General features: G+C 72.6%; 26 protein-coding genes and 1 pseudogene (2 of these 27 only partly in view). 7 read left to right on the top strand and 20 right to left on the bottom strand.

Features of this window, described 5'->3' with window-relative positions:
* The 14 genes and pseudogenes from DXZ73_RS35575 to DXZ73_RS35510 form a co-directional block, all read right to left on the bottom strand.
* Positions 1 to 326: the 5' portion of a pirin family protein gene (locus DXZ73_RS35575; protein WP_116216093.1), read on the bottom strand. It extends 640 nt beyond the left edge of the window; only the first 326 of its 966 coding nucleotides appear in the window; the start codon lies at positions 324 to 326; its stop codon lies beyond the left edge, outside the window.
* 76 nt (positions 327 to 402) lie between these two features.
* Complete coding sequence (locus tag DXZ73_RS35570) at positions 403 to 1500, bottom strand: mechanosensitive ion channel family protein (RefSeq protein ID WP_116215046.1); 1098 nt, start codon at positions 1498 to 1500, stop codon at positions 403 to 405.
* Positions 1501 to 1770: 270 nt separating this feature from the next.
* Positions 1771 to 2598, bottom strand: a complete 828-nt coding sequence (locus tag DXZ73_RS35565) for an AfsR/SARP family transcriptional regulator (protein ID WP_275898606.1) — start codon at positions 2596 to 2598, stop codon at positions 1771 to 1773.
* Positions 2599 to 2901: 303 nt separating this feature from the next.
* Positions 2902 to 4008: a serine hydrolase domain-containing protein gene (locus DXZ73_RS35560; protein ID WP_162890454.1), complete on the bottom strand. Its 1107-nt coding sequence runs from the start codon at positions 4006 to 4008 to the stop codon at positions 2902 to 2904.
* A gap of 70 nt (positions 4009 to 4078) precedes the next feature.
* On the bottom strand, positions 4079 to 5326 hold the full coding sequence (locus DXZ73_RS35555; protein WP_116215043.1) for a cytochrome P450: 1248 nt from the start codon (positions 5324 to 5326) through the stop codon (positions 4079 to 4081).
* Positions 5308 to 6534, bottom strand: a complete 1227-nt coding sequence (locus DXZ73_RS35550; RefSeq protein ID WP_240351641.1) for a cytochrome P450 — start codon at positions 6532 to 6534, stop codon at positions 5308 to 5310. Before DXZ73_RS35550 ends, DXZ73_RS35555 begins: the two co-directional genes overlap by 19 nt.
* A gap of 39 nt (positions 6535 to 6573) precedes the next feature.
* Entirely contained in the window at positions 6574 to 7104 is a 531-nt protein-coding gene (locus DXZ73_RS35545; RefSeq protein ID WP_116215042.1) for a nuclear transport factor 2 family protein, read from the bottom strand.
* 92 nt (positions 7105 to 7196) lie between these two features.
* Positions 7197 to 8441 carry a crotonyl-CoA carboxylase/reductase gene (gene ccrA, locus DXZ73_RS35540; RefSeq protein WP_116215041.1) on the bottom strand — a complete coding sequence of 415 codons (1245 nt, stop codon included), beginning with the start codon at positions 8439 to 8441 and terminating at the stop codon, positions 7197 to 7199.
* A gap of 123 nt (positions 8442 to 8564) precedes the next feature.
* On the bottom strand, positions 8565 to 9356 hold the full coding sequence (locus DXZ73_RS35535; RefSeq protein WP_116215040.1) for a thioesterase II family protein: 792 nt from the start codon (positions 9354 to 9356) through the stop codon (positions 8565 to 8567).
* Between the two features lie 3 nt (positions 9357 to 9359).
* A pseudogene (locus tag DXZ73_RS35530) lies at positions 9360 to 13289 on the bottom strand (type I polyketide synthase); the annotation flags it as partial.
* Between the two features lie 40 nt (positions 13290 to 13329).
* Entirely contained in the window at positions 13330 to 16653 is a 3324-nt protein-coding gene (locus tag DXZ73_RS35525; RefSeq protein WP_425315938.1) for a type I polyketide synthase, read from the bottom strand.
* A gap of 87 nt (positions 16654 to 16740) precedes the next feature.
* The gene (locus tag DXZ73_RS35520; RefSeq protein ID WP_425315937.1) at positions 16741 to 20118 is read right to left on the bottom strand and encodes a type I polyketide synthase; all 3378 of its coding nucleotides are present in this window, start codon (positions 20116 to 20118) and stop codon (positions 16741 to 16743) included.
* 19 nt (positions 20119 to 20137) lie between these two features.
* Positions 20138 to 30721: an SDR family NAD(P)-dependent oxidoreductase gene (locus tag DXZ73_RS35515; RefSeq protein WP_425315936.1), complete on the bottom strand. Its 10584-nt coding sequence runs from the start codon at positions 30719 to 30721 to the stop codon at positions 20138 to 20140.
* Positions 30722 to 30912: 191 nt separating this feature from the next.
* The gene (locus tag DXZ73_RS35510; RefSeq protein ID WP_240351640.1) at positions 30913 to 44772 is read right to left on the bottom strand and encodes a type I polyketide synthase; all 13860 of its coding nucleotides are present in this window, start codon (positions 44770 to 44772) and stop codon (positions 30913 to 30915) included.
* A 618-nt stretch (positions 44773 to 45390) separates the two neighbouring features.
* On the opposite strand from DXZ73_RS35510, the gene DXZ73_RS35505 reads away from it, so the two are divergent.
* The 3 genes from DXZ73_RS35505 (at position 45391) to DXZ73_RS35495 (ending at position 48126) form a co-directional block, all read left to right on the top strand.
* A complete protein-coding gene (locus tag DXZ73_RS35505) occupies positions 45391 to 46701 on the top strand; it encodes an LLM class flavin-dependent oxidoreductase (protein ID WP_116215034.1) in 1311 nt (436 codons plus the stop codon).
* Positions 46698 to 47735 carry an LLM class flavin-dependent oxidoreductase gene (locus tag DXZ73_RS35500; protein WP_116215033.1) on the top strand — a complete coding sequence of 346 codons (1038 nt, stop codon included), beginning with the start codon at positions 46698 to 46700 and terminating at the stop codon, positions 47733 to 47735. The genes DXZ73_RS35505 and DXZ73_RS35500 overlap by 4 nt, the downstream gene beginning before the upstream one ends.
* Positions 47736 to 47904: 169 nt before the next feature.
* Positions 47905 to 48126 (top strand): hypothetical protein, encoded by a 222-nt coding sequence (locus DXZ73_RS35495; protein ID WP_240351639.1) that lies wholly within the window; start codon positions 47905 to 47907, stop codon positions 48124 to 48126.
* 101 nt (positions 48127 to 48227) lie between these two features.
* Here DXZ73_RS35495 and DXZ73_RS35490 read toward each other — a convergent pair whose 3' ends face one another.
* Positions 48228 to 48650, bottom strand: coding sequence for a MarR family winged helix-turn-helix transcriptional regulator (locus tag DXZ73_RS35490; protein WP_116215031.1), 423 nt, complete (start codon positions 48648 to 48650; stop codon positions 48228 to 48230).
* Positions 48651 to 48727: 77 nt separating this feature from the next.
* Between DXZ73_RS35490 and DXZ73_RS35485 the strand changes: the two genes are divergently transcribed.
* Positions 48728 to 49741, top strand: a complete 1014-nt coding sequence (locus DXZ73_RS35485; protein WP_116215030.1) for a hypothetical protein — start codon at positions 48728 to 48730, stop codon at positions 49739 to 49741.
* Between the two features lie 105 nt (positions 49742 to 49846).
* The gene (locus DXZ73_RS35480) at positions 49847 to 51166 is read left to right on the top strand and encodes an aldehyde dehydrogenase family protein (protein ID WP_116215029.1); all 1320 of its coding nucleotides are present in this window, start codon (positions 49847 to 49849) and stop codon (positions 51164 to 51166) included.
* 84 nt (positions 51167 to 51250) lie between these two features.
* Here the strand turns inward: DXZ73_RS35480 and DXZ73_RS35475 are convergent, their stop codons facing one another.
* The 3 genes from DXZ73_RS35475 to DXZ73_RS35465 all read right to left on the bottom strand — a co-directional run bounded on the left by DXZ73_RS35475 (position 51251) and on the right by DXZ73_RS35465 (position 53568).
* A complete protein-coding gene (locus tag DXZ73_RS35475) occupies positions 51251 to 51559 on the bottom strand; it encodes an SCO5918 family protein (RefSeq protein ID WP_116215028.1) in 309 nt (102 codons plus the stop codon).
* A 55-nt stretch (positions 51560 to 51614) separates the two neighbouring features.
* On the bottom strand, positions 51615 to 53120 hold the full coding sequence (locus DXZ73_RS35470; protein ID WP_116215027.1) for a DEAD/DEAH box helicase: 1506 nt from the start codon (positions 53118 to 53120) through the stop codon (positions 51615 to 51617).
* Between the two features lie 244 nt (positions 53121 to 53364).
* On the bottom strand, positions 53365 to 53568 hold the full coding sequence (locus DXZ73_RS35465; protein ID WP_035796868.1) for a cold-shock protein: 204 nt from the start codon (positions 53566 to 53568) through the stop codon (positions 53365 to 53367).
* Between the two features lie 400 nt (positions 53569 to 53968).
* Between DXZ73_RS35465 and DXZ73_RS35460 the strand changes: the two genes are divergently transcribed.
* Together DXZ73_RS35460 and DXZ73_RS35455 are read left to right on the top strand one after the other, a co-directional pair.
* The gene (locus tag DXZ73_RS35460) at positions 53969 to 54952 is read left to right on the top strand and encodes a GlxA family transcriptional regulator (protein WP_116215026.1); all 984 of its coding nucleotides are present in this window, start codon (positions 53969 to 53971) and stop codon (positions 54950 to 54952) included.
* A gap of 81 nt (positions 54953 to 55033) precedes the next feature.
* Positions 55034 to 55639: an isochorismatase family protein gene (locus DXZ73_RS35455; RefSeq protein ID WP_116215025.1), complete on the top strand. Its 606-nt coding sequence runs from the start codon at positions 55034 to 55036 to the stop codon at positions 55637 to 55639.
* Positions 55640 to 55707: 68 nt separating this feature from the next.
* Here DXZ73_RS35455 and DXZ73_RS35450 read toward each other — a convergent pair whose 3' ends face one another.
* Positions 55708 to 57429: an acyl-CoA dehydrogenase family protein gene (locus DXZ73_RS35450; protein WP_116215024.1), complete on the bottom strand. Its 1722-nt coding sequence runs from the start codon at positions 57427 to 57429 to the stop codon at positions 55708 to 55710.
* A 53-nt stretch (positions 57430 to 57482) separates the two neighbouring features.
* On the bottom strand, positions 57483 to 57671 hold the final stretch of the coding sequence (locus DXZ73_RS35445) for a PadR family transcriptional regulator (protein WP_116215023.1). 369 nt of this gene lie beyond the right edge of the window; only the last 189 of its 558 coding nucleotides appear in the window; its start codon lies beyond the right edge, outside the window; the stop codon is at positions 57483 to 57485.

The following is a 57671-nucleotide window of genomic DNA, read 5'->3' as shown; positions in this document are numbered from 1 at the left end:
CGGGGGCGGATCGTCCGGAGGCTGCCGAGGCTGTCGCGGTGCAGCACCTCGCCGTCGTGCAGCCAGCTGACGGTCTGCAGCCCCATGTGCGGATGCGGCGGCACCTGCATGCCGGGCTCGTCGGCGATGTCGTCGGGGCCGTAGTGGTCGACGAAGGCCCACGCTCCGATCATGCGGCGGCCGAGGTTGGGAAGCAGCCTGCGCACCTCGGTCGACTCGCCGAGCCGGACATGACGCGGGGTGAGGAGTTCGCGCACCGGCTCCGCGGCGACGAAGCCGCGGCCGCCGCACGCGGAGAGCGTGGCCTGACGATCGAGATTGCTCATGGTCACAACGTAGCCCGGTCGCGCCTGCCGGGCAGCAGCGGGCGCACGATCGGCCCCGCGGCAACCGGGGCGGGACTCAGCCCGGGATGCCGGGGCGGTCCGGCAGGGCGTCGAGGGACGTGCGGGGGTGCGGGATCACCGCCTCCGCGCCCTGCTGCAGCGAGACGGTCCGCGCGGGAGCGGGGATCCGGACGCCTTCGGCGCGGTACCGCTGATGCAGTCGCTTGATGAACTCGTGCTTGATGCGGTATTTGTCGCTGAATTCGCCGACTCCGAGGACCACCGTGAAGCCGATCCGTGAGTCCCCGAACGTGTGGAACCGGACGACCGGCTCGTGGTCGGGAACGGCTCCGCTGACGTCCCTCATCACCGTCTCGGCGACCTCGATGGTGATCCGTTCGACGTGTTCCAAGTCGCTGTCGTAGCCGACGCCCACCTGCACGGTGACGGACAGCTTCTGCTCGGGCCGGCTGAAGTTGGTCATGTTCGTGCCGGCGAGCTTGGCGTTCGGGATGATGACCAGGTTGTTCGAGAGCTGTTCCACCACCGTGTTGCGCCAGTTGACGTCGACGACATAGCCCTCCTCACCGCCGCTGAGCCGGATGTAATCACCGGGCTGGACCGTCTTCGACACCAGGATGTGCACGCCCGCGAAGAGGTTGGCCAGCGTGTCCTTCAGGGCCAGGGCGATCGCCAGACCGCCCACGCCGAGGGCGGTGAGCAGGGGCGCGATGGATATGCCGAGGGTCTGCAGGATGACGAGGAAGCCCATCGCCAGGACCGCGATGCGCGTGATGTTGACGAATATCGTGGCCGACGCGGCCACTCCGGACCTGGCCTGCGCCACCGACTGCACCAGCCCGCTGACGACACGGGCAGCGGTGAACGTCGCGGTCAGAATGACGAACGCCGTCAGAACCTCGTTGACGACGTGTCCGACCGGCCGGGTCAGCGGAAGGGTCGCGGCCGCCGCGGCCACGCCGGCCGCCACGGCACCCCAGGGGGCGAGGGTGCGCAGCACGTCGACGATGATGTCGTCCCCGATCCACCGGGTCCTGCGGGCCCGTTCGCCGAGCCAGCGCAGGACCACCCGCAGCACGAGGGCCGCCGCCAGGCCGGCGGCCACCGCGATGCCGGCGACGATGACGTCGTGCAGCGTCAGAGCCCGACTCACCGGCGTCCTCCCTCTCCTCCGGAGAGCGGGGCGACGGCGTCCCACGCCGCCGGAAGCCCGGAGTATCGCTTCATCACCTTGTACCTGCCTGTCCCGACGGATCGCGATCGCGCCGGGCCCCGGAAGTGGGCCAGCGCGAACGTATCTTGCACCACGTCAGTTCTGCCTTCGCACACCCGGGTGCCTCCCGTGGCGAACTCCGGACGGTCCCGGAGAGCCCGAGGTGGCCGATCCGCGTGCAGCGCATCCGGCGACAGTCGCCCGAGGGGCTCAGACCGCGGGGAGGGGTGCGTCGAACCGGGCGGTGGGCCGGGTCAGCAGCCCGGCGTCGGCACGCAGGATGCGCAGGTGCAGCTCCTGCAGCTGCCGGCCCGGGTCGACTCCCAGGTTCTCGGCCAGGCCCTGCCTCAGCTTCATATAGGCGGCCAGCGCCTCGGCCTGCTTGCCGGACCGGTAGAGGGCGAGCATCAACTGCAGCCAGTGCGGCTCGTGCAGAGGGTTCGCGGCGGTCAGTGAGCGCAGTTCCCCGATCAGCTCCTGGTGGTAGCCCAATTCGAGTTTGGCGTCGATGCGGGCCTGGACGGCCTCGGACTTGAGGCTTTCCAGTTCGGTGATGCGCTGGGCCACGCTCGAGGTGGCGTTGGCGTCCGCGTAGGGCTCTCCCCGCCACTGGGCGAGCGCGCGCGTGAGATACCGGGAGGCGGTGCGCGGGTTGCCCGCGGCCAGGGCCGCCTTCCCCTCCCGCACCAGGCGTTCCGCCCGTACGGCGTCGAGGTGGTCCGGCGGGATGTCCAGGACGTACCCGGAGGGACGGGTGAGCAGCCACCGCCCTTCGTGGTCACCGAGGACCCGGCGCAGCCGCAGGACGGCCACGGCCACCGCCTTGCGGTCGGTGGCGGGCGGGTTGTCGGCCCAGACTTCCTTGAGAATGCGCTCGGTCGGCATTGCCTGCCCGATCCGCGCGGTCAATGCGGCCAGCAATGCGCGTACCCGAATGCCGCTTACCGATACTCCCGTTCCGGCATCTCCGGCGGAACGGACTTCCAAGGGGCCGAGTATTCCCACCTGGGGCGGAGAATGCGGAATTATGCATTCCATCCCTTTGGGCGATTTCAGCACTGGCCCTCCTCCGGGGTCACCTGCTCCGACAGTACGGAAAACCATGACGGATAACCCGCTTGCATTGGCACCCGTCAAGATCAAGATACTGCCGAAAACGCGCCCCCGCGCTGTGCGGTAGATCACCCGCCACCGAGCACCCGGCTGTTAAGAACGTTTCACACCATTCGCCGATAACCGGCCGCGCCGGGCGATCGGCCGCGGTTCGGCCCGGTTTCGCGCGAGGGCCGTGCGGGGACGCCGGAGGAGGTCCGTCCCCGCACGGTCCGGCGGCGGCGAGGCTCAGCCCGCCTCGCAGGCGCCGAGCGCGAGGTCGCTGACCTCGCGGAGCCGCCCGATGCCCGCCCCGAACTCGGGCTGGATGTTGGACAGGTAAGAGAACACCAGGTCACGCGTGGGGTCGGCCCATACGACGCTGGACGTGGTGCCCGCGTGCCCGAAGGCACTCGCGTCGCTCGCGCCGCCCAGCACATTGGACAGATCCCGCGGCTCCGGGCTCGGCCCGCCCAGCATGAATCCATGGGACCAACGGACCGGACGCTTGAGGGAAGCGTCGATTCCGCCGTCATTGGACGGTTTTCTGGCCTCCGCGACAGTTTCGGACCGCAGTACGCGGACACCGTCGAGCGATCCGCCTTCCATAAGCATCTGATAAAAACGGGCCATTTGTGCGGCAGTTCCGGAAAGCCCCGCGGAGGGAATGACGGCCTGGCGGTACCCGCGGCGGTTGCTCATCCATTGGTTGGGCCATTCGGACGGATGGGCGGCCCGCGCAGGCACATGCCGGTCCCAGGCGTCGTCGGGCAATCCCATGTGCAAATCATTCAGCCCAAGTGGGGCGAAGAGCTCGGAAGTCACGAAATCTCGGAACGACCGCCCGGTGACACGCTGTACGAGTTCGCCGAGAATGAACCCGAAACTCATGAAGTGGTAGGCGGCGACCTTGCCGCCCGGCCACTTGGGCCGGGACTGTTCGAGGTCGCGCACCGAGCGCTCCCAGTCACCGGCGGTGCGCATCGTGCGCACGATGCCACGGCCGACCGGCACCCCGGCCCGGTGCTGGAGGACGTGACGGACGGTCACCCCGCCCTTGCCGTACTGGGCGAACCGCGGCCAGTACGCGGCCACCGGCTCGTCCAGCCCGATCAGGCCCCGCTCAGCGAGCGCGTGCACGGCGAGGGCGGCGACGGGCTTGGTGGCCGCGTAGACGAGGAAGAGGGAGTCGGGGGAGCAGCCGAACGAGCGGTCCAGGACCACGGTGCCCCGCCGCATGACGCACAGCTGCGCCGCGCCGCCCCTGGCCCGCACCACATCGGTCAGCCGTTTCAGGGCCGCGGGGTCCATGCCCGCTTCCTTCGTGCTGTGTTCCCATTCGTCGATGGCGTTCATTGCGGTCTCTTCACCCTCTGTGCGCTGGTGTCGGAAGGCTGCCGGGGACTTCATGAGGACGTCGGTGTCCTCACCACGTGACCGGCATGGTGTGCATGCCGCGGACCATCAGCCCCTCCTTCCACGACAGGCTCTCCTCCGGCACGGCCAGCCGCAGGCCGGGGTACCTGCGGAACAGCGTGGTCAGCGTGATCTGGAGTTCCACCCGGGCCAGTTGGGCGCCCAGGCAGTGGTGCGGGCCGGCGCCGAAGCCCAGGTGCTGGTTGGGCCGCCGCGCGAGGTCCAGCTCGTCCGGGTCGGTGAACAGGGCCGGGTCGCGGTTGGCCGCGCCCATCGAGGGCACGACCGTCTCCCCGGCCTTGACCAGGACTCCCCCGAGCTCGACGTCCTCGGTGGCCGTCCGGGGGAATCCGTCGACGGTGCCGATGGGCACGAAGCGCAGCAGTTCCTCGACAGCGTCGGGGATCAGGTCGTGGTCGTTCCTGAGCCGCTCCAGCAGGTGCGGGTGGCGGAAGAGGATGTAGAGGAAGTTGGGGATCTGGCTGGCGGAGGTCTCGTATCCGGCGATGAGGATGGCCTCGGCCAGCCGGACCAGTTCGCCCTCGGTCAGCTTGTCCTCCTCGTCCCGCGCGGTCACCAGGGAGCCGATCAGGTCCTCGGTGGGCCGCACCCGCCGCTGCGCGACGAGCCCGCCGAGGTAGTCGTGCATCTGCATCATGTAGTCGCGCACCTGGGCGGGGGTGTGCGCGGTGGTCGTCAGCAGCGCGTCCGACCAGGCGCAGAACCGCTTGCGGTCCTCGGGCGGCACGCCGAGCAGCTCGCAGATCATGGACACGGCGAAGGGCAGGGAGAAGTCCTCGACCAGGTCCGCGGGCGGCCCGATCTCCTCCATGGCGTCGAGCAGCCCGTCGGCGGTGCGCTGGATGAGGGGCCGCATGTCCTCCACGCGGCGGGGTGTGAAGACCTTCCCCACCAGACGGCGCAGCCGCGCGTGGTCGGGGCCCTCGACGCTCAGGACGGCGTCGGGCGGCGGCTGGTGCGGGAGGAACCGGGGGGCGCCGGGCGCGACGGCGAGCTGCCGGGAGAACCTGCGGTCCGCGAAGACCGTGCGCACGTCCTGATAGCGGGTGGCCAGCCAGGCCTCGCCGCCGTAGGGCAGCGTGACGCGTTGCAGCGGCTGCTCGCGGCGCAGCGGCTCCCAGTACGGGTCCGGCTCCAGCCGGTCGGGGGCGTGGAAGGGGTACGCGGGGGCCTCGCCGGCGCCGAAGGGGCACGCGCGCACGCCGGCCTCCGGCCCGGTCACTGGGCGCCGTCCCATGTCACCGGGAGGTTGTACACCCCGTACACGATCTGGTCGTCACGCCAGCGGATCTCCTCGGGCTCCGCCGCCATGCGCAGGGTGGGGAAGCGCGTGACGAGGCCGCGCCAGGCCTGGCGCATCTCCACCCGGGCCAGTTCCATGCCCAGGCACAGGTGGATGCCGTGCCCGAAGGCGACGTGCGGGTTGTGCTCGCGCGTGATGTCGAGGCGGTCGGGGTCGGGGAAGACCTCGGGGTCGCGGTTGGCCGCCGGCAGCGAGGCCAGCAGGGCTTCCCCGGCCCGCACCTGGTGGCCGGCGATCTCCATGTCCTGGGTGACGCCGCGCGGCAGGCCCTGCTGGACGATGGTCTGGTGCCGCAGCAGTTCCTCCACGGCCCGGTCGATCAGGCCGATGTCCTCGCGGAGCAGGGCCCACTGGTCGAGGTTCTGGAGCAGCGTGTAGGTGCCGATGCCCAGCATGTTGGCGGAGGTCTCGTGCCCCGCGATCAGCATGAGCACGCCGATGCCGGCGATCTCCAGGTCCGTCAGCGCCGGGTCGGCGTCGGGGTCGTGGGCGAGGTGGCTGAGCAGGTCGTCGCCGGGGTTCTTCCGCTTGGCGGCGGCCAGGCTCATCATGAACTCGTTCATCCTGGCGCCGAGGGCCCCGAGCTCCTCGGGGGTGGCGTCGAGGGCCTGGAGTCGCAGGACCATGTCCATGAACTCCTCCCGCTCCTCGTAGCGGATGCCCATCAGCTCGCAGATGACCAGCAGCGGGATCGGCAGCGCGAAGGACTGGACGAGGTCGGTGGGGCCGCCGCCGGCCTCCATGGCGTCGAGCGCGTCGGAGACGATCTGCTCGATCCTGGGCTCCAGCTTGCGGATGGCCCGCATGGTGAACCACTTGGTGAGCAGGCGGCGGTAGCGGGTGTGGTCCGGCGGGTCCATGAAGATCAGGAAGCCCGGCAGATAGTGCTCGGCGCGCATCTCCGGTGCCAGGTTCCGCCACGGCTGGGGCGCCTTGCCCGGGTGCGAGCTGACGCGCGGGTCGGCGAGCGCGGCGCGGACGTCGGCGTGACGGGTCAGCAGCCATCCGCCGGAGTCGTCGGCGAACCGCATCCGGCTGATGGGATCGGCGCCGCGCAGCTTCTCCAGCTCGGGGGGCGGCGAGAAGGGGCAGGTGCGCTGCCGCGGCAGCGTGGGCGCAGGCTGCTGCTCGGTGTCGGACACGGTGGTAACTCCTTGCGGTGCGGGGCGGGTTGGTGCTGCTCAGAGCGTGGGGGCGTCCGGGCCGCGCAGCGGCAGCACCTGGTAGCTGGCGTCACTGGGGTCACGGCGGGAGGGGTTGAAGCCGGCCTGGGCCTCGGCCGGGTCGAGCGGCACCTCCTGGACGAGGCTCGGCTCGTTCAGCACGATCCGGCGGGCGATCTTCCAGACGCCGTCGCGACGCTCGAACCGGTCGACATAGCGCCCGGGATACTGCTCCACCCGCCGGACGCCGTCGCCGTCGCGGTAGTGGTACGCGGTGCAGTACGTCTCCACGCCCGCGGTGTCGCCGTCGATCTCGATCGTGCTGCCGTGCAGGGTGTGGAAGGTGCCGGTGTACGCCTCGCGGAGGAGCGGGACGATCTGCTTGGCGAAGTCGTGGGCGTTGCCGCGGATGACGCCGCGGTCGTCGTACGCGTCCTCGTGGTAGGCGGACTTGAGCAGTTCCTCGTCGAGGCGGTCGAGCCCGCGGCAATAGCGCTGCAGCACGGCACGGATCTCGCGCTCGCTCCACAGGATGTCGAGCTGGTCCATGGTGATCTCCTCGGTTCGCTGTTTCTCGGGGTTTTCCGGGCACGCCCGGGCCGGTGAACGGCCGGGATTCAAAAGGGCGTTCAGGAGGTCGTTCAGGACAGCGTGGTCAGGCCGGTGCGCGGCGCGTTGACCAGGACGGCCTGGTTGCCCTGGGGGTGCTGGTTGTCGTGCATCAGCTGGTGCGCCTTGCCGATGTCGTCGAAGCCGCCGGTCCAGGAGAGGCACGGGTCGAGCTGTCCGGTGGCGACCATGTGGATGACGTCGCGGCACTGGCGGAGGTTGGCGAAGTGCGAGCCCTGCAGGCGCTTTTGCCGCATCCACAAGAAGCGCAGGTCGATGTCGGCGTTGTAGCCGGTGGTGCCGCCGCAGATGACGACCATTCCCGCGTTGTCGCACAGGTACATGGAGGTCGGGATGGTGTCCTGGCCGCTGTGCTCCAGGACGACGCGTGGGGCCCTGCGCTCGCCCAGCACTTCCCAGAAGCGCCGGCCGAAGGCCCGTACGCCCTCGGTCCAGCGGCCCATCGCCTCGTGGTCGCCGATGTCGGGCAGCCGCCCCCAGTGGTCGAAGTCGAGGCGGTTGATGGTGCCTTGGGCGCCGAGCTCGCGGCAGTAGCGGGCCCGCTCCTCGTCGGAGACCACGGCGACGGGGATGCCGCCCCGCGCCCGGGTGATCTGGATGGCCATGGAGCCGAGCCCGCCGGCTCCGCCCCAGATGAGCACCGGGTCGCCCGGCCGCACGTCGTGGGGCTGCCAGCCGCACAGCTGACGGTAGGCGGTGGCCCCGGTGAGCAGGAAGCAGGCGGCTTCCTCCCAGGTCATGCCGGGGGGCTTGGGGTGGCACTGGTAGTCGTCGACGAGGGCGAACTGCGCGAAGGAGCCGTAGTTGCCCTCGTATCCCCACACCGACTGCGAGGCGGAGGTCATGGGGTCGGCGCCCAGCCGGATGTCGGCGGCCGTCTCCGTCCACTGGCAGCCGGAGAGGATCACCTCGTCGCCCACCGCGACCTGGCTGACGCCCTCGCCCACCGCCCACACCACGCCGGACCCCTCGGACCCGCCGATGTGGAAGTCCTCGCGTCTGCCCTGTCGTTGGCGCGCGGAGATCACGTCGACCGGCTGCCCGAGGGAGGCCCAGACGTTGTTGTAGTTGATGCCCGCGGCCATGACGAGGACCAGCGCCTGGCCGGGCCCCACCTCGGGCACGTCCACGATCTCGTTCCGGAACGCCTGGTGGGGCGGTCCGTAGCGTTCCCGTCGGATCACCGAGGCGTACATCTGCTCGGGTACGGTGCCGATCGGAGGTATGTCACCCAGTTCGAAAAGAGTATTTCGCACGCAGAACCCCGTTTGGATACAAACTCGTGCCGGATCTGGAGAACTTCGGAAGAAAAGCCGCGCGGCCGTTTCACTGTGAATTGAGGAACACGGCGGGCAGGACGGAGAGAACAGTCGAATCCGTCAGCCGAGCGCTTGCGCGGAGAGCGAGCAACTGAGCCTATCGTACGCGAGTTCGGCCACTTTCCGGAACTGTTCGGCCAAATAGAAGTGCCCTCCGTGGAATACGCTCAGGCAGAAATCCGCCGACGTGTACGCACGCCACTTGTCGGCCTCCTCGACCGGGGCCATGGCATCGGTGTCGCCCACCAGGGCGGTCAGAGGGCACGGCAGGCGCGGGCCGGGCGTGTGGCGGTAGGTCCGGACCGCGCGGTAGTCGCTGCGGATGGCCGGCGCGACCAGCCGCAACACGTCCTCGTCGCCCAGGAATCGGATGTCCGTGCCGCCGAGGTCGTCCAGGGCCGCGAGCATCGCCCGGTCGTCCAGTTCGTCCAGCGGCATGTCCACCTCCCGCGCCGGATCCCCGCGTCCGGAGACGAACAGGTGGGTGAGCGGCGCGCTCGCGTCCCGGCTCAGCAGCCGCGCGAGCTCGTAGCCGAGCAACGCCCCCATGCTGTGGCCGAATACGGCGATCGGCCGGTCCAGCCACGGCGTCAGCGCCTCGGCGACCCCGTCGCGCAGCGCCTCGACGGAGTCCAGCAGCGGCTCGTCGCGCCGGTCCTGCCGGCCGGGGTACTGGACGGCCAGCACCTCGACCTCCGGCGCCAGTTCCTTGGACAGCGCGAAGTAGGCGCTGGCGGAGCCCCCGGCGTGCGGCAGGCACAGCAGCCGCACCGGGGCCTCGGGAGCCGGGTGGAACCGGCGTATCCACGAGCGGCCGGGCAGCGCGGCTCCCGCGGTGTGTGTACTCGTCATCGGTCAGCCCCTGCCGTCGGCGAGGCCCGACAGCCAGGCGTTCACGGCCTGGGCCGTCCGCGGCGCGTAGTCGTGCACCATGGCGAAGTGGTCGCCTTCCGTGTCGAGGACAGTGCTGTCGAACTTCCAGTCGGCGCGCCACTCCTGGCCCTCGACGACCTGCCCCAGCGGCTCGGACGCCCGCAGCAGCAGGGTCGGCACGCCCGCGTCCTCGGGCACCCAGTCGGTGAAGAACCCGAAGTACTTGCCCATGGCGGTCAGCCGTACGTCCGTCATCGCCCCGAAGTCCTCCTCGCGGTCCAGGACGCCCTGGGCGAGCTCGCGCTGCATGCGGTGCAGCGCCGGGTCGTCCAGCAGGTAGGTGTCCAGCAGCACCACGCCCTGCGGACGCGGCCCGGTGCGCGCCAGGCGGGCCGCCAGGCTGTAGGCGAACCAACCCCCGGAGGAGTGGCCGAGGAGGGCGTACGGCGCGCCGTCGGTCTGCTTCCGGATCCCCTCGGCGAGGAAGTCCAGCATCACCTCGAAGTCGTCCGGCAGCAGTTCGCCCGGGGAGAAGCCGGGGGCGAGCAGGGCCGAGACACCCCGCGTGCCGCGGAAGGCCGCGGCGAGCCGGGAGTACTGCTGCGCCCCGTACAGCGGCACGGGCGCCGGGCAGCAGATCAGCCCCGCCCGGTCGGTGGCCGGTGCCAGCTCCACCGTGACGGGGTCCTGTCCCGCCTCGGCGACGCTGTGGAAGACCGGGCGCAGCCGGGAGGCGACCTTGGTGAGCTCCAGCGCGTCCTCGGGCCGGTCGAGGGTGTTGGCGTTGCGGTAGAGCGCTTCCAGGGAGTACGGCGAGGGTGCCGCGGCCGAGGGGGCGCCGGATCCTGCCGCGGCGAGCTGCTCGTCGAGGAACGCGGCGAGCGCGGCGGGCGTCGGGTGGTCGAAGATCAGGCCGGGCGGCAGGGTCAGCGCGCAGTCGGCGGCGAGCGCGGCGCGCAGTTCGACCCCCATCAGGGAGTCGAAGCCGAGCTCCAGGAACGGGCGGTCGGGCTCGACCTGTGCGGGGTCGACGCCGCCCATCACGGTGGCCGACTGCTCGCGCACCGCCGTCAGCAGCAGGCTGCCGCGCTCCTCCTCGGTCGCCTCGGCCAGCCGTCGCGGCAGCGGCGGCGTCCCGGAGGCGCTCTCGGAGGGGAGGGTCCCGGAGGCGGGCGGCGGCGTCGCCCGCGCGGCCCCCGCGCCCGCCATGCCCGCCAGCCAGTAGTGCCGGCGCTGGAAGGCGTACGTGGGCAGCTCGACGCGCGTCCGGGCCTTGGGCAGCAGGCGGTCCCACTCCGGTGGGACGCCGACGGTGTGGGCCTGGGCTACGGCCGTCAGCACGGCCTCCGGCTCGGGCCCGCGCCGCCGCAGCACGGGCACGAACGTCTCGGGGGCGGCGTCGGGCAGGCACCGCCGCCCCGCGGCCGTGAGCGCTCCCCCGGGTCCCACCTCGAGGAACGCGGTGGCCCCGCGGTCACGCAGCGCGCGGATGGCGTCGTGGAAGCGCACTGTCCCCCGGACGTGGCGCACCCAGTACTCCGGGCGGCAGAGCTCGTCGGTGACGGGCGCCCCGGTGAGCGTGGAGACCACGGGGACGGCGGGCGCCCGGTAGGACACCCCGCGCGCGACCTCCGCGAACGCCGCGGTCATCCCGTCCATGTGGGCGGAGTGGAAGGCGTGGCCGACCCGCAGCCGCTTGGTCTCGCGGCCGCGCGCGGCCCAGCCGCGCGCCAGCTCCGAGGCGGCCGCCTCGTCCCCGGACACCACCACGGCGTCCGGCCCGTTGACGGCCGCGATGTCCAGGCCGACCGGGCCGTCGGCGAGCTGGGCGCGCACCTCGTCCTCGGTCGCCTGGAGGGCGAACATGGCGCCACCCGCGGGCAGTTCCTGGATCAGCCGGCCGCGGGCCGCCACCAGGGCGCAGGCGTCGGCGAGCGACCAGACCCCGGCCGCGTACGCGGCGGTGAGCTCGCCGACCGAGTGGCCGGCCATCAGGTCGGGCCGCAGCCCCCAGTCCTCCAGCAGCCGCAGCAGCGCGACCTCGACGGCGAACAGCGCGGGCTGGGTGTAGGCCGTCGTGTCGAGCAGGGCGGCCTCGGGGGTGCCGTCCGCGGCGAAGAGCACCTCGCGCAGCGGCCGGTCGAGGCGCCGGTCGAGGTGGGCACACACCTCCTCCAGCGCGTCGGCGAACACGGGGCTGTACGCGGCCAGTTCGCGGCCCATCCCGGGCTGCTGGCTGCCCTGGCCGGTGAACAGGAACGCCGTCTTGCCGCCCGACGGCGAGGTGCGGCCGGTGACCACGCCCGGCGCGCGGGCGCCGGACGCCAGGGCCGACAGACCGGCCAGCAGCTCCTCGCGCCCCCGGCCGACGACGGCGGCCCGGTGCTCGAAGGCCGCCCGAGTGGTGGCCAGGGACGCGGCCACGTCGGCCGATGCCAGGTGCGGACGCGCCGTCAGGTGGGTCACCAGGCGCTCGGCCTGTGCGCGCACGGCCTCCTCGCTGCGGCCGGAGACGACCCACGGCAGTGGGCCCGACGGCGGCGGCGAGCCGGCGTCCGGCGCGTCCGGCGCGGGCGGGCCTTCCAGGATCACGTGGGCGTTGGTCCCGCTGACGCCGAAGGACGAGACCGCCGCCCGGCGCGGCTCGCCGGTGTCCGGCCACGCCTGGGCCTCGGTGAGCAGCCGTACGTCGGCGGCGGACCAGTCGACGCGGGGCGTGGGCTCCGTCAGGTGCAGCGTGCGGGGCAGGACCCCGTGCCGCATGGCCATCACCATCTTGATGACGCCGCCCGCGCCGGCCGCGGACTGGGTGTGGCCCAGGTTCGACTTCAGCGACCCCAGCCACAGCGGTCCGCCCGCCCCGCGGGCCCGCCCGTAGGTGGCCAGCAGCGCTTGGGCCTCGATCGGGTCGCCCAGCGGGGTGCCGGTGCCGTGCGCCTCCACCGCGTCGACGCTGTCCGCCGTCAGCCGCGCGTTGGCCAGCGCCTGCCGGATCACGCGTTGCTGCGCCGGGCCGTTGGGCGCGGTCAGCCCCGCGCTCGCGCCGTCCTGGTTGACGGCGCTGCCGCGGATGACCGCGTGCACCGGGTACCCCAGGCGCCGGGCGTCCGAGAGCCGGGCCAGCAGCAGCACGGCGGCGCCCTCGGACCAGGTGGTGCCGTCGGCGGTCGCCGAGAAGGACTTGCAGCGGCCGTCGGGCGCCAGGCCCCGCTGGCGGCTGAACTCGATGAAGCCGGTCGGCGTGGCCATCACCGTCGCGCCGCCCGCCAGTGCCAGGGAGCACTCCCCCTGGCGCAGGGACTGCGCGGCCAGGTGCAGCGCGACCAGCGAGGAGGAGCACGCGGTGTCGACCGACACGGCCGGCCCCTCGAAGCCGAAGGTGTAGGCGACCCGGCCGGAGAGGATGCTGGCGGAGTTGCCGGTCCCGATGAAGCCCTCGGCGACGTCCCGCGCGTCGAGCACGTTGATCAGGTAGTCGTTGCTGTTGGAGCCGACGAAGACCCCGACCTCCTCGCCCCGCAGGGTGGTCGCGTCGAGGCCCGCGTGCTCGAACGCCTCCCAGGACACCTCCATGATCATGCGCTGCTGGGGGTCCATGGCCAGCGCCTCGCGCGGCGTGATGCCGAAGAAGGCCGCGTCGAATCCGGCCGCGTCCTTCAGGAATCCGCCGTGGCGCGAGTACGTCTTCCCCGGGGTGCCCGGCTCTGGGTCGTAGACGGCGTCCACGTCCCAGCCCCGGTCCGCGGGGAACTCGGTGATGGCGTCCCGGCCCTCGGCCACCAGTTCCCACAGGTCGTCCGGCGAGGCGACGTCGCCGGGGAAGCGGCAGGCCATGCCCACGATCGCCACCGGCTCGCGGGCCGCGTCCTCGACCTCCTCCAGCTGCCGGCGGGTGCGCCGGAGGTCGGCCGTGATCAGCCGCAGATACTCGCGGAGTTTGGCCTCGTTGTTCTCATCCACGGCGGAGTTCCTTCTCGATCAGCTCGAACATCTCGTCGTCGGTCGCCGTGTCCAGCCCGTCGTGGTCCTCGGCGCGGTCGCTCCCGGTGCTCCGGTCCGGAGCGTGGACCGCGAGCAGGCCCTTGAGCCGCTCGGTGATCCGGGCGCGCTGCCGGTCGTCGGCGGGCAGCAGCGCGAGGTCGGCCTCGAGCCGGTCGAGCTGGTCCGACAGGGACAGCGGCGGTACCCTGTCGGCCCCGGCCGACACGGTCAGCAAGTGGTCGGCGACGGCGGCGGGCGTGGGGTGGTCGAACAGCAGGGTCGTCGGCAGCTCCCGCCCCGTCTCCGCCACCAGTCGGTCGCGCAGCTTCACGGCCATCACCGAGTCGAAGCCGTGGTCGAGGAAGCCCCGCTCCGGCTCCACCGCCTCCGGCGCGTCGTGCCCCATGACGGCGGCCGCCGCGCCGCGCACCATCCGCAGCAGCGCGTCGTACCGCTCACCGGGGGGCAGCGCCCGCAGCGCCGCGGCGTGCCCGGCCCGGCCGCCCTCGTCCGCGTCCGCCCGGGGCGGTACGGGAGCGGAGCGGGCCGGAGCGGCCTGCCACCCGGTGGGGCCCGACGGCCAGTAGTGCTGCTTCTGGAACGCGTAGGTGGGCAGGTCGCCCGGGCACGGCCCGTCGCCGAACCACGCCCGCCAGTCGACGCCCACGCCGCGGGTGTGCAGCGTGGCCAGCGCGGTGAGCAGCGCGGGCACCTCGGCGCGGTCGGCGTGCGCGACGGACACCAGCACGGGCGCGGTCCTGCCGGGTCCGGCCGTCAGGCAGCCCTGGGCCGCCGGACCGAGCACCGTGTCGGGGCCCACCTCGACGAAGGCGCCTGCCCCGTACCGCTGCAGACGGACCGTCTGGTCGTGGAAGCGCACCGCGCGGCGGATGTGGTCCACCCAGTACGCGGGGTCCTGGGCCTGGCGCGCGTCGAGCAGTTCGCCGGTGACGTCCGAGACGACCGGGATCCGCGGGGGCCCGTACGACAGGCCCGCGGCGACGCGGCCGAACTCCTCGGTCATGGCGTCCATGTGCGGGGAGTGGAAGGCGTGGCTCACCTTCAGCCGGTTGGTCTTGCGGCCCCGCGCCGCCCAGTGGGCGGCGAGTTCGGTGACCGCGTCCTCGTCGCCCGAGAGGACGACCGACGTGGGGCCGTTCAGCGCGGCGATGTCCACCGCGCCTTCCCGGCCCGCGAGGCTCGCGCGGACCTCCTCCTCGGCCGCCTGCACGGCGATCATCGCGCCGCCGGCGGGCAGGGCGTGCATGAGGCGCCCGCGCGCGGCGACGAGGGCGGCCGCCTGCGGCAGGTTGAGCACACCGGCCACGCAGGCCGCGGACAGTTCGCCGAGCGAGTGGCCGGCCAGGATGTCGGGGCGCACGCCCCAGCTCCCCAGCAGGCGGAACATCGCCACCTCGTAGGCGAAGATGGCCGGCTGGGCGTAGTCCGTGCGGTCCAGCAGCCCGGCGAGCGGGTCGCCGTCGGGCGCGAACATCACCCGCAGCAGCGGCTCGTCGAGGTGCCCGTCCAGGTGTGCCGCGGCCTCCTCCAGGGCCTCGGCGAAGACCGGGAACGCGGCGTGCAGGTCGCGTCCCATGCCCGCCCGCTGGCTGCCCTGCCCGGTAAACAGGAACGCCATCTTCCCCTTGGCCGGCCTCCCCGGCGCGACGCCGGTGACGACGTGGTCCGGCAGCTGCCCGTCGGCCAGCGCGTCGAGGCCGGCGAGGAAGGCATCGGCGTGGTCGGCGAGGACCACGGCCCGGTGCTCGAAGGCCGACCGGGTCGTCGTCAGGGCGCGGCCGATCGCGCGCGCGTCCAACGGCTCCTGCCCGGCGGCGTGTTCGCGCAGCCGTCGCGCCTGGGCGCGCAGGGCCGCCTCCGTGCGGCCCGAGAGGAGCCACGGCACCAGGCCGCCACCGGCGACCGTCTCCTGGCGCGCGTCCGGCTCCTGGGGAGCCTGTTCGAGGATGATGTGCGCGTTGGTGCCGCTGATGCCGAACGACGACACACCCGCGCGACGCGGACGGTCGGTCCGCGGCCAGGGCCGCGCCTCGTTCAACAGCTCGACGGCGCCGGCCGACCAGTCCACCAGCGGCGTCGGCTCCTCCACGTGCAAGGTGCGCGGGAGCACGCCGTGGCGCATGGCCATCACCATCTTGATCACACCGCCCACACCGGCAGCCGTCTGGGTGTGCCCGAGGTTGGACTTGAGCGAGCCCAGCCACAACGGCCGGTCGCCGGGCCGGTCCTGGCCATAGGTGGCCAGCAACGCCTGTGCCTCGATCGGATCACCCAGCCGGGTGCCCGTACCGTGCGCCTCCACCGCGTCCACGTCGGCCGCCGAGATGCCCGCGTCGGCGAGCGCCTGGCGGATGACGCGCTCCTGCGCGGGACCGCTCGGCGCCGTCAGCCCATTGCTCGCGCCGTCCTGGTTGACCGCACTGCCGCGGATGACGGCGAGCACCTGATGGCCGTTCCTGTGGGCGTCCGACAGCCGCTCCAGAACGAGCACACCGGCGCCCTCGGACCACCCCGTGCCGTCCGCCCCGGCACCGAACGCCTTGCACCGGCCGTCGGACGACAGCCCGCCCTGACGGCTGAACTCCTCGAACATGACCTCGGTGGCCATGACCGTCGCGGCGCCGGCCAGGGCGAGGGAGCTCTCGCCGCGCCGCAGCGAGTCCGCCGCCAGGTGCATCGCCACCAGCGAAGACGAGCACGCCGTGTCCAGCGTCATCGCGGGGCCCGACAGACCCAGCACGTAGGCGACCCGGCCGGAGGCCACGCTCACGCTGCTTCCGGACAGCAGGAATCCCTCGACGACCGATCCGGTCTGCTGCAACCGGGCCAGGTACTCCTGGTAGCTGGTGCTCAGGAAGGCCCCGGTGTCGGTGCCCTTGAGAGCGGCCGGATCGATGCCCGCCCGCTCGATCGCCTCCCACGAGGTCTCCAGCAGCAGCCGCTGCTGCGGATCCATCGCCAGCGCTTCGAGCGGCGAGATCCCGAAGAAGCCCGGGTCGAACTCGGCGGCGCCGTGCAGGAATCCGCCCGTCCGGGCGTACGGGCCTTCCGTCGGCTCCTGATCCGCGCCGTCCTGGGGCCCGGTGCCCCATCCGCGGTCCCGCGGGAACTCTCCGATCGCGTCCCCGCCGGCCGCCAGCAGTTCCCACAGCCGCTCCGGGGTGTCGGCGCCGCCCGGGAACCGGCACGCCATCCCGACGATGGCGATGGGTTCCGTGCGCCGCTCCTCCGCCTCGCGCAGCCGCTCCTGGGTCGCCTCGAGTTCGGCGGACACCCGCTTCAAGTAATAGCGGAGCTTTTCTTCGTCAGCCATTTCGGCCCCCTCACACCTGACTCTTCGGACTGTGATCCGGTGACCGGTCTACGAAATTCCGAATTTCTTGCCGATGATGTCGAACATCTCCTCGTCCGTGGCCACCTGGAATTCGTCGCCCACGGCGCCCAAGGCGCTTTCCGCGGCGGCCCGGGCTTCCGTCCAGTCGGTGAGGACGCGCTGCAGTCGCCTGCTGATTTCCTCGTTCTCCTCGGGGCCCGCGCTCAGCCCGGCCAGCGCGGCCTCCAGCTTGTCGAGGTGGGCCAGCGCCTCGGAGCGCTCGGTGGCGGCGACGTCGGGCAGGGCGTCCGCCACAGCCGACGCCAGGTGGTCGACGAGCTCCTGGGGCGTGGGGTGGTCGAAGACGAGGCTGACGGGGAGGGCGAGGTCGAGCGCGGCGCCGAGCCGGTTGCGCAGTTCGACGGCCGTGAGCGAGTCGAAGCCGAGATCCTGGAACGGCCGCGCCATCTCCATCTCCTCGGCCGAGTCGTGACCGAGCACGGCGGCGGCCTGCTCGCACACCAGGTCCACCAGGACGGCGTCGTGCTCCTCCCGAGGCAGCTCGGCCAGGCGCCGCAGCATGTGTCCGGTGGTGCCGGTCACCTCCTCGTCCGGACCGGTGCCGATGGCGTCCGAGGCGGCCGCCACCATCGGTGACGGCGCCGGGACGAGCCGCACGTCCGGCCAGAACCGCCTGCGCTGGAAGGCGTACGTCGGCAGGTCCGCACGGCGGGCGCCGGACAGCTGCGGCATGCGGACCAGGTCGAGCGGGAGCCCCCTCACGTACGCCTCGGCGACCGAGGTGAGGAACCGCTCCTCCCCGCCCTCGTCCCGGCGCAGCGTGCCCACCGCCGTGGCCGGCGCGCCCGCCTGCGCGAAGGTCTCCTGGAGCGGCACGGTCAGCACGGGGTGCGGGCTGATCTCGACGAAGAAGCGGTGCTCGTCCTCCAGGAGCCTGCGCACGGCTCCTTCGAGGAGGACCGGCTCGCGCAGGTTCCGGTACCAGTACCCGGCGTCCAGCGCGGTGGTGTCGACCACTTCACCGGCGACCGTCGAGTAGAAGGGCACGTCGCCCTGGCGCGGCGCGACCGACGACAGCCCGTCGACGAACTCCTCGCGCACCGCCTCGACCTGCGCGGAGTGGCCCGCCGCGGTCGCGGCGGGCACCTTCCGCGCCCGTACCCGGTCCGCTATGCACATCGCCACGAGCTCGTCCACGGCCCCCGGCTCGCCGCACACGACGACCGACGTGGGGCCGTTCACCGCGGCGATCGCCAGCCTGTCGCCGTAGGGTTCGATGCGCCGCGCCACCTCCTCGGCGGACAGCAGGAACGACGCCATGGCGCCCTTCCCCGTCAGCCGGTTCAGCAGGACGCTGCGCAGGGTGACGATGCGCGCCGCGTCCTTCAGCGACAGCGCGCCCGCGACGTACGCGGCGGCGACCTCCCCCTGAGAGTGGCCGATGACGGCATCGGGCTCGACGCCCTGCGACCGCCACAGTCCGGCGAGCGCCACCATGACGGAGAACAGCACGGGCTGCACCACGTCCAGGCGGGCCAGGGACGGCGCCCCCGGTGCCTGGCGCAGGACGTCCGTCAACGACCAGTCCACGTACGCGGCGAGCGCTTCGTCGCACTCCTCGATCCGCTCGCGGAACACCGGCGATGTCTCCAGCAGCCGCCCGGCCATGTCCGGCCAGTGCGAGCCCTGCCCGGGGAAGACGAACACGGTCTTGCCCGACACGGTGCCCGCCGCCCGGACCAGGCGGGTGTCCTCGCCGCCGGCCACCAGCGCGTCGAGCCCTGCTTCGAGGTCGGTGCGGTCCGTGCCCACCACGACGGCGCGGTGCTCGAACGCGGTACGGCCCGCGAGGGACACGGCCAGGTCGGCGGCCGGCAGCTCCGGGTTGTCGCGCACGTGGGCGGCGAGCCGGGCCGCCTGGTCGCGCAGTGCCTGGTCGCTGCGCCCGGAGACGGTCCACAGGAGGGGGCCTGCCGGCTCCGTCCCCTCCGCCGTCGGCCGCGGTTCGGGCTCCTGGGGGGCCTGTTCGAGGATGACGTGGGCGTTGGTGCCGCTGATCCCGAACGACGAGACCCCGGCGCGGCGCGGCCGCCCGTGCTCGGGCCACGCGACGGGCTCGGCGGCCAGCCGCACCGTGCCGGCCTCCCAGTCCACGTGCGGCGTGGGGCTGTCGACGTGCAGCGTCCTGGGAACGAGGCCGTGCCGCATGGCCAGGACCATCTTGATGACTCCGGCGAGGCCGGCCGCCGCCTGGGTGTGGCCGATGTTGGACTTCACCGACCCCAGCCACAGCGGCTGTTCGGGCGTACGGTCCTTGCCGTAGGTGGCGAGCAGTGCCTCCGCCTCGATCGGGTCCCCGAGTTCGGTGCCGGTGCCGTGCGCCTCCAGCACGTCGACCTGGTCCGACGGGACCCGGGCGTTGGCCAGCGCCTGCAGGATCACCCGCTGCTGGGCCCGGCCGTTGGGCGCGGTCAGGCTGCTGCTGGCACCGTCCTGGTTGACGGCGGACCCGCGGACCAGGCCCAGGACGGGGTGGCCGTGGCGCCGGGCGTCCGACAGCCGCTCCAGCAGGAGCATGCCGGCGCCCTCCGAGAAACCGGTGCCGTCGGCGGAGGCCGCGAACGACTTGCAGCGCCCGTCCTTGGCCAGCACCCGCTGGCTGGTGTACTCGACGAACCCCATCGGCGTGGACATCACCGTCACCCCGCCCGCCAGCGCCAGCGAGCACTCCCGCTGCCGCAGGGACTGCGCGGCCAGGTGCAGCGTGACCAGCGAGGAGGAGCACGCCGTGTCGACGGTCACGGCCGGGCCCTCGAAGCCGAAGGTGTAGGCGAGGCGGCCGGACAGCACCGCGGCCGCGTTGCCCGTCCCGACGTGCCCCTCGTGGGCGCCGGGCGAGCTGAGGAGCAGCGAGGAGTAGTCCTGGATGTTGGTGCCGGAGAAGACACCGACATCCGTGCCCCGCAGCGCGGCCGGGTCGATACCGGCCCGCTCGAAGGACTCCCAGCCGGTCTCCAGCAGCAGCCGCTGCTGCGGGTCCATCGCCAGCGCCTCGCGCGGCGAGATGCCGAAGAAGGCGGGGTCGAACTCGGCCGCGCCCTCGACGAAACCCCCCTCGTTCACGTACAGGGTGCCCTGCCGCAGCTGCTCGGGGTCGTAGAGCGCGTCCAGGTCCCAGCCGCGGTCGTCGGGGAACGCGCCGATCGCGTCTCCTTCGGCGAGGAGGAACCGCCACAGGTCCTCCGGGGAGAGGATCCCGCCGGGGAGGCGGCAGGCCATGCCGACGATGGCGATCGGTTCGTTCAGCGACTCCACGAGCTGCTGGTGCTGCTGCTTCAGCCGCTCGGTTTCCTTGATCGACGCGCGCAGCGCCTCTACGACTCGCTTGTCGGTGGTGTCCATCAGCAAACTCCCGAGGGGTTGTTCAGGCGTCGGTGTTGGTGGCCATGTGCAGGAGACTTTCCAGATCCATGGCGTCGATGGACTCTGGCGTCACGGCGGGCGGTTCGGCGCCCTCCAGGGCGGCCTGTCCGTCCTCGACGGCATCGGAGCCGGAGCCGCCGAGTGCGCTGTCGAATCCGGTGAGCCTCAACAGAGCGTCCAGGACGCCGACTTCCTTGAGGCGGTGGAGCGGAAGAGCGGAGAGGGCGGCGCGGAACTCCACGGCGGCGCCGGAGTCGGAGTCCGCATCGGCGGGAGCCGTGACGGCGAGCCTTTCCTGGACGTACCGCGCCACGGCCCGGGGGGTCGGGTGGTCGAACAGCGTCGCCGCCGAGAAGCGCAGGCCGGTTGCCTGGCTGAGGCGGTTGCGCAGTTCGACCACGGCCACCGAGCTGAAACCGGACTCCAGGAAGCCACGGTCCGGGGAGACCGCCTCCGGGTCGGAGTGGCCGAGCACGGTGGCCACATGACCGCGTATCAGCCCGAGCAGGATACGCACCTGCTCGGCGTCCGACAGCCCGGCCAGGCGCCCCGCGAGCCTCTCGGCCGCGTTCTCCTGCGAGTGCTCCTGCCGGACGGCCGCGTCCGACCGCCTGCGCGCGGGCCGTACGAGCCGGCGCAGCACGGGCAGTGGCGGAGCGTCGGCGCCGCCCAGCGCCGCCAGGTCCAGGCGAGCCGGTACGCACAGGGCCCGGTCGTGGGCCAGGACCGCGTCGAACAGGGCGAGTCCCTCCTCCGCGGACATCGCGACGGCGCCCTCGCGCCTGATCCGGGCCAGGTCGGCCTCGGTCACCTGGCCGCCCATGCCGCGGTCCTCCTCCCACAGGCCCCAGGCCGCGGAGACCGCGGGCAGGCCTTGAGCTCGGCGCTCGTGCGCGAGGGCGTCCAGGAGGGCGTTGGCGGCGGAGTAGTTCGCCCGGCCGGCCGCTCCGAACACCCCGGCCACCGAGGAGAACAGGACGAACGCCGAGAGGTCGAGTCCTGCCGTCAACTCGTGCAGATGGAGCGCGGCGTCCGCCTTGGGGCGGAACACACGGGCCAGCCGCTCCGCGTCCAGCGACTCGACCACACCGTCCGCGACGACGCCCGCGCAGTGGACCACACCCGCGAGCGGGCGGTCGTCCGGGATCGAGGCGAGCAGGACGGCGAGGGCATCACGGTCACCCACATCACATGCCTCCACCCGTACCCGGGCACCCGACTCACCCAACTCCGCGACCAGTTGGCCCACGCCCTCGGCAGCACCACCACGGCGCGACACCAGCAGCAGATCCCGCACCCCGTACGCCGACACCAGATGCCGGGCCACCAAAGCGCCCAGACCACCCGTGCCACCGGTCACCAGGACCGTCCCCCGGTCGCTGAAGGACGCCTCGGCCTTGCCCTCCGGGAACGCGGCCACTCGCGCCAGGCGCGGCACCAGCGCGCGGCCACCGCGGACCGCCACCTGAGGCTCCCCTGAACCCAACGCGGTCCGCAGCGCGGCTTCCTCCGCCTCCGCAGACAGCCCCGGCTCCACATCCACCAGCACCAGCCGCTCCGGATGCTCCACCTGCGCCGACCGCACCAGACCCCACACCGGGGCCGCCGACAGGTCCGCGACACCTTCGTCCGGACCCACACCCACAGCACCGCGCGTCAGCACCACCAACCGCGAATCCACGAACCGCTCGTCCGCCAGGAACTCGTTCACGGTCAGCAGTGCCCGGGCCGTCACCGTTGTCACGTCCTGGGCCGCGTCGCCGCTGTGGGCCCACACCACCAGACCGGGGGCGGACCCGGAGTCGTCTGCCGAACCCCACACGCCCCACCGGGACGGCGGCTCCGCCGGGACCGGGACAGCGGTCCAGTCGACGTCGAAAAGCGCGTCGCGCATCGCGCCACCGGCGGACCGCAGTTCCTCCCGCGTCACCGGACGGGCCGCGAGTCGGGCCACCGACAGCACCGGCGCGCCCGAGGCGTCCACGGCCTGTACGGACACATCGCCGTCGGCCGACGGCGCCACACGCACCCGCACGACCGAGGCGCCCACGCCGGAGAGCTCGACCCCCGACCAGACCGACGGCAACCGAGCCCCGTCAGCGGCCTCCGTGCCGCCCGGAAGAGCCACGCGCGAGACCGCGTCCAACAGGGCTGGATGGATTCCGTACGCGGCCGCCTCGTCGCTCACCGGCTCCGGCAGCGCCACCTCGGCGAACGTCTCCTCACCGCGCCGCCAGGCGGCCCGTATCCCCTGGAACGCCGGGCCGGGGCCGATGTCGGTCCGCGCCATGTGCTCGTACAGTTCCTCGACCGGCAGCGCGGACGCGCCCGCGGGCGGCCACGCGTCCTGCCGTACGCCCGCGAAGGCGTCCTCGGTGTTCGCCTCGCCCCCGCTGCGCGTCAGCGCACCGGACGCGTGCAGCGTCCAGTCCGCGTCGTCCGCCGCGTCGCCGGGCCGCGCGAACACCTCCACCACGCTCCGGCCGTCCTCGCCCGCCGCCGATATCAGCACCTGGATCGACACGGCGGCACCGGCCTCGTCGGGCAGGACCAGCGGCCGGCGGTAGGTCAGCTCTTCGAGGTGGGGGCACCGCGCGTGATCGCCTGCCTGGAGGGCGAGTTCGACGAGCGCGGAGCCCGGAAGGACGACCCGGCCGAACACCGTGTGGTCGGCCAGCCACGGCTGCTCGGCCAGGGACAGCCGACCGGTCCACAGCGCGCCGCGGCCGTCGGGCAGGGACACCGTCGCACCCAGCAGCGGGTGACCGGCGGCCACCAGGCCCAGACCTGCCGCGTCGCCGGAGCTCATCGGGACGTCCAGCCAGAAGCGCTCCCGCTGGAACGCGTAGGTCGGCAGGTCGCGGGCGACCGGCCCGGCGCCCAGCACCGCCGGCCACTCGACCTCGGCCCCACGGGTATGCACCTGAGCGACGGCCTCCAACAGCGCACGCGGCTCCGGCACATCAGCGCCCCGCAGACCGGTCGCGAACAGGGGCGAGATGTCGTCGTCCGCTGTCAGGCAGTCCGGACCGAGCGCCGAGAGCACACCGTCCGGCCCCAGCTCCAGGAACACCGACACACCCTCGGCCTCCAACGACCGCACCCCGTCCAAGAAACGGACCGACTGCCGGACGTGCCTCACCCAGTAATCCGCCGAACAGACCTCATCCGCGTCCGCCAGAGCACCGGTCACATTGGAGACCAACGCGACACCCGGAGCGTGATACTCAAGCCCCTCCGCCACCGCACGGAACTCCTCCAACATGGCATCCATGTGGGGCGAATGGAAAGCATGACTGACCGTCAGACGCTTCGACTTACGCCCCTCGAAACGCGCCACGACCGCGAGCGCAGCATCCTCGTCACCTGCGATCACCACAGACTGGGGACCGTTGACCGCGGCGATGCTCACCCGCTCGGTCAGGTGCGGAAGAACCTCGCCCTCCGACGCCTGCACCGCGATCATCACACCACCGGTCGGCAACGCCTGCATCAGCCGACCCCGCGCGACAACCAAAGCGCACGCGTCCTCCAACGAGAACACCCCGGCCACATGCGCCGCCACGACCTCACCGATCGAATGCCCCACCAGAAAGTCGGGCCGCACACCCCAGCTCACCACAAGCCGGAACAACGCCACCTCAACAGCGAACAACGCGGGCTGCGCGAACTCCGTCCGGTCCAACACCTCCCCATCCACACCGAACAACACGCCCATCAACGGACGCTCCAAATGCCGATCCAACTCCGCACAGACCTCATCCAACGCCTCGGCAAACACCGGGTACGCGTCATACAGCTCACGCCCCATACCGACCCGCTGACTACCCTGACCGGTGAACATCACCGCACTGCGCACCGGACCGTCAGCCGCCCCACTGACCAAGCCTGAGACGCCCTCTCCCTGCTTCAGCGCGTCGAGGCCGGCGAGGAAGGCGTCGGGGTGGTCGGCGAGGACCACGGCCCGGTGCTCGAAGGCCGAGCGGGTCGTCGCGAGCGCACGGGCCACCGCCCGCATGTCCAGCGACTCCTGGCCCATGATGTGCTCGCGCAGCCGCCGTGCCTGGGCGCGCAGGGCCGCCTCCGTGCGACCCGACAGCAGCCATGGCACCAGGCCGCCACCGGCGACCGTCTCCTGGTGCGCGTCCGGCTCCTGGGGAGCCTGTTCGAGGATGATGTGCGCGTTGGTGCCGCTGATGCCGAACGACGACACACCCGCCCGGCGCGGACGGTCCGCCTCCGGCCACAACCGCGCCTCGTTCAACAGCTCGACCGCACCGGCCGACCAGTCCACCAACGGCGTCGGCTCCTCCGCATGCAGCGTGCGCGGCAGTACGCCGTGGCGCATCGCCATCACCATCTTGATCACACCGCCCACACCGGCAGCCGTCTGGGTGTGCCCGAGGTTGGACTTCAGCGACCCCAGCCACAACGGCCGGTCGCCGGGCCGGTCCTGGCCATAGGTGGCCAGCAACGCCTGTGCCTCGATCGGATCGCCCAGTTGCGTACCGGTGCCGTGGGCCTCCACCACATCGATGTCCCGCGCTGCCACCCCGGCGTTGGCCAACGCCTGGCGGATGACGCGTTCCTGCGCGGGACCGCTCGGAGCCGTCAGCCCATTGCTCGCACCGTCCTGGTTGACCGCACTGCCCCGCACCACCGCGAGCACCTGATGACCGTTCCGGCGGGCGTCCGACAGCCGCTCCAGAACAAGCACACCGGCACCCTCGGACCACCCCGTGCCGTCCGCCCCTGCACCGAACGCCTTGCACCGGCCGTCGGACGACAGCCCGCCCTGACGGCTGAACTCGACGAACGCCCCGGGCGACGCCATCACGGTCACACCGCCGGCCAGGGCGAGCGAGCTCTCGCCGCGCCGCAGCGAGTCCGCCGCCAGGTGCATCGCCACCAACGACGACGAACACGCCGTGTCCAGCGTCATCGCGGGGCCCGACAGACCGAGGGAGTACGACAGCCGGCCCGAGGCCACGCTTCCGGCGGAGCCGTATCCGAGGAAGCCCTCCAGCCCCTCCGGGATGTCCGGCAGCCGAGACGCGTAGTCGTGGTACATGACGCCGGTGAACACGCCGGTGTCGGTGCCCTGGAGCGACTTCGGGTCGATGCCCGCGTGCTCGATCGCCTCCCAGGAGGCTTCGAGCAACAGGCGCTGCTGCGGGTCCATGGCCAGCGCCTCACGCGGCGAGATCCCGAAGAAGCCCGGATCGAAATCCGCGGCGTCGTACAGGAAACCGCCTTCGGCCACGTACGACTTCCCCGCGGCCTCCTTGTCCGGGTCGAAGAGATCCCGCACGTTCCAGCCGCGGTCGTCGGGGAACGGGCCTATGGAATCCCTGCCGTCGAGGACCAGCCGCCACAGGTCGTCCGGCGTGCGCACGCCTCCCGGATAGCGGCAGGCCATGCCCACGATCGCGATCGGGTCGTCGGACGCGACCGACGTCGCCGCCACGACGACAGGACGTTCCTCCACCTGGTCCGCGAGCTCCCGCGTCAGGTACTCGGCGATCCGCTTGGGGGTGGGGTGGTCGAAGACGAGGGAGGCCGGAAGCCGCAGGCCGGTCGCCGCGTTGAGACGGTTGCGCAGTTCGACCGCCGTCAGCGAATCGAAGCCCAGCCCCTTGAACGGCGTGTCCACACCCACCGACTGGCCCGGACCGTAGCCCAGGACCTCGCTCGCGTGACCCCGCACGACGTCCAGCACGACCCGTCGGCGCTCGCTCTCGGCCAGACCCGCGATCCGGGCGGCAAGCCCTGCGCCACGGCCCGAACCCTCGGCCCGGGCGCGGCGCGCCCCGCCTCGAGCCAACGACCGCAGCACCGGTGACACGTCCTCCGCGCCCCGCCGCCGCAACCCGGCCACATCGAGCAACGCCGGTACGCACAGGGCCCGGTCGTGGGCCACGACCGCGTCGAACAGGGCGAGTCCCTCCTCGGCCGACATCGCGACAGCACCCAGGCGCTTGATCCGGGCCAGATCGCCCTCGGCCACCTGGCCGCCCATGCCGCGGTCCTCCCCCCACAAGCCCCAGGCCGCGGAGACCGCCGACAGACCTCGCGCGCGGCGCTCGTGCGCCAGGGCGTCCAGGAAGGCATTCGCGGCGGCGTAACTCGCCTGCCCCGCGCTCCCCGCCACTCCGGCGAAGGACGAGAACAGGACGAACGCCGACAGATCGAGCTCGGCCGTCAACTCGTTCAGGTACAGGGCGGCTTCGGCCTTGGGCCGCAGGACTCCGGCCATCCGGTCGGGAGTCAGCGACTCGATCACACCGTCGTCGACAACGCCCGCGCAGTGGACCACACCGGTGAGCGGACGGTCGCCCGGGATCGAGACGAGCAGGGCGGCGAGGGCATCACGGTCGCCCACATCACACGCCTCCACCCGCACCCGGGCACCCGACTCACCCAACTCCGCCACCAGTTGGCCCACACCCTCGGCAGCACCACCACGGCGCGACACCAGCAGCAGATCCCGCACCCCGTACGCCGACACCAGATGCCGGGCCACCAACGCGCCCAGACCACCCGTGCCACCGGTGACCAACACCGTTCCGTCCGGGCCGAAGGACGGCTGTCGCTCCTCGCCACGCGGCACGGTGAGCCGCGCCAGGCGCGGCACCAGCGCGCGGTCACCGCGGACCGCCACCTGAGGCTCCCCGGAACCCAACGCGGTCCGCAGCGCGGCTTCCTCCGCCTCCACGGACAGCCCCGGCCCCACATCCACCAGCACCAGCCGCTCCGGATGCTCCACCTGCACCGACCGCACCAGACCCCACACCGGAGCCGCCGACAGATCCGCGACACCCTCGCCCGGACCCACACCCACAGCACCGCGCGTCAGCACCACCAACCGCGAATCCACAAACCGCTCGTCCGCCAGGAACTCCTGCACCACGGCCAACGCACTCGCCGTGACCGCCGGGACGGACTCCCCCACGGCACCGCCATGAGCCCAGACCACCAGCTCCGAGGCGTCCTGCGCACCCCACACACCCCACTCGGACGGTGCTTCCGCCGAGACCGGGGCCGGAGTCCACTCCACCTCGAACAGCGCGTCCCGCAACCCGTCGCTCGCGGCGCGCAGTTGCTCCCGTGCCACCGGGCGCGTCACGAGCCGGTCCACCGAGAGCACCGGCGCACCCGACTCGTCCACCGCCCGCACCGACACCTCGCCGTCGGCCGACGCCACCACACGCACCCGTACGACCGACCCGCCCACACCAGGCAGCTCGACGCCCGACCAGACGAACGGCAGCCGCACCTCGTCGGCGGACGGATCGATCGACATGTGGAGTACGGCATCCAGGAGAGCCGGGTGGATCCCGAATCCCGTCGACTCACCGCTCGCCGGCTCCGGCAGCGCGACCTCGGCGAAGACCTCGTCGCCGCGCCGCCACGCGGCCCGCACACCCTGGAACACCGGGCCGTACCCGTACCCCTGCTCGGCCAGCCGGTCGTAGAGATCGCTCACCCCGACCGACGCCGCGCCCCGTGGCGGCCACACTCCGAGGCCGGTGTCCATGCCCCCGTCGGCAGGCGCGTCGACGCCCGCCAGGGTCCCGGTGGCGTGCAGCGTCCAGACCTCACCGCCCAGCGCACCCATGTCGCCGTCGGCGTCCGGGCAGGAATGCACCGTCACCGCGCACCGGCCGGTCTCGTCCACCGCCGCCAGAGCGACCTGCAACCGCACCCCACCGGACGCGCCCAGCACCAAAGGCTGCTGAAGCGTCAGCTCCTCCAGACGGCCGCACCCCACCCGCTCACCGGCCTGGAGCGCCAACTCCACGAATACCGCACCCGGCAGCACAGCCGAACCGAACACCGTGTGGTCCGCCAGCCACGGCTGCTCGGCCAGGGACAGCCGACCGGTCCACACCGCACCCCGGTCGTCCGGCAAGGACACCACCGCGCCCAGCAACGGGGGACCGGCGGCCACCAGGCCCAGACCCGCCGCGTCGCCGGAGCTCATCGGGACGTCCAGCCAGAAGCGCTCCCGCTGGAAGGCATACGTCGGAAGGTCGCGGGCGACCGGCCCGGTGCCCAGCACCGCCGGCCACTCGACCTCGACCCCACGCGCGTGCACCTGAGCGACGGCCTCCAACAGCGCACGCGACTCCGGCACACCGCCGCCCCGCAGACCGGCCACGAAGACCGGCGAGCGCTCCCCGTCCTCCGCCAGGCAGTCCGGACCGAGCGCCGAGAGCACACCGTCCGGCCCCAGCTCCAGGAACACCGACACACCCTCGGCCTCCAACGACCGAACACCGTCCAAGAAACGGACCGGCCGGCGCACATGCCGCACCCAGTAATCCGCCGAGCAGATCTCATCCGCGTCCACCAGAGCACCGGTCACATTGGAGACCAACGCGACACCCGGAGCGTGATACTCAAGCCCCTCCGCCACCGCACGGAACTCCTCCAACATGGCATCCATATGGGGCGAATGGAAGGCGTGACTGACCGTCAGCCGCTTCGACTTACGACCCTCGAAACGCGCCACGACCTCAAGCGCAGCGTCCTCGTCGCCTGCGATGACCACCGACTGCGGGCCGTTGACCGCGGCAATGCTCACACCATCGGAGAGCAGCGGAAGAACCTCATCCTCCGACGCCTGCACCGCAATCATCACACCACCGGCCGGCAACGCCTGCATCAGCCGACCCCGCGCGGCAACCAAAGCGCACGCAGCCTCCAACGAGAACACCCCGGCCACATGCGCCGCCACGATCTCACCGATCGAATGCCCCACCAGAAAGTCGGGCCGCACACCCCAGCTCACCACAAGCCGGAACAACGCCACCTCAACAGCGAACAACGCGGGCTGCGCGAACTCCGTCCGGTCCAACACCTCCCCATCCACACCGAACAACACGCCCTTCAACGGACGCTCCAAATGCCGATCCAGCTCCGCACAGACCTCATCCAACGCCTCGGCAAACACCGGGTACGCGTCATACAGCTCACGCCCCATACCGACCCGCTGACTACCCTGCCCCGTGAACATCACCGCACTGCGCACCGGACCGTCAGTCACTCCGTGTACCAGCCCCGCAGCGCTCTCACCGGCGGCAAGGGCGTCCAGACCGGCGAGCAGGGCCTTCTCGTCCTCGCCCACCACGACGGCCCGATGCTCGAAGGTCGAGCGGGTCGTCGCCAGGGCACGGCCCATCGCCCTTACGTCCAACGGCTCTTGACGGGCCACGTGGTCCCGCAGCCGCCGGGCCTGCGCGGTCAGTGCCTCTTCCGTACGGCCCGACACGACCCATGGCACCGGCCCGCCGACCGCCACCGGGGCGTCCGGTGAGACCTCCTCGCCCGGGCCCTGCTCATCGGGGGCGTTCTCGAGAATGACGTGCGCGTTGGTGCCGCTGATGCCGAACGACGACACACCCGCCCGACGCGGACGGTCCACCTCCGGCCACGACCGCGCCTCGCTCAGCAACTCCACCGCGCCGGCCGACCAGTCCACCAGCGGCGTCGGCTCCTCCGCATGCAACGTGCGCGGCAGCGTCCCATGCCGCATCGCCATCACCATCTTGATCACACCGCCCACACCCGCCGCGGCCTGCGCGTGCCCGAGGTTGGACTTCAGCGACCCCAGCCACAACGGCCGGTCGCCGGGCCGGTCCTGGCCATAGGTGGCCAGCAACGCCTGTGCCTCGATCGGATCACCCAGTTGCGTACCGGTGCCGTGCGCCTCCACCGCGTCGACCCCGTCGGCCGGTACGCCCGCGTCGGCGAGCGCCTGACGGATGACGCGCTCCTGCGCGGGACCGCTCGGCGCCGTCAGCCCGTTGCTCGCGCCGTCCTGGTTGACCGCACTGCCGCGGATGACGGCGAGCACCTGATGACCGTTCCGGCGGGCGTCGGACAGCCGCTCCAGCACCAGCACACCGACGCCCTCTGACCAGCCCGTGCCGTCCGCCCCTGCACCGAACGCCTTGCACCGGCCGTCGACCGACAGCCCGCCCTGACGGCTGAACTCCGCGAACATGACCGGGCTGGACATCACCGTCACGCCACCGGCCAGCGCGAGGGAGCATTCATCCCTGCGCAGCGCCTGCACGGCCAGGTGCAGTGCGACGAGCGACGAGGAGCACGCGGTGTCGACGGTGATGGCCGGGCCGGTGAAGCCGAAGGTGTACGGCACCCGGCCGGAGACGACGCTGGCCGCCGTGCCGGTGCCGTAGTACCCCTCGATCTCGTCCGGTACGGACGGCAGGCCCGCGGCGTAGTCGTGGTACATCACCCCCGCGTAGACGCCCGTACGGCTGCCCTTCAGCGTGGTGACGTCGATGCCCGCACGCTCGACCGCCTCCCATGAGGTCTCCAGCAGCAGCCGCTGCTGCGGGTCCATGGCCAGCGCCTCACGCGGCGAGATCCCGAAGAAGCCCGGATCGAAATCCGCGGCGTCGTAGAGGAAGCCGCCCTTGCGGGTCGCGCTCTTGCCGGGCCGGTCGGGGTCCGGGTCGAAGAGGGAGTCGGTGTCCCAGCCGCGGTCCTCGGGGAAGTCCGACACGGCGTCGCCGTTCCCGGCCACCAGCCGCCACAGGTCCTCCGGCGAGCTCACGCCGCCCGGGTACCGGCAGGCCATGCCGACGATCGCGATCGGCTCGCGGTGGCGCTGCTCCGCGCTCTGGAGCTGCTGACGGGTCTGGTGCAGCTCCCGCGCGACCCACTTCAGCTTGCTCAGCAGGTTCTGGTCATCGGTCATGTGAGGTCACTCCGCAAAAGTGTGTTCAGGACGGGCCGGGAGCAGATTCAGGAATTCCCGAACTCTTTTTCGATGACGGCGAGGATCTCGTCCGGTGTCGCAGCTTCCAGTTGGTCGACGAAGGCTGTGCCGTCCGCCGGGTCCGGATGTGCGAGGGTTTCGGCGGTGTCCTCGCAGGGTGCCGACAGGGCCAGCAGGCTCGTCAGGCGGTCCATGAGCCGCCGGCGCGAATCGCCGCCGAGCTCCGGCCCGGTCAGCGCCTGCTCGATCTTCCCGAGTTCCGCGAGGAGCGGCTCGATGCCGGGGCCGTCTCCCGAATCCAGTCGGGTCTCCAGGTACAGGGCCAGTTCCTGGACCGTGGGGTGGTCGAAGACCAGGGAGGCCGGGAGGCGGAGGCCGGTGGCCCTGTTCAGGCGGTTGCGCAGTTCGACCGCCATCAGCGAGTCGAAGCCCAGCCCCTTGAAGGGCGTGTCCACTCCCACCAGCCGGCCGGGGCCGTAGCCCAGCACCTCGCCCACGTAGCCGCGTACCGCGTCGAGCAGCACCCGCTGCCGCTCGGCCTCGCCCAGACCCGCGAGCCGGGCTGTGAGCCCCACCGCGTCCCGCGACTCCTCGGCGCGGGCCCGCGCCGCGCCGCCGCGCACGAGCGACCGCATCACGGACGGCACGCCGTCCGCGCCGCGCCGCCGCAGTCCCGCCACGTCGACCAGTGCCGGGACCACCAGCGCGCCCTCGGCCGCGACACCCGCGTCGAACAAGGCCAGGCCTTCCTCCACGCTCATCTCGGCCAGCCCCAGACCCGACAGCCGGTCCCGGTCCACGTCCGACAGGCCGCCGGTCAACGCGCCGCCGGTTCCCCACCATCCCCATGCCAGGGACACTCCGGGCAGGCCGTGCGCACGGCGATGGGACGCGAGGCCGTCCAGGAACACGTTGCTCGCCGCGTACCCCGCCTGCCCCGCGCTCCCCGCCACTCCGGCGAAGGACGAGAACAGGACGAACGCCGACAGATCGAGCTCAGCCGTCAACTCGTGCAGGTGCAGGGCCGCTTCGGCCTTGGGGCGGAACACCCCGGACAGCCGCTCCGCGTCCAGCGACTCGACCACACCGTCGTCGAGCACGGCCGCCGAGTGGACCACTCCGGTGAGCGGACGGTCGTCCGGGATCGAGGCCAACAGTGCCGCGAGGGAGTCGCGTTCACTCACGTCGCACGCCTCCACCCGCACCCGGGCGCCCGACTCCTCCAGCTCCGCGATCAGCTTGTCGACCCCGTCGGCCGCACCACCGCGCCGCGACACCAGCAGCAGATCCCGCACCCCGTACGCCGACACCAGGTGCCGGGCCACCAACGCGCCCAGACCACCCGTGCCACCGGTCACCAACACCGTTCCGTCCGGGCCGAAGGACGGCTGTCGCTCCTCGCCACGCGGCACGGTGAGCCGCGCCAGGCGCGGCACGAACGCCCGGCCGCCTCTGACCGCCACCTGCGGCTCCCCTGAACCCAGCGCGGTCCGCACCGCTGTCTGCTCGGCGTCGGTGGAGAGTCCCTGCTCGACGTCGACCAGCAGCAGCCGGTCCGGGTGCTCGCGCTGTGCCGAGCGCACCAGGCCCCAGACGGGCGCGGCCATCAGGTCCACGACGCCTCCGTCCGGACTCGCGTCCACGGCCCCGCGCGTCAGCACCACCAGCCTGGAGTCCGCGAACCGCTCGTCCGCCAGGAACTCCTGCACCACGGCCAACGCACTCGCCGTGACCGCCGGAACGGACTCCCCCACGGCACCGCCATGAGCCCAGACCACCAACTCCGAGGCGTCCTGCGCACCCCACGCGCCCCACTCGGACGGTGCTTCCGCCGAGACCGGGGCCGGAGTCCACTCGACGCCGAACAGCGCGTCCCGCAACCCGTTGCCCGCGGCGCGCAGTTGTTCCCGCGCCACCGGTCGCGTCACCAGCCGGTCCACCGAGAGCACCGGCGCACCCGAGCCGTCCACGACGCGCACCGAGACCCCGCCCTCGCCCGAGGGCACCACACCGACCCGTACCACCTGCCCGGGCGCGCCGGACAGCTCGACGCCCGACCAGACGAACGGCAGCCGCACCTCGTCGGCGGACGGATCGATCGACATGTGGAACACGGCGTCCAGGAGGGCCGGGTGAATGCCGAATCCGGCAGTGTCCCCGCTCACCGCGTCCGGCAGCGCGACCTCGGCGAAGACCTCGTCGCCGCGCCGCCACGCGGCCCGCACCCCCTGGAACACCGGGCCGTACCCGTATCCCAGCTCGGCCAGCCGGTCGTACAGATCGCCCACGCCCACCGGCACCGCGCTCCGCGGCGGCCACACGTCGAGAGCGACGTCCGTGCCCCCGTCGGCCGGCCCGTCGGCACGCGTCAACGAACCCGTGGCGTGCAGCGTCCACGCCTCGTCGCCCGCCGCGTCCGTGTCGTCCGGGCAGGAATGCACCGTGACCGCGCACCGGCCGGTCTCGTCCGCTCCTGCCACGGCCAGCTGCAACCGGACACCACCGGTGCCGCTCAGCACCAGCGGCTCCTGCAGGGTCAGTTCCTCCAGGCGGCCGTGGCCAGACCGCTCTCCCGCCTGAACGGCCAGCTCCACGAACACCGCGCCCGGCAGCACCGCAGAGCCGAACACCGTGTGGTCGGCCAGCCAGGGCTGCTCGGCCAGGGACAGCCGGCCGGTCCACAGCGCGCCGCCGCCGGGCAGGGACACCGTCGCGCCCAGCAGCGGATGGCCGGCGGCCACCAGACCCAGGCCCGCCACGTCACCGCGCCGCGCCGGGGCGTCCAGCCAGAAGCGCTCCCGCTGGAAGGCGTACGTCGGCAGGTCGACGCGCTCGGCGCCCGTACCGGCGAAGACCGCGTCCCAGTCGACGGCCAGGCCGTTGACGTAACCCTCGGCGAGGGAGGTCAGGAGCCGTTCCCTGCCGCCTTCCTCGCGGCGCAGGGTGCCCAGGGCCACCGCCCGGGTGCCGGTGTCCTCGAAGATCTCCTGGAGCCCGACGGTCAGCACCGGGTGGGCGCTGGACTCGACGAAGAAGCCGAAGCCGTCCGCCAGCAGGGCCCGTACGGTCTCGTCGAAGCGCACCTCCTGGCGCAGGTTCGTGTACCAGTACTCGGCGTCCGCACCCGAGGTGTCGAACACGCCGCCGGTCACGGTCGAGTAGAACGGGATCTCGCCGCGGCGCGGCCGGATGCCCTCCAGTGCGCCGATGACCTCCTCGCGGACGGTCTCCACCTGGGCGGAGTGCGAGGCGTAGTCCACCGGGATCCGCTTGGCGCGCACCCCGTCGGCCTCGCAGGCGGCCAGCAGCTCCTCCAGCGCGTCCACCTCGCCGGAGACGACCGTGGAGGAGGGGCCGTTGACGGAGGCGACGGAGATCCGCGTCCCCCACCGGTCCAGGAGCTCGCGGACCCGGCCCGCGGGCCGGGGTACGGAGACCATGCCGCCACGGCCGGAGAGCCGCTCGGCGATCGCCTTCGCCCGCAGCGACACGACCTTCGCCGCGTCCTCCAGGGACAGCGCGCCGGACACCGCCGCCGCGGCGATCTCGCCCTGGCTGTGGCCGATGACGGCGGCGGGCCGCACGCCCATCGACCGCCAGAGCGCCGCCAGCGAGACCATGACGGCCCAGAGGGCGCTCTGCACGACCACCACGTCGTCCAGCGACGGGGCGTCGTCCCCGCCCCGGACCACGTCCGTCACGGACCAGCCCGTGTGCGGCCGCAGGGCCGCGTCGCACTCCGCCAGTCGCGCGGCGAACACCGGTGCGGATTCCAGCAGTTCCGCCGCCATCCCCTGCCACTGCGATCCCTGGCCGGGGAAGACGAACGCGACCTGGCCCGGGTCCTCGGGTGCCCTGCCGGTGACCGTGCCGGCGGCGGGCAGTCCCCCGGCCAGGGCGGTCAGGCCCGCCAGGGCGGTCGCGCGGTCCGGCGCCAGCACGACGCCGCGGTGTTCGAGGGCGGCTCGTGTCGAGGCCAGGGAGTGGCCCACGTCGGCCACGGCCAGGTCGGCGCCGGCCGTCACGAAGGCGGACAGCCGCTCGGCCTGGGCCCGCAGGGCGGCCTCGGACCGCCCGGACACGGGCCAGGGCACCACCGCTGTGGACGGCGGGGTGTCGCCGCTCCCGGCGGGGGCGGCGGGCTCGGGCCGTGCCTCTTCGATGATGACGTGGGCGTTGGTGCCGCTGATGCCGAAGGAGGAGATGCCCGCGCGGCGGGGGTGGCCGTCGGTCGTCCACTCCGTCGGCTCGGTGAGCAGTTCCACGGCGCCCGCGGTCCAGTCCACGTGCGGGGAGGGCTGATCCACGTGCAGGGTCTGCGGCAGCATGCCGTGCCGCATGGCCTGCACCATCTTGATCACGCCCGCCACGCCCGCGGCGGCCTGTGCGTGCCCGATGTTGGACTTGACGGACCCCAGCCGCAGCGGCCGGTCGGCCGGCCGGTCCTGGCCGTAGGTGGCCAGCAGCGCCTGCGCCTCGATCGGGTCACCCAGCGTGGTGCCCGTACCGTGCGCCTCCACCGCGTCCACATCGGCAGCCGACAGCCCGGCACCGGCCAGGGCCGCGCGGATCACCCGCTGCTGCGACGGGCCGTTGGGGGCGGTGAGGCCGTTGCTGGCGCCGTCCTGGTTGACCGCGCTGCCGCGGACGACCGCGAGCACCTGGTGTCCGTTGCGGCGGGCGTCCGAGAGGCGCTCGACCAGCAGGATGCCCGCGCCCTCGGACCAGCCGGCGCCGTCCGCCGACGCGGAGAACGCCTTGCACCGGCCGTCGGGCGCCATGCCCCGCTGTCGGCTGAACTCCACGAACACCCACGGGGTCGCCATCACCGTCACACCGCCCGCCAGCGCCAGCGAGCACTCGCCCGAGCGCAGCGCCTGCACCGCGAGGTGCAGGGCGACCAGGGAGGAGGAGCAGGCGGTGTCGACGGTGACCGCGGGCCCTTCCAGGCCGAAGGTGTAGGAGATGCGGCCGGAGGCGACGCTGCCCTGGGTGCTGGTGACCGCGTAGCCCTCCAGCCCTTCGGGGGTGTCGGAGGTGGTGCCGTAGTCGTGGTGCATCACGCCGATGAACACGCCCGTCGGGCTGCCCTTCAGCGTCCTCGGGTCGATCCCCGCCCGCTCGAACACCTCCCAGGACGTCTCCAGCAGCAGCCGCTGCTGCGGGTCCATGGCCAGCGCCTCGCGCGGTGAGATCCCGAAGAACTCCGGGTCGAACTCCCCCGCGTCGTGCAGGAATCCGCCCTCGCGCGCATAGCTCTTGCCGGTCGCGTCCGGGTCTGGGTCGTAGAGCCCCTCGTCCCAGCCGCGGTCGGCCGGGAAGTGCGACACCGCGTCCCCGCCCGACGCGACCAGCTTCCACAGGTCCTCCGGCGAGCCGACCCCGCCCGGGTAGCGGCAGGCCATGCCGACGATCGCGATCGGCTCGTCCGCCGCGCCGCCAGGCACCGCGGGGACCGACGGCGCGGCGGCGGGCGGCGACGTGGCGCCCAGGACCTCCGCGCGCAGGTAGTCGGTGAGCAGGCCGGGGGTGGGGTAGTCGAAGACGAGCGTGGCCGGGAGGCGTTGCCCGGTGGCGGCGTTGAGGCGGTTGCGCAGCTCCACCGCGGTGAGCGAGTCGAAGCCCAGCTCCTTGAACGGGCGGCCGGCGGCGATCGTCTCCGGGGTGGCGTGCCCCAGGACGGTGGCCACCTGGGCGCGCACGAGGTCCAGCAGCGCCCGGTTCTGCTCGTCCTGGCCGAGGCCGGACAGGCGCTGGGCCAGAGCGGTGCCGCCGGAGGCGCCGACGGTGTTGGCTGCCCTGCGGGCCACCGTCCGTACCAGGCCGCGGAAGAGGGGCCGCAGCATGCCGGAGGCCGCCTCGCGCCGGAGGGTGGCCGTCTCCAGGCGTACGGGAACCAGGTGCGCGTCGTCCAGCGTGACCGCCGCGTCCAGCAGGGCCAGGCCCAGGGCGGACGGCAGGGGCTGGATGCCCGCGCGCTCCATCCAGGCCAGGTCGTGCTGTCCGAGGTGGCCGAGCATGTCGCTCGACCGGTCCCACAGGCCCCAGGCGAGGGAGTGGGCGGGCAGGCCCTGGGCGCGACGGTGCTGGGCCAGGGCGTCCAGGAAGGCGTTGGCCGCCGCGTAGTTGCCCTGTCCCGGGTTGCCGAAGGTGCCCGCGACGGAGGAGAACAGGACGAACGCCGACAGCTCCAGCCCGCGGGTCAGTTCGTGCAGGTTGACCGCCGCGTCGACCTTCGGGCGCAGCACCCGTTCCGTCTGCTCGGGGGTCAGGGAGGCGACCAGGCCGTCGTCGAGCACTCCGGCCGCGTGCACCACGCCGGTCAGCGGCCGGTCGGCCGGGATGCCGGCCAGGACGGCGGCCAGCGCGTCGCGGTCGGCCGCGTCGCACGCGGCGATCGTCACGTCGGCCGCGCCCAGTGCGGTCAGTTCGGCCTGGAGCTCCGCGGCGCCGGCGGCGTCCCGGCCGCGGCGGCTGGTGAGCAGCAGGTGCCGTACGCCGTGCTCGGTGACCAGGTGCCGGGCCAGCAGTCCGCCGAGCGCCCCGGTGCCGCCGGTGATGAGCACCGTGCCCGCCGTGTCCAGCGGCCCGGCGCCCTCGGTGGGCGCCGAGGCGGTGGCGCGGGCCAGCCGGGGCACGAGGGCCGTGCCCTCGCGCACCGCGATCTGCGGCTCCTCCGCCGTGACCGCCGCCGCGACCGCCCGGGTCAGGGCGGCGCGGGAGGTGTCCAGTTCATCGATGTCCACCAGTACGAAGCGGCCGGGGTTCTCCGACTGCGCGGACCGCAGCAGGCCCCACACAGGCGCGTGTGCCAGGTCCGTGACGTCCTCGTCGGTCCGGGTGGCCACGGCCCGCCGGGTCACGACCACGAGCCGGGACTCCGCGGCGCGTTCTTCGGCAAGCCACGCGCGGGCCAGGGCCAGCGCCTCGGTCGTCGCCTCGTGGGCCGCGGCCGCGAGCGGGCCGCTCGCCGGTGTCCCGGCGCACGTGGTCACCACGACCTCCGGTGCGGCGTCGGCGGCGAACAGCGACTCCAGGTCGGGGGCGTGCAGGGCCGCGTCGATCGGCCCGGTCCCGGGCGCGCCGAGCACCGCCCAGCCGCTGGTGTCCACGGCGCCGTCGGCCAGGGCCAGCGCGGTCCACTCGGTGCGGAACAGGGCGTTGCGGGTGGTGTCCTCGGCGCCGCCGAGCTGCCGCCCGGAGACCGGGAGCAGGGTCAGCGACTCCACCGAGGCGACCGGCGCGCCCGCGGTGTCGGCGATCGTCACGGACACCGCGTCGGTGCCGGCGGGGGCGACCCGTACCCGTACGGTCGCGGCGCCCACGGCGTGCAGGGTGATGCCGCTCCAGGCGAACGGCAACCGTACGGGGGGCGTGCCCTGGCCGTCCTGGCCGTCGAGCGCGCTCAGCAGGGCGGGGTGCAGTGCGGCGTCGAGCAGGGCCGGGTGGATGCCGAACCGGCCCGCCTCCGTGCCCTGTTCCTCGGACAGGGCGACCTCGGCGTGGATCTCCTGGCCGACGCGCCAGGCGGCGCGCAGTCCCTGGAAGGCCGGTCCGTAGCCGTAGCCGATGTCCGCCACCCGCTCGTAGAAGGATTCGAGATCGACGCGCTCCGCGCCCCGGGGCGGCCAGACCGTCAGGTCCGCGGCCGGTGCCGCGGCCGCTCCGCGCAGCAGGCCGGTGGCGTGCCGGGTCCATGGCTCGTCGGTGTCGTCGGCGTCCGTGGCCTCGGGCCGCGAGTACACCGCGACCTGGCTCTGCCCGTGGGCGTCCGGCGACTCCACCGCGACCTGCAGCTGGACGCCGCCGCGCTCGGGCAGGGTCAGCGGGGCTTCGAGGGTGAGCTCTTCCAGCCGGTCGAGGCCCACCGCGTCGCCCGCCCGCAGGGCCAGTTCCACGAAGGCGGCGCCGGGCAGCAGCACGCTGCCGAGGGCCGCGTGGTCGGCGAGCCAGGGGTGCGTCTGCATCGACAGACGGCCCGTCAGCAGCACGTTCCCGTCGGCAGCGGCCTGTACGGCGGCGCCCAGCAGCGGGTGGTGTGCGGCGCCGATACCGAGGCCGCCCGGGTCGCCGGTGCGGGCGGCCGTGGGCTCCAGCCAGTAGCGCCGGCGCTGGAAGGCGTACGTCGGCAGCCCGGTCGGGTTCGCGTCCGTCCCCGCGTACAGGGCCTTCCAGTCCACGCCGGGCAGACCGCGTACGTATCCCTCGGCCAGCGAGGTCAGGAAGCGGGCCGGACCGCCCTCGTCACGGCGCAGCGAACCGATCGCGACCGCCTCGGTCTCCGCGTCCTCGAACGTCGCCTGCATGCCCGTGGTCAGCACCGGGTGCGCGCTGGACTCGATGAAGAAGCGGAAGCCGTCCGCCAGCAGTGCCCGCACGGTGGCCTCGAAGTCCACCGGCCGGCGGGCGTTGTCGAACCAGTACTCGGCCGTCAGTTCCCGGGTGTCGCGGGCGGTGCCGGTGACCGTGGAGTAGAAGGGCACGTCCCCCCTGGCCGGGGTGATCCCGGCGAACAGCTCCAGGATCTCCTCGCGCAGCGGGTCGACCTGCGCGCAGTGCGAGGCCACCGTCGACCCCACCACCCGCGCCCGGACGTTCTCCGCCTGGCAGGCGGCCACGAACTCCTCCAGCGTCGGGACGTCGCCCGCGACCGTCACCGCGCGGGGACCGTTGCGCCCGGCGATCACCAACCGGCCCTCCCACCGGGCCAGTCGCTCCTCCACCGCGTCCGCCGGCAGGGCCACCGAGGCGACCGCGCCGTTGCCGACCAGTTCACGGGCGAACAGGGCGCTGCGCAGCACGATGAGCTTCGCCGCGTCCTCCAGGGACAGTGCCCCGGCCACGTGTGCGGCGGCGACCTCGCCCTGGCTGTGGCCCACCACCGCGGCGGGCCGTACGCCTGCCGCCTGCCACACGGCGGCCAGCGCCACGTTCACGGCGAACAGCACCGGCTGGAGGATCTCGATCCGCTCGGGCGAGGGGGCCTGCGGCGCCTGCCGCAGGACGTCGGCCACCGACCAGTCCACGAACCGTCCGATCGCCGCGTCGGCCTCCGCGAGCCGGGCGGCGAACACGGGCGAGGAGTCGAGCAGTTCGACCGCCATGCCCCGCCACTGCGAGCCCTGGCCGGGGAAGACGAACACCACGCGGCCGCGGACGTCCGCCACACCGGAGACCACGCCCGCGGCGGGCAGGCCGTCGGCCAGTGCCGACAGGCCCGCGAGGCCCGTCTCCCGGTCGGGCGCCGGCACCACGGCCCGGTGCTCCAGCACCGCCCGCGACGCCACCAGCGACCAGCCCACGTCCAGCGGGGACAGCTCCGTACGGGTCCCGGTGAAGGCCGCGAGGCGTCCGGCCTGCGCCCGCAGCCCTTCCTCCGACGCGCCCGATACGACCCACGGCACCGAGGCGTCGGCGACCGCGAGACGCGTGCCGTCGCTGTCGTCGGCCGCGGCCGGTCCGGAAGCGGTCAACCGCTCATCGGCGGGCGCCTCTTCGAGGATCACGTGCGCGTTGGTGCCGCTGATGCCGAACGAGGACACACCCGCACGGCGCGGGCGCCCGTCCGCCGTCCACTCCACCGGCTCGGTCAGCAACTCCACCGCGCCCGCGGACCAGTCGATGTGCGGCGACGGCTCGTCCACGTGCAGGGTGCGCGGCAGCGTCCCGTGCCGCATGGCCATCACCATCTTGATCACACCCGCCGCGCCCGCGGCGGCCTGGGTGTGCCCGATGTTCGACTTCACCGACCCCAGCCGCAACGACCGGCCCTCCGGCCGCCCCTGCCCGTACGTGGCCAGCAGGGCCTGCGCCTCGATCGGGTCGCCCAGGGTCGTGCCGGTGCCGTGCGCCTCGACCGCGTCGACCTCGCCGGGCGCGAGGCGCGCGTCGGCCAGCGCGGCGCGGATGACGCGCTGCTGCGACGGGCCGTGCGGTGCCGTCAGGCCGTTGCTGGCGCCGTCCTGGTTGGTCGCGCTGCCGCGGATCACCGCCAGCACCTGATGCCCGTTGCGCCGCGCGTCCGACAGCTTCTCCACCAGGAGCACGCCCACGCCCTCGGCCCACCCGGTGCCGTCGGCCGCCGCCGAGAACGCCTTGCACCGGCCGTCCGGCGACAACGCGCCCTGGCGGCTGAGCTCCACGAACATCCCGGGCGTCGGCATGATCGTCACGCCGCCCGCCAGGGCCATCGAGCACTCGCCCGACCGCAGCGACCGCACCGCCCAGTGCAGTGCCACCAGCGACGACGAGCACGCCGTGTCCACGGTCACCGCGGGCCCTTCCAGGCCGAGGGTGTAAGCCACTCGGCCCGAGGCCACGCTGATCGTCCCGCCGGTCAGCCGGTGCCCGTCGACGCCCTCCGCGCCTTCCTGCAGCTGGGGTCCGTACTCCTGGAACATCGCGCCGAAGAACACGCCCGTCCGGCTGCCGCGCACCGACGTCGGGTCCAGACCGGCCCGCTCCAGTGCCTCCCAGGACGTCTCCAGCAGCAGCCGCTGCTGCGGCTCCATCGCCAGCGCCTCGCGCGGGGAGATCCCGAAGAAGGCGGGGTCGAAGTCGACGGCGTCGTGCAGGAAACCGCCGTGCCGCACATAGCTCGTGCCGCGCCGCTCCAGCTTCGGGTCGTAGAGGTTCTCCAGGTCCCAGCCGCGGTTGACCGGGAAGTCCCCGATCACGTCCCGCTCGGCCATCACCAGATCCCACAGGTCCTCGGGCGACTCCACGCCGCCGGGGAACCGGCACGCCATCGCCACGATCGCGATCGGCTCGTCATCGGCGCCGGTGGTCGGCGCGGCGGGCTGCCGGTCCGCCGTCTCGTCGACCCCGAGCAGCCGGCGCTCCAGGTGAGCCGCTATCGCGGACGGCGCCGGGTGGTCGAAGAGGGCGGTCGTGGTCAGGTTGACGCCGGTCGCCGTCTTCAGGCGGTTGCGCAGGTCGACCATCGCCAGGGAGTCGAAACCGAGCGACTTGAACGTACGGTCCAGGTCGATGTCGTGGGGCGAGGGATGCCCGAGGACGACGGCGACCTCGTCCCGTACGAGATCCGCCACTCGCTCGGGTGACACACCGTCGGTGCCGGTACCCGTCACCGGCTCGGGCTGCGCGACCTGCTCCCGCGGGTGCGCGGCGGAACCTTCGGGGGCCGTCAAGTCGAGCCAGTGGCTGCGGCGTTGGAAGGCGTACGCCGGCAGGTCGGCCGCCCTCGGCCCCGGGCCGAGCACCGCGGGCCAGTCCACGTCGACGCCGCGCGTCCAGGCCTCGGCGGCCGACAGCAGGAACCGGTCCCAGCCGCCCTCGCCGCGGCGCAGCGTGCCGACCACCAGGCCGCGCTCGCCCGCACCGGCCGCTTCGAGGGTCTCCTCCACGCCCGCGACCAGCACCGGGTGGGCACTGACCTCGACGAAGCGGGTGAACCCGGCCGCCAGCGCGGCCCGTACGCTCTCCTCGAACCGCACCGTCTCGCGCAGGTTCCGGTACCAGTACTCCGCGTCCAGCTCCCGGCCCGTGACCGTGCCACCGGTCACCGACGAGTAGACCGGCACTCCCGCCCGGGCGGGAGCGATCCCGGTCAGTCCGCGCAGCACCTCGTCGCGGACGGCCTCGACCTCGGCGCAGTGCGACGCGTAGTCCACCGGCACCCTGCGGGCCCGGATCTCCGCGGACTCGCAGCGGGCCAACAGCTCCTCCAGCGCCCGCGGTTCGCCGGACACCACCGTCGACGACGGGCTGTTGACCGCCGCCACCGAAAGCCGCCCGTCGAATTCGGCGATCAGCTCGCCGACAGCCGCCGCGCCCAGCGAGACGGCGACCATGCCGCCCCGCCGCGAAAGCCCCTGTCCGATCGCCTGGCTGCGCAGCGCCACGACCCGCGCGCCGTCCGGGAGCGACAGGGCTCCCGCCACCACCGCCGCCGCGATCTCTCCCTGGGAGTGCCCGACGACCGCGGCGGGCCGGACGCCCACCGACCGCCACACCTCGGCCAGGGACACCATCACCGCCCACAGCGCCGGCTGCACCACGTCGACGCGGTCGAGCCGGCTCGCGTCGGCCAGGTCCCGTACCACCTCTGTCAGCGACCACTCGACGTACGGCGAAAGCGCCGCCTCGCACTCGGCCATCCGCTCGGCGAAGACCGGGGAAGAATCGAGCAGTCCGGCCGCCATTCCCGCCCACTGCGAGCCCTGGCCGGGGAAGACGAACACCACTCCGGAGTCCGCGTCGCCGGAATCCGCGCGGGTGCGCGCGTCGGGCGCCACGCCGCGGACCACCTTCGCGGCACCGGCGCCCGTCGCCACCGCCCGGAGCCCGGCCCGCAGGCCCGGCCCGTCCTCGCCGACCACGACGGCCCGGTGCTCGAACTGCGCGCGCCCCACCGCCAGGGTGCGGGCGACCGCGCGGACGTCGGCTTCCGGGCGCTGCCGGGCGTAGGCGTCCAGCCGTTCGGCCTGACCGCGCAGCGCGGCCTCGCCGCGGGCCGACACCGGCCACGGGACCGCGCCGCCCGTTCCCGACGGCGCCGGCAGGGCTGCCGACGAGGTGCCCGCGGCATGGCCACCGTGTCCGTGGTGACCGTTGCGCAGCTCCGGCGGCGGGTCGGTGACGACCACGTGGCAGTTCGTGCCTCCCAGTCCGAAGGAGGAGACTCCGGCGACGAGCCGGCCGTTCTCGCCCCGCCATGTCTCGTGCTCTTTCTGCACCTTGAGGTTCCACTCGGCGAGCGGGATGCGCGGGTTCTCCGTCTCGTGGTTGAGGGTCGGGACGAACTCTCGGTGGCTGACGCAGGAGACGATCTTCAGCAGCCCGGCGATCCCGGCCGCCGCCTCCAGGTGCCCGATGTTGGTCTTGACGGAGCCGACCAGTACGGGCTGGCCGTCGGGGCGTACGGTCCCGAACGCCTGGCCGACGGCGGACGCCTCCAGCGGGTCACCGACCTTGGTGCCGGTCCCGTGCAGCTCGACGCACTGGACGTCCGCGGGCGCGATGCCGGCCGCCGCGCACGCGTCGAGCAGCACCTCCCGCTGGGCGGCGGCGCTGGGGACCGTCAGGCCGTCACCGCCGCCGTCGTTGTTGATGGCGGTGCCCTCGATGACGGCCAGGACCCGGTCGCCGTCGGCGACAGCCGCCGCCAGGGGCTTCAGCAGGACGAATCCGCCGCCTTCGCCCCGCGCGTATCCGTTGGCCCGCGCGTCGAAGGTGTAGCAGCGGCCGTCGGGCGAGAGGGCTTCGAAGCGCTTGAGGCTGCTCGTGCTGTGCTCGGAGAGGATGAGGTTCACGCCGCCCGCCAGCACCGCGTCGGACTCGCCGCGCAGCAGGCTCTGCACCCCGAGGTGCACGGCGACGAGCGAGGAGGACTGGCCGGTGTCCACCACGGCGCTGGGGCCGCGCAGGCCGAGGCGGTAGGAGATCCTGTTGGCGATGAAGCTGCGCTGGGTGCCCGTCAGGCTGTGCCGTGTCACCGCGTCCGCGCCCTGGCGGTGCAGCAGTGCGGCGTAGTCGTCGTTGATGGCCCCGACGAAGACACCGACGCGGGTGCCCCGCAGGGCCTCGGGAGAGGCTCCGCTGTTCTCCACCGCCTCCCAGCTCAGCTCCAGGGCCAGGCGCTGCTGGGGGTCCATCGCGGCCGCTTCGGCCGGTGACACCTCGAAGAAGTCCGCGTCGAACCCGTCCACGTCGTCCAGGTATCCGCCCGGCAGGTCCCCGAAGCCCGGTTCCCGGCCGGCCCGGCGGGCGTCCGGGAATTCCCCGACCCCGGATCGGCCGTCTTTGAGGAGCTGCCAGAACTCGTCGGGGGTCGCCGCTCCGGCGACTCGGCACGAGAATCCGACGACCGCGATTTTTGCACTGGAGTTCTGGTCGCCATGCCCGGACATAACTTCATCACTCATCGGAGATATCCCTCCAGGAATACCAGAACAGCGTGCACGCGTGCAGCCCGGTTCAGCCTTGAACCCGGAATGGGCAGAATTCCGCGTGAGCAGGATGACTTTCGTTCGCCAGAAGTCGCGGATCCGCGACCGTCAGAAGACCGCCCGCGCCGGTGCGGCGAGGCGTTGCGTACAAATTCTCAGGCGTTCCCGCACGGGGTGACCGCCGCGCCCCGCCGTCGACGGCGCCCGGCGCGCACAGGGACCGGGCATCCGGGCCCACCGGCCCGCGCCGGGTGCGGCAAGCACCCGCGCGACATCAGTCTCCGCATCGAAAAAGTCACCCAGTCCCCCGACTAAGAACTACTCGAATCCACCACGCGGGGCTGCTTCACAGGCCACGTGACAACGTGTCACTTCCAGTGACCCCGGGGCGGTTACCAGTCAGTATGGCGGCATGGGGTTTCAGCGCGGTTTCAGCACACACGCACACCGGTTGACGCAGGGTTTTATGAACAGACAGAAGACACGGTCACCTAGTACCGTCGCTCCGCAGCGACCTATCGGAACAGCAACGCGGTGCGCGTTCCCGGTGAGGGTCTCTTCGTCCCAGAAAATTCAGCCGAGGGAAGATCGCACATGGTTCATCGGAAACGCACGATGAAACTCGGGGCCATAATCGACGGCCCCGGCTCGCACATCGCCGCCTGGCGGCACCCGTCCACTCCGACGGACGCCCAGCTCGACTTCGCCTTCCACCTGGAGTGTGTCCGCACGCTCGAACGGGGCAGGTTCGACTGTCTGTTCGTGCCGGATGTGGTGGCCGTCTGGGGCACCGACGTCCAGCACATCAGCCAGACCGCGCGCAACGAGCACTTCGAGCCGCTGAGCCTGCTGGCCGCCTACGCCGCCGGGACCGAGCACATCGGGCTCGCCTCGACGGCCACCACGACCTACAACGAGCCGTACGACATCGCCCGCAGGTTCACCTCCCTCGACCGCATCAGCGGCGGCCGGGCCGGGTGGAACGTCGTCACCTCCGCCGCCCCCTGGGAGTCGCGCAACTTCGGCTTCCCCGAGCACATGGAGCACGACCGGCGCTACGTGCGCGCCGAGGAGTTCATCGGCGTCACCAAGCGGCTGTGGGCGGCGGACGGGGCGGGACGGCAGCCGGCGCACCGCGGCGAGTTCTTCGACGTCCAGGGCCCGCTGAACCTGCCGGCCTCCCCCCAGGGCAGTCCCGTGATCTTCCAGGCGGGGGCCTCGCCCGTGGGCCGGGAGTTCGCCGCGCGGCATGCCGAGGTGATCTTCACCCGGCACACACGGTTGTCCGACGGCCAGGAGACGTACGCCGACCTGAAGCGACGCGTCGCCGCGCACGGCAGGGACCCGGAAATGGTCCAGATCTGGCCCGGTGTCCAGCCCCTCGTGGCCAGTACCGAGCGGGAGGCGCGCCGGCTCATCGACGAGCTGCACGAGCTCGTACCCGACATCGTCGCCATCCGGGCGCTCCAGGAGCAGCTGGGCGACCTGGACCTGACACGGTATCCGCTCGACGGCCCGGTCCCCGACATCCCGTCGTCGAACCGCTCGTCGAGCACGGCGAAGATGTGGATGTCGCTGGCGCACCGGGAGAATCTGACGCTTCGTCAACTCGCACTGCGCCAGGTCGCCGACTTCTTCGCCGGTACGCCGGAGCAGGTGGCGGACCACATGGAGCGCGGGTTCACCGAGCGCGCGGCCGACGGCTACATCGTGGACTTCCCCCACCTCCCCGCGTCCCTCGACGCCTTCGTCGACCACGTCGTGCCGGAGCTGCGCCGGCGCGGACTGGTGCACGACGAGTACGCCGACGGCACCCTGCGCGAGAAGCTGGGGCTGGCCGCTCCTCCCTCGGGCGGTGCCGCGGCGACGACCGACACGATGACGCTCAAAGCAGGTGCCGCATGACTCAGCGCGATGGCCGCATCACCCTGTTCACCCGGCTGATCACCGCCTCCGACGGCGGGGACGGCGGTTCGCGGGACCTCGGCACCGGCTCGTTCGCGCGGGTCCGCGACCGGGCCCGGGAGGCGGAGGCCGCCGGGATCGACGCGCTGCTGCTCCACGACCGCCAGTCGGCCGCGCCCGACCCGGCCGACGATCCGTACTTCGAGACCGGCACCCTCGCCGGCGCCCTCGCGGTCTGCACGCGCTCCGTGGGGCTCGTGGCCTCCGTGTGCACGGAACACGCGCTCCCCTACCACCTGGCCCGGCTCCTGGCCACGGTCGACCACCTCGGCCACGGACGCGCGGGCTGGCAGCCGGTCACCGCCGCCGACCCGGACGCGGCGGCCAACTACAGCCGCGCCGACGGCGCGTCGGCGGCGGCGCGTCGCTCGCGCGCCGCGGAGTTCGCCACCGTGCTGACCGGCCTGTGGGACAGCTTCGACGACGACGCCTTCCGCAGGGACAGGGAATCGGGTGTGTACTTCACCCCCGAGAAGCTGCACACGCTCGACCACAAGGGCGAGCACTTCGAGGTGACCGGGCCGCTGAACATCGCCCGCCCGCCGCAGGGTCACCCCCTCCTGGTCCACCGCGCGGCGGACGCCGACGACATCGCGCTCGCCGCCCGCGTCGCCGATGTCGTCCTCGTCCCGGCGCGGGGCGGCCAGGACCCCGCCCGGGTCCGGGAAGCGGTGCGCGAGCAGGCCCGGGCGGCCGGGCGCGACGCCGACGGCATCGCCGTCCTGCTCGACTGGCCGGTCGACGGCGACCCGGGCGCGGCCGCCCGGCTGCGGGCGCTGTTCGACGCGGGCGCCGCGGACGGCTTCACCCTGCTCGCCCCCACCGGCCCCGCGGAGGCGGCACACACCGCCGTCCTGACCCTCGCGACCGAGGTGCGCGAAGACGGCCACGCCCTGCCGGCCGCTCCCGACGGAGCCACCCTGCGCGACCGACTGGGTCTGCCGCGGCCTGCGGGGCGCCACCAGACGGTCTGAGCACGTCACGGACCGCCGCCGTCCGCCCCGTCCGCCTTCCGGTCGGGGCGGACGGCGGCGTGCGCGCGTCCGGGACCCGGCCGCCCCGGGAACTCTCCACCCCCTTTCGGACGTCCGCTGAGAGAGACGTGTCCGTGCCGAGAGGCACCGGCGAAGGGCGGGTATCCCCGTGAGTACCGAATCCGGGAATCAGCGTGAGCCGTGGGACGACGTGGTCCTCGACGAGTCCTTCGTGCGCGACGCCGAGGTCTCCGAGCCCTCCGCGCGGGCCCGGATCCTGGCCGCGCGGTGGCGGCGCGAGGCGCCCGAACCCCAGCCGTGGCGCGCCGACGAGCCTCCGGCGGGCTGGTTCTGGAGCAAGGCCCGCAGGCGGCGCCGGCGCCGTTCCTGACCGGGGCGCCGTCGTCGCGCACGCGGGCATGCCGGGCCTCGGCGCGTATGAGCACAAGCAGTTGACGCAACCCTGACACCGGCGCACAACGACGCCGCTCGTCAGCTCGCGGCGTTGTACCGCTGCAGATATCCGGAGAAGCGCTCGAGATCCTCGTCGCCCCACTCCGTGAAGCGCTCCTCGAACGTCGCCCGGCGCTGCCGGTGCGCCTCCTCCAGGAGGTGCAGGCCGTTCTCGGACGGCCGCAGGATCTGGCCCCGGCGGTCGTCGGGGTCCGGCTCGCGGACGATCAGGCCGAGCCGCTCCAGCACGGCGGTCTGCCGGCTGACGGTGGACTTGTCGAGCAGGAAGTGCTCGGCCAGGTCCGTGCCGCGGCAGCCGCCGGTCTCCCTCATGTGGTCGAGCATCGTGTAGGTCACCAGGGAGAGCCCGGGGTGGATCTGGGCGGCCTTCTGGCGGGCCCGGCGGGCGAACGCGGTGAGCTCCCGCTGGATGGTGCCGATGGTCACATCGCGGTCGGGCATACATCCTCCTCGGTGTTAGTTGCATAATACATCTGACATTGGTTGTATTTGCCAACCGAACACAGAGGAGTCCGCCCATGACCGCAGCCACACCCGGGCCGCGCCACCACATCAAGCACGTCACCCTCCACCTCCTGACCCCGCTGCTGATGTGCCTCGGCATGGGCCTCGCCTACCTCGGCGCGTTCCACGCGCCCGAGCCGCACGGCATGAAGATCGCCGTCGTCGGCAGCCCGGCGAAGGCGGACACGCTCGCCCGGGCCCTGAAGGCCACGGCCGGTGACGCCCTGGACGTCACCACCGTCGCGGACCGCAAGGCCGCCGTCGCGCGCCTGGAGAACCGCGACCTGGCCGGTGCGTACGTCCCGGACGCCGCGCACCCCGAGGCGCTGGTGGCCAAGGCCAACTCCGAGACCACCGCCGTGGCGGCCACCACCGTCTTCCGCACCGTCGCGGACCGGCAGGGCGTACCGCTGACGGTCACCGACCTCACCCCGCCCGCCAAGGGCGACCCGACCGGGCAGGGGCTCTTCTTCCTGCTGGTCGCGCTGAGCATCGGCTCGTACGGCAGCGTGGCCGCCATCGGGGCGGCCGGCGCGGCCCTCAAGTTGTGGACCCGGGCGGCGATCGGCCTCGCGACCTCGGTCGTGGTGAGCGTCATCGGCATCGCGCTCGCCGGACCGGTCTTCCACATCGTCGACCACGACTACGCGACCGTCTGGGGCATGGCCTGGCTCTACTCCGCGGGCGTGATCACCATCGGCATCGGCCTGCACACGTTCCTCAAGCGCTGGACGACCCTGGCGCTGATGGTGCTGTTCGTGATGCTCAACTTCACCTCGTCGGGAGGCGTCTTCCGGCCCGAGCTCCAGAACGGGTTCTTCGGCTCGCTGCACGCCTTCTGGAACGGCGCGGGCTTCGTCGAAGGCGCCCGCAGCCTGCTCTACTTCGACGGCGGCGCCGGGTTCGACGGCCGCGTCCTGTCCCTGGCCCTCTGGCTGGCCGGCGGCGCGGCACTGCTCGCGGCGGCGGGCGCGGCCGAGAGGCGACGCGCACGGCGCATTCCCGCGGCCTCCCCGGCCATTGCTTGACATCCTGAAACATTGGTATTTACATCGAAGCATGTGCTTGAGGTCATCAAGCACATGCTGCCGAGCCCGCCCGGCGAGGCACCCCGCACCCATGATCGAGGCACCATGCGCCACCCCGCTCCCGAGCAGCCCGCCGACGTCGTCGCCCGGCTGCGCGCCACCTTCCGCACCGGCCGCACCAAGCCCGTCGACTGGCGCACCACTCAGCTGCGCCGCCTGCGCACGATGCTCACCGAGCACGGCGCGACCCTCGCCGCCGCCCTCCACGAGGACCTGGGCAAGAGCGCGTACGAGGCCTACCGCACCGAGATCGACTTCACGATCCGCGAGATCGACCACACCCTCGACCACCTCGACGCGTGGCTGCGGCCCGAACCGGCCCCGGTTCCGCCGCACCTCGGCGAGGCCACGGCCTGGACGCAGTACGACCCGCTGGGCGTCGTCCTGGTCATCGCCCCCTGGAACTACCCGGCGCAGCTGCTGCTCGCCCCCGTGGTGGGCGCGCTGGCCGCGGGCAACGCCGTGATCGCCAAGCCCAGCGAGCTGGCCCCGGCCACCTCCGCCGCCCTCGCGCGCCTCCTGCCCGAGTATCTCGACCCCGAGGCGGTGGCCGTCGTGGTCGGCGGCATTCCGGAGACCACGGCTCTGCTGAACGAGCGGTTCGACCACATCTTCTACACCGGCAACGGCACCGTCGGCCGCATCGTCATGACGGCGGCGGCCAAGCACCTCACCCCGGTCACCCTCGAACTGGGCGGCAAATCACCGGTGTTCGTCGACAGGGACACCGGCCTCGCGACCGTCGCGGCACGGCTCGCGGCCGGCAAGTTCCTCAACGCGGGGCAGACCTGCGTCGCGCCCGACTACGTCCTCACCGACCCGGAGACGGCCCGCGCGCTGGAGCCCGCCCTGGCGCAGGCCGTCGAGACGCTGTACGGATCCGACCCGGCGACGTCCGACACGTACGGGCGGATCATCAACGAGCGCCACTTCGACCGGCTGGCGGCCCTGCTCGGCTCCGGCCGCGTGGTGACCGGCGGTGACACCGACCGCGCCACGAAGTACATCGCCCCGACCGTCCTCGCCGCGGTCGATCCGGACGCGCCGGTCATGCGGGAGGAGATCTTCGGGCCCATCCTCCCCGTCGTCACGGTCGCCGGTCTGGACGAGGCCATCGACTTCATCAACGACCGCGACAAGCCGCTGGCGCTCTACGCCTTCACGGAGTCCGACACGACCCGGCGGCGCCTGGCGGCCGAAACCTCCTCCGGAGGGCTCGGGTTCGGCCTGCCGCTGGCCCATCTCACGGTCTCCGACCTGCCGTTCGGCGGTGTCGGCGAGAGCGGCATGGGCAATTACCACGGCCGCTACTCCATCGAGACGTTCAGCCACCGCAAGGCGGTGCTCGAGAAGCCACTGGGCTGAGCCGCGCGATCACCGGCCGTCGCGGCAGTGGCCGCACCCGAGGTGTCGGGTGCGGCCACTGCCGCGTTCACCGGCCGGCGCCGGTCACGGGCTCGGTGATGTGCCGAGCAGCGCCTGTGCCGCCTCGAGCGGGGTGGCGGCGACGGCGGGGGCGGGCGGCGTGAGGGAACGGCAGGTGAAACCGAGGCGGGTGAGCGCCCTGGTCACCTCGGCGGCGGTGAAGTCGCGCCGGTCCTGCCGGGTGATCACTTCCCCCACCTGCTTGACGGGGTAGGTGCGGCGCCCGATGATCACGGACGCGTCCGTGACGGGTTCGGGCTTGATGCCCTTCATCGAGAGCTCGACCTCACTCTTGACCAGGTCGAAGGGGAAGCGGGCGATAACGCAACGCATGGTGCCTCAACAGGGGTTGTGGGGGAAGCCGGAGACGGGGATGCCGGTCGGGGGCTCAGGCGGCACTGCGGGGCGAGGACCGGCGCTGCGCGCCGCCGCCCCGCTCCTGGGAGGACGAGCGGCGGGCCTGGGCGGGGCGGCTGCGCTTGCCCCGGGCCGAGGACGCGCCGCGCTTCGCGCGCTCCGCCACCGGCGCGGTGACGGTGACGGGAACGCCCGAGGGCGCCTGGGCGCCCGTGATGCGGCTCAGCTCGGCCTCACCGGAACGCACCTGGGTGGTCTGCGGGGTGATGCCGGCGTCGGCCATCAGACGGACCATGTCACGGCGCTGGTTGGGCAGGACCAGGGTGACGACGACCCCGGACTCGCCCGCGCGGGCCGTGCGGCCACCGCGGTGCAGGTAGTCCTTGTGGTCCGTGGGCGGATCGACGTTCACGACGAGGTCGAGGTTGTCCACGTGGATGCCGCGGGCCGCGACGTTGGTGGCCACCAGCGTCGTGACGTGCCCGGTCTTGAACTGGGCGAGCGTGCGGGTGCGCTGGGGCTGCGACTTGCCGCCGTGCAGCGCCGCGGCGCGCACGCCGCTGTGCAGCAGGTGCTTGGTGAGCTGGTCCACGGCGTGCTTGGTGTCCAGGAACATGATCACCCGGCCGTCGCGGGCGGCGATCTCGGTGGTGGTCGCGTACTTGTCGGCACCGTGGACGTGCAGCACGTGGTGCTCCATCGTGGTGACCGCGCCCGCCGAGGGGTCGACCGAGTGGACCACCGGGTCGTGCAGGTAGCGGCGGACCAGGAGGTCGACGTTGCGGTCCAGGGTGGCGGAGAAGAGCATCCGCTGGCCCTCGGGGCGCACCTGGTCGAGCAGTTCCGTCACCTGGGGCATGAAGCCCATGTCGGCCATCTGGTCGGCCTCGTCCAGGACGGTGATGCCCACGCGGTCCAGACGGCAGTCGCCGCGCTCGATGAGGTCCTTGAGCCGGCCCGGGGTCGCGACGACCACCTCGGCGCCGCCGCGCAGCGCACTGGCCTGGCGGCCGATCGACATGCCGCCGACCACGGTGGCCAGCCGCAGCTTCAGCGACCGGGCGTAGGGGGTGAGCGCGTCGGTGACCTGCTGGGCCAGCTCCCGGGTGGGGACGAGGACCAGGACGAGCGGCTGCCGCGGCTCGGCACGCTGCCCGGCGGTACGGGCGAGCAGCGCCAGGCCGAACGCGAGGGTCTTGCCGGAGCCGGTGCGACCGCGGCCCAGGACGTCCCGCCCGGCCAGCGAGTTCGGCAGGGTCGCGGCCTGGATCGGGAACGGCTCGGTCACGTCGAGACCGGCGAGCGTCGACAGCAACGCGGACGGCATGTCCAGTTCGTCGAACGCCGAGACGGCGGGCAGGGCCGGGGTGATGGTGACCGGCAGCGCGAACTCCCCTTGCAGCGCGGCGGGACGGCGCTTGGCGGTGCCGCCTCCGGACCGGCCCTGGGCCTGCGCGCGGAAGCCACGGCCGGAACCGGCGGATCCGCCCTTACGGGTGCGGGAGAAACGGTCGTTCGTACGAGCTGTGCGGTTCATTCAGAACCTTCCTCGATGCGGCACGTATCGAGGAATTTCCGGCGGCGGTGCGCCGCGCAGAGGATCTCAAGAACGAGCCGGGAAAAACGAAGCGAATCCCGGCCACGGAAAATCGGTCACGACCGGAACAGCGAAATGATGCCGCGGCTGAAATCCTTTGCGGCAACGGGGCGGACCCCGGAAAAGCAACGAGCTGGGGCCCGCACCCAAGGTGCGGGCCCCAGCTGTGTCAAACGCCTCGGCGTCAGGCGGGGGTGATGTTCTCCGCCTGCGGGCCCTTCTGGCCCTGCGTGACGTCGAAGTTCACCTTCTGGCCCTCCTGGAGCTCGCGGAAGCCCTGGGTGGCGATGTTCGAGTAGTGGGCGAAGACGTCGGGACCGCCGCCCTCCTGCTCGATGAAGCCGAAGCCCTTTTCAGCGTTGAACCACTTCACGGTGCCAGTAGCCATGTAACTCTCCTTCGGGGCAGTGCCCGAGGGGTGCACGGTGCGCCCCTCTCGTCGCGGTGATGATCGCCCCGGCCGGAAAGCACCGGAAACACGAAAGTGCACTTTTCGGCACAGCAAGGCCGAAAAGAGCACTTGAAGTTCTCAGGAAACCACAACTGCAACCGGAATCAACAGTAGCACGGTGGGCACAGATGGGCACGGAAAAAATATCTCCCGGCCCGCCGCCCCATAAATCCCCGGCCCGCGTCGCCGATTTTCCGCACTGCGACAAGCCATCCGAAAGCGGACCGTCGAACAGGTGTGGGACCGGCCCACCGGCCCCGAGCGCCGGGCGGTCCATGGCCGGATATGACAGAGACCCGTCATTGCGGTCATGCCACCGCGCGGCAACGATGGAGACATGTCCCTCACCCACCGCGTCGTCATCGCGGTCTTCCCCGATGTCGATCTCCTCGACGTCACCGGCCCGGCCGAGGTCTTCGCGCTGGCCAACCGGGAGACCGGTGGCCGGGCGGGCTACCGGGTCCGTCTGGCGGGCCCGGAGCGGGGCGAGGTGGTCACGTCGGCGGGTGTCCGGCTGATCGCCGACCTGTCCTTCGGCGAGGTCGGCGCGGCGGTGGACACCTTGCTGGTCCCCGGCGCGGTCGACCTCGGCCCGGACGGTCCGGTGGCCCGGATCGACCACGACGTCGTGGACTGGGTACGGGCCACCGCCCCGTACGCACGGCGGGTGGCGTCCGTGTGCGTGGGCGCGCACCTGCTGGCCGCGGCCGGGCTGCTCGACGGGCGTACGGCGACCACCCACTGGTCGACCGCGGCCCAGCTCGCGGCCGAGCACCCGCGGGTCACGGTGGACCCGGATCCGATCTTCGTCCGCTCGGGGCGGGTGTGGACCGGGGCCGGGATCAGCGCCTGCATGGACCTCGCGCTGGCCCTGGTGGCCGAGGACCACGGCGAGGACCTCGCGCTGGCGGTGGCCCGGCAGCTGGTGATGTACCTCAAACGCCAGGGCGGCCAGAGCCAGTTCAGCGTCCCGCTCAGCCGCCCCGCCGCCTCGCGGCGGGACATCGACGACCTGCGGCTGTACATCGCCGAGCACCCGGACGCCGACCTGTCCGCGGCCGCGCTGGCCGCGCGGATGAGCCTGAGCGAGCGGCATTTCGCCCGGGTCTTCCGCAAGGAGACCGGCACCACCCCGGCCGACTACGTCGAGGCGGCCCGGGTGGAGGCCGCCCGCCGCCTGCTGGAGGGCACCGACCAACCGCTGGAGCAGGTCGCGAAGGCCAGCGGTCTGCGCTCCGTGGAGACGCTGCACCGGGCCTTCCGCAAGCAGATCGGCACGACCCCGGCGTCCTATCGCCGCGGCTTCCGCACCACCGCCTGAACCGATCCCCCTCCCGGCAGGCGAGCGCCGCCGCGCGGCTTCGCCATGCCCGCATCCCTATATGGAAAAGGACCCCTTGTGATGACTGCTTCCACGACCCTGCGCGACGTGATCGGCCTCGACGGCCGGCTGCCCCGCCTGGCCGATGCGACCCTGATCATGATCGACTTCCAGAACACCTACCGCACCGGCGTGATGGAGCTGGACGGCGCCGAAGCCGCCCTCGCCGCCGGCGCCCGTCTGCTCGCCGCGGCCCGCGCCGCGGGCACTCCGGTGGTCCACATCGTCAACGACGGCGGCGAGGGCACTCCTTACGACATCCGCGCCCGGATCGGGGCCGTCTGCGACGAGGTCGCCCCCGTCGAGGGCGAGCGCGTCGTGGTCAAGCGCTTCCCCGACTCCTTCCACGACACGGGGCTGGAGGAGGCCCTGCGGGAGCTCGGTGCCGGGCCCGACCTGGTCCTGGCCGGCTTCATGACCCACATGTGCGTCACCTTCACCGCCCAGGGCGCCTTCAACCTCGGCTACCGCCCCACCGTCGTCGCCGAGGCCACCGCCACCCGCCCCCTCGTCGCCCCCGACGGCACTCTCCTGCCCGCCGCCGTGCTCCAGGCGGCGAGCCTGACGACCGTCACGGACCTGTTCGGCACCGTGGCTCCCACGGTGGACGACCTGATCCGGGGCTGACAGCCCGTGCCGTCAGGCCGTCAAGGGCCGCTGCCGCCGGGTGAGCACCGGCGGCAGCGGCCCTGTTGTCACTGCGCCATCTCGTACGCGCCGGACAGCGCCTCGACCCGCTCCCAGACGCGCGCCGAGCGGGCGTCGTCGACGACCGGGCGGCGGACCGCGCCCAGCGCCCAGCCCTGCTGCTCCGCGGTGGCGGAGTCCTTGCCGTACAGCTCCACGGCGTGCGCGGAGAAGTCCCGGACGAGGACGGCGAACAGCTCGTCGAGCACGTCCTCCTCGAGTCCCGTCAGGCGCGCCTGCTCCAGGATCAGCTGGCCGTGCACGACGAGCGCGAACAGCTGGCCGACGGCGAGGAGAAGGTCGAGGTCGCGGCTCTGCTGCTCGTCGGGGGCAGCGGTGGTGACGAACTCGCACAGCGCGTCCGCCTGTTCCCGGAACCGGCCGACGTTGGGCACGGCGGCGTACGCGTCGTAGGCGGTGCGCCAGTCGTGGAAGCGTACGGACCCGAGGCCGCGGGCCGGTCCCTGCCGGAAGAGGAACGCGTCGTCGGCCGCGTCGAGACGGGTCGGCACCGGCGCGTACTCGGCCGGGTCCAGCAGGTGGTTGCGCATGAACTTGAGGATCAGCGCGAGATTGACGTGGACCGTGCCCTCCAGCTTCGGCAGGCCCCGGATCTCGGTGGCGGCCTGGGCGAAGTAGGTGTCCTTCTCGAAGCCCTTGGCCGCGATGACGTCCCACATCAGGTCGATGACCTTCTCGCCCTCCGTGGTCACCTTCATCTTCGTCATGGGGTTGAAGAGGAGGTAGCGGCGGTCGTCGGGGCCGGCGGAGCGGAAGTAGTCGACGGCTCGGTCGCTGAACAGCTTCATCCCGACGAGACGGACGTACGCGTCGGTCAGCTCGCGGCGCACGTGCGGGAAGGCGGTGACGGGGCGGCCGTAGAGGATGCGGTTGTGCGCGTGCGTGACGGCCTCGTACATCGCGTGCTCGCAGATGCCGATCGAGGCCGTGCAGAGGTTGAACTTGCCGACGTTGACGGTGTTGAGGGCGGCGTCGAAGGCGGCGCGGCCGGTGTGCAGGACGTCGTCGGCGCCGACCGGGTAGTCGTCGAGCCGGAACTCGCTGACGTACTTGGAGGAGTCGACGACGTTCTTCACGAGGTGGTACGCCGGGTGGCGGCTGTCGGCGGCGAAGAAGACATAGCCATCGGGGCCCTCGACGTCGGTGCGGCGGCCGAAGACCGAGACGAGCCCGGCGGCGTTGCCGTTGCCTATGTAGTACTTGGAGCCGCTGGCCCGGAAGCCGCCGTCGCCGTCGGGCTCCAGCAGCATGTCGGTGGAGTAGATGTCGGCGCCGTGGCTCTTCTCGGACAGGCCGAAGGCGAACACCTCGCCCTGGGAGAGGAGTTCCGCCGCGCGGGCGCGGGCGGCGGCGTTGTCGCTCTGCCAGACCGGGCCGAGGCCGAGGATGGTGACCTGCCACGCGTACCAGTAGTCGAGCCCGTAGAAGCCGAAGATCTCGTTGAGCGCGGCGATCCGGGCGGTGTCCCAGCGCTTGTCCTGCTGCCCGTCGGCGGCGGAGGCAGGGGTGAGGAAGGTCGCGAAGAGCCCCTCCTTCTGCGAGAACGCGAGGAAGTCCGCCAGCCAGGTGCGGGAGCGGTAGTCCTCGATCAGCTTGCGCTTGCCGCGCTCCTCGAACCAGTCGACGGTGGCGCGCAGCAGCCTGCGCGTCTCGGGGTCGAAGTGCGCCGGGTCGTAGGTGCGCGGGTTGAACAGAAGCTGGTCGGCCATGGATGTTCGCCTTTCCGGCTTGACGGTCGAAGGTGGCGGTGGACGGTTGAGGATCAGCGCTCGGAACGGATCCGGTGCAGGGTGGCGAGCACGTCGTCGAGCCAGGCGAGCGTCATCCGTTCGTACGCGATGCCGCCGCGCAGCACGACATGCTGCAGCTCCCGCCCGGCGTCGGGCGTCGCGGGAGCCCCGGCCCCGGTGAAGTCGCGCAGCTCGCCCGCGAGGTAGTGCGCGAGACGGTC

The sequence above is a fragment of the Streptoverticillium olivoreticuli subsp. olivoreticuli genome (assembly GCF_003391135.1).
In the GTDB taxonomy this organism is placed as follows: domain Bacteria; phylum Actinomycetota; class Actinomycetes; order Streptomycetales; family Streptomycetaceae; genus Streptomyces; species Streptomyces blastmyceticus.
This window is presented reverse-complemented; position numbering and strand designations above follow the sequence as displayed.

Coding starts and splice junctions, on each gene's coding strand:
- DXZ73_RS35565 (WP_275898606.1), bottom strand. CDS start 2,598: ATGGAATGCATAATTCCGCATTCTCCGCCCCAGGTGGGAATACTCGGC.
- DXZ73_RS35560 (WP_162890454.1), bottom strand. CDS start 4,008: ATGAACGCCATCGACGAATGGGAACACAGCACGAAGGAAGCGGGCATG.
- DXZ73_RS35555 (WP_116215043.1), bottom strand. CDS start 5,326: ATGGGACGGCGCCCAGTGACCGGGCCGGAGGCCGGCGTGCGCGCGTGC.
- DXZ73_RS35545 (WP_116215042.1), bottom strand. CDS start 7,104: ATGGACCAGCTCGACATCCTGTGGAGCGAGCGCGAGATCCGTGCCGTG.
- DXZ73_RS35535 (WP_116215040.1), bottom strand. CDS start 9,356: ATGACGAGTACACACACCGCGGGAGCCGCGCTGCCCGGCCGCTCGTGG.
- DXZ73_RS35510 (WP_240351640.1), bottom strand. CDS start 44,772: ATGAGTGATGAAGTTATGTCCGGGCATGGCGACCAGAACTCCAGTGCA.
- DXZ73_RS35505 (WP_116215034.1), top strand. CDS start 45,391: ATGGTTCATCGGAAACGCACGATGAAACTCGGGGCCATAATCGACGGC.
- DXZ73_RS35500 (WP_116215033.1), top strand. CDS start 46,698: ATGACTCAGCGCGATGGCCGCATCACCCTGTTCACCCGGCTGATCACC.
- DXZ73_RS35490 (WP_116215031.1), bottom strand. CDS start 48,650: ATGCCCGACCGCGATGTGACCATCGGCACCATCCAGCGGGAGCTCACC.
- DXZ73_RS35485 (WP_116215030.1), top strand. CDS start 48,728: ATGACCGCAGCCACACCCGGGCCGCGCCACCACATCAAGCACGTCACC.
- DXZ73_RS35480 (WP_116215029.1), top strand. CDS start 49,847: ATGCGCCACCCCGCTCCCGAGCAGCCCGCCGACGTCGTCGCCCGGCTG.
- DXZ73_RS35475 (WP_116215028.1), bottom strand. CDS start 51,559: ATGCGTTGCGTTATCGCCCGCTTCCCCTTCGACCTGGTCAAGAGTGAG.
- DXZ73_RS35470 (WP_116215027.1), bottom strand. CDS start 53,120: ATGAACCGCACAGCTCGTACGAACGACCGTTTCTCCCGCACCCGTAAG.
- DXZ73_RS35465 (WP_035796868.1), bottom strand. CDS start 53,568: ATGGCTACTGGCACCGTGAAGTGGTTCAACGCTGAAAAGGGCTTCGGC.
- DXZ73_RS35460 (WP_116215026.1), top strand. CDS start 53,969: ATGTCCCTCACCCACCGCGTCGTCATCGCGGTCTTCCCCGATGTCGAT.
- DXZ73_RS35455 (WP_116215025.1), top strand. CDS start 55,034: ATGACTGCTTCCACGACCCTGCGCGACGTGATCGGCCTCGACGGCCGG.
- DXZ73_RS35450 (WP_116215024.1), bottom strand. CDS start 57,429: ATGGCCGACCAGCTTCTGTTCAACCCGCGCACCTACGACCCGGCGCAC.